At 47.0% G+C, this 57,671-nt stretch carries 48 protein-coding genes (2 of these 48 running past the window's edge); 33 read left to right on the top strand and 15 right to left on the bottom strand.

Annotated features, from left to right (window positions below; translation table 11 throughout):
- The 7 genes from ACFO5U_RS08605 to ACFO5U_RS08575 all read left to right on the top strand — a co-directional run.
- Positions 1 to 1,252: the 3' portion of an alginate lyase family protein gene (locus tag ACFO5U_RS08605; protein WP_377278434.1), read on the top strand. It extends 827 nt beyond the left edge of the window; only the last 1,252 of its 2,079 coding nucleotides appear in the window; its start codon lies off the left edge, out of view; the stop codon is at positions 1,250 to 1,252.
- Positions 1,252 to 2,478: a glycosyltransferase family 4 protein gene (locus tag ACFO5U_RS08600; protein WP_377278432.1), complete on the top strand. Its 1,227-nt coding sequence runs from the start codon at positions 1,252 to 1,254 to the stop codon at positions 2,476 to 2,478. The genes ACFO5U_RS08605 and ACFO5U_RS08600 overlap by 1 nt, the downstream gene beginning before the upstream one ends.
- Positions 2,479 to 2,517: 39 nt before the next feature.
- Positions 2,518 to 3,744, top strand: a complete 1,227-nt coding sequence (locus ACFO5U_RS08595) for a nucleotide sugar dehydrogenase (protein ID WP_377278431.1) — start codon at positions 2,518 to 2,520, stop codon at positions 3,742 to 3,744.
- A 53-nt stretch (positions 3,745 to 3,797) separates the two neighbouring features.
- On the top strand, positions 3,798 to 4,403 hold the full coding sequence (locus ACFO5U_RS08590; protein WP_377278429.1) for a sugar transferase: 606 nt from the start codon (positions 3,798 to 3,800) through the stop codon (positions 4,401 to 4,403).
- Between the two features lies 1 nt (position 4,404).
- Positions 4,405 to 5,061: an acetyltransferase gene (locus tag ACFO5U_RS08585; protein ID WP_377278427.1), complete on the top strand. Its 657-nt coding sequence runs from the start codon at positions 4,405 to 4,407 to the stop codon at positions 5,059 to 5,061.
- An 8-nt stretch (positions 5,062 to 5,069) separates the two neighbouring features.
- Positions 5,070 to 6,239 carry a DegT/DnrJ/EryC1/StrS family aminotransferase gene (locus ACFO5U_RS08580; RefSeq protein ID WP_377278425.1) on the top strand — a complete coding sequence of 390 codons (1,170 nt, stop codon included), beginning with the start codon at positions 5,070 to 5,072 and terminating at the stop codon, positions 6,237 to 6,239.
- Positions 6,240 to 6,359: 120 nt separating this feature from the next.
- The gene (locus tag ACFO5U_RS08575) at positions 6,360 to 7,283 is read left to right on the top strand and encodes a hypothetical protein (protein ID WP_377278423.1); all 924 of its coding nucleotides are present in this window, start codon (positions 6,360 to 6,362) and stop codon (positions 7,281 to 7,283) included.
- A 234-nt stretch (positions 7,284 to 7,517) separates the two neighbouring features.
- Here the strand turns inward: ACFO5U_RS08575 and ACFO5U_RS08570 are convergent, their stop codons facing one another.
- A complete protein-coding gene (locus ACFO5U_RS08570) occupies positions 7,518 to 7,985 on the bottom strand; it encodes a hypothetical protein (protein WP_377278422.1) in 468 nt (155 codons plus the stop codon).
- A gap of 936 nt (positions 7,986 to 8,921) precedes the next feature.
- Here ACFO5U_RS08570 and ACFO5U_RS08565 point away from each other — a divergent pair.
- The 8 genes from ACFO5U_RS08565 (at position 8,922) to ACFO5U_RS08530 (ending at position 19,969) form a co-directional block, all read left to right on the top strand.
- Positions 8,922 to 13,025, top strand: coding sequence for an Ig-like domain-containing protein (locus tag ACFO5U_RS08565; RefSeq protein ID WP_377278420.1), 4,104 nt, complete (start codon positions 8,922 to 8,924; stop codon positions 13,023 to 13,025).
- A gap of 547 nt (positions 13,026 to 13,572) precedes the next feature.
- Entirely contained in the window at positions 13,573 to 15,486 is a 1,914-nt protein-coding gene (nagE, locus tag ACFO5U_RS08560) for an N-acetylglucosamine-specific PTS transporter subunit IIBC (protein WP_377278419.1), read from the top strand.
- Positions 15,487 to 15,548: 62 nt separating this feature from the next.
- A complete protein-coding gene (gene nagA, locus ACFO5U_RS08555; RefSeq protein ID WP_377278418.1) occupies positions 15,549 to 16,709 on the top strand; it encodes an N-acetylglucosamine-6-phosphate deacetylase in 1,161 nt (386 codons plus the stop codon).
- Positions 16,710 to 16,714: 5 nt separating this feature from the next.
- Positions 16,715 to 17,455: a glucosamine-6-phosphate deaminase gene (gene nagB, locus ACFO5U_RS08550; protein WP_377278417.1), complete on the top strand. Its 741-nt coding sequence runs from the start codon at positions 16,715 to 16,717 to the stop codon at positions 17,453 to 17,455.
- Between the two features lie 5 nt (positions 17,456 to 17,460).
- Positions 17,461 to 18,183 carry a GntR family transcriptional regulator gene (locus ACFO5U_RS08545; protein WP_377278415.1) on the top strand — a complete coding sequence of 241 codons (723 nt, stop codon included), beginning with the start codon at positions 17,461 to 17,463 and terminating at the stop codon, positions 18,181 to 18,183.
- 19 nt (positions 18,184 to 18,202) lie between these two features.
- Complete coding sequence (locus ACFO5U_RS08540) at positions 18,203 to 18,472, top strand: phosphocarrier protein HPr (RefSeq protein WP_377278413.1); 270 nt, start codon at positions 18,203 to 18,205, stop codon at positions 18,470 to 18,472.
- 25 nt (positions 18,473 to 18,497) lie between these two features.
- The gene (locus tag ACFO5U_RS08535; protein ID WP_377278411.1) at positions 18,498 to 19,229 is read left to right on the top strand and encodes an SIS domain-containing protein; all 732 of its coding nucleotides are present in this window, start codon (positions 18,498 to 18,500) and stop codon (positions 19,227 to 19,229) included.
- Positions 19,230 to 19,354: 125 nt separating this feature from the next.
- Positions 19,355 to 19,969, top strand: a complete 615-nt coding sequence (locus ACFO5U_RS08530; protein ID WP_377278410.1) for an HAD family hydrolase — start codon at positions 19,355 to 19,357, stop codon at positions 19,967 to 19,969.
- A gap of 50 nt (positions 19,970 to 20,019) precedes the next feature.
- Here ACFO5U_RS08530 and ACFO5U_RS08525 read toward each other — a convergent pair whose 3' ends face one another.
- Positions 20,020 to 20,496 carry a VanZ family protein gene (locus tag ACFO5U_RS08525; RefSeq protein WP_377278409.1) on the bottom strand — a complete coding sequence of 159 codons (477 nt, stop codon included), beginning with the start codon at positions 20,494 to 20,496 and terminating at the stop codon, positions 20,020 to 20,022.
- 32 nt (positions 20,497 to 20,528) lie between these two features.
- The gene (locus tag ACFO5U_RS08520; protein WP_377278407.1) at positions 20,529 to 21,311 is read right to left on the bottom strand and encodes a hypothetical protein; all 783 of its coding nucleotides are present in this window, start codon (positions 21,309 to 21,311) and stop codon (positions 20,529 to 20,531) included.
- A 298-nt stretch (positions 21,312 to 21,609) separates the two neighbouring features.
- Here ACFO5U_RS08520 and ACFO5U_RS08515 point away from each other — a divergent pair, with 298 nt between their 5' ends.
- Positions 21,610 to 22,128 carry a DUF6241 domain-containing protein gene (locus tag ACFO5U_RS08515; RefSeq protein WP_377278405.1) on the top strand — a complete coding sequence of 173 codons (519 nt, stop codon included), beginning with the start codon at positions 21,610 to 21,612 and terminating at the stop codon, positions 22,126 to 22,128.
- A gap of 105 nt (positions 22,129 to 22,233) precedes the next feature.
- Here ACFO5U_RS08515 and ACFO5U_RS08510 read toward each other — a convergent pair whose 3' ends face one another.
- Positions 22,234 to 22,971 carry an SGNH/GDSL hydrolase family protein gene (locus ACFO5U_RS08510; protein ID WP_377278403.1) on the bottom strand — a complete coding sequence of 246 codons (738 nt, stop codon included), beginning with the start codon at positions 22,969 to 22,971 and terminating at the stop codon, positions 22,234 to 22,236.
- 178 nt (positions 22,972 to 23,149) lie between these two features.
- Between ACFO5U_RS08510 and ACFO5U_RS08505 the strand changes: the two genes are divergently transcribed.
- The gene (locus ACFO5U_RS08505; RefSeq protein ID WP_377278401.1) at positions 23,150 to 23,392 is read left to right on the top strand and encodes a hypothetical protein; all 243 of its coding nucleotides are present in this window, start codon (positions 23,150 to 23,152) and stop codon (positions 23,390 to 23,392) included.
- Between the two features lie 192 nt (positions 23,393 to 23,584).
- Here the strand turns inward: ACFO5U_RS08505 and ACFO5U_RS08500 are convergent, their stop codons facing one another.
- On the bottom strand, positions 23,585 to 25,774 hold the full coding sequence (locus tag ACFO5U_RS08500) for a cell wall-binding repeat-containing protein (protein WP_377278400.1): 2,190 nt from the start codon (positions 25,772 to 25,774) through the stop codon (positions 23,585 to 23,587).
- A gap of 410 nt (positions 25,775 to 26,184) precedes the next feature.
- Here ACFO5U_RS08500 and ACFO5U_RS08495 point away from each other — a divergent pair, with 410 nt between their 5' ends.
- The 4 genes from ACFO5U_RS08495 to ACFO5U_RS08480 all read left to right on the top strand — a co-directional run bounded on the left by ACFO5U_RS08495 (position 26,185) and on the right by ACFO5U_RS08480 (position 29,099).
- On the top strand, positions 26,185 to 27,603 hold the full coding sequence (locus tag ACFO5U_RS08495; RefSeq protein WP_377278398.1) for an alanine/glycine:cation symporter family protein: 1,419 nt from the start codon (positions 26,185 to 26,187) through the stop codon (positions 27,601 to 27,603).
- A 285-nt stretch (positions 27,604 to 27,888) separates the two neighbouring features.
- Positions 27,889 to 28,050 (top strand): hypothetical protein, encoded by a 162-nt coding sequence (locus ACFO5U_RS08490; protein ID WP_377278396.1) that lies wholly within the window; start codon positions 27,889 to 27,891, stop codon positions 28,048 to 28,050.
- Between the two features lie 339 nt (positions 28,051 to 28,389).
- Positions 28,390 to 28,797: a hypothetical protein gene (locus tag ACFO5U_RS08485; RefSeq protein ID WP_377278395.1), complete on the top strand. Its 408-nt coding sequence runs from the start codon at positions 28,390 to 28,392 to the stop codon at positions 28,795 to 28,797.
- A 125-nt stretch (positions 28,798 to 28,922) separates the two neighbouring features.
- Positions 28,923 to 29,099, top strand: coding sequence for a hypothetical protein (locus ACFO5U_RS08480; RefSeq protein ID WP_377278393.1), 177 nt, complete (start codon positions 28,923 to 28,925; stop codon positions 29,097 to 29,099).
- A 137-nt stretch (positions 29,100 to 29,236) separates the two neighbouring features.
- Here the strand turns inward: ACFO5U_RS08480 and ptsP are convergent, their stop codons facing one another.
- Together ptsP and ACFO5U_RS08470 are read right to left on the bottom strand one after the other, a co-directional pair.
- Positions 29,237 to 30,943 (bottom strand): phosphoenolpyruvate--protein phosphotransferase, encoded by a 1,707-nt coding sequence (gene ptsP, locus ACFO5U_RS08475; protein ID WP_377278391.1) that lies wholly within the window; start codon positions 30,941 to 30,943, stop codon positions 29,237 to 29,239.
- The gene (locus ACFO5U_RS08470) at positions 30,940 to 31,209 is read right to left on the bottom strand and encodes a phosphocarrier protein HPr (protein ID WP_377278389.1); all 270 of its coding nucleotides are present in this window, start codon (positions 31,207 to 31,209) and stop codon (positions 30,940 to 30,942) included. The genes ptsP and ACFO5U_RS08470 overlap by 4 nt, the downstream gene beginning before the upstream one ends.
- A 547-nt stretch (positions 31,210 to 31,756) precedes the next feature.
- Between ACFO5U_RS08470 and ACFO5U_RS08465 the strand changes: the two genes are divergently transcribed.
- The 3 genes from ACFO5U_RS08465 to ACFO5U_RS08455 all read left to right on the top strand — a co-directional run bounded on the left by ACFO5U_RS08465 (position 31,757) and on the right by ACFO5U_RS08455 (position 37,020).
- Complete coding sequence (locus tag ACFO5U_RS08465; RefSeq protein ID WP_377278387.1) at positions 31,757 to 33,697, top strand: PTS mannitol transporter subunit IICBA; 1,941 nt, start codon at positions 31,757 to 31,759, stop codon at positions 33,695 to 33,697.
- 101 nt (positions 33,698 to 33,798) lie between these two features.
- Positions 33,799 to 35,877 carry a BglG family transcription antiterminator gene (locus ACFO5U_RS08460; protein ID WP_377278385.1) on the top strand — a complete coding sequence of 693 codons (2,079 nt, stop codon included), beginning with the start codon at positions 33,799 to 33,801 and terminating at the stop codon, positions 35,875 to 35,877.
- 6 nt (positions 35,878 to 35,883) lie between these two features.
- Positions 35,884 to 37,020, top strand: a complete 1,137-nt coding sequence (locus tag ACFO5U_RS08455) for a mannitol-1-phosphate 5-dehydrogenase (protein ID WP_377278384.1) — start codon at positions 35,884 to 35,886, stop codon at positions 37,018 to 37,020.
- 144 nt (positions 37,021 to 37,164) lie between these two features.
- On the opposite strand, the gene ACFO5U_RS08450 is transcribed toward ACFO5U_RS08455, so the two are convergent.
- The 3 genes from ACFO5U_RS08450 to zwf form a co-directional block, all read right to left on the bottom strand.
- A complete protein-coding gene (locus tag ACFO5U_RS08450; protein ID WP_377278382.1) occupies positions 37,165 to 37,989 on the bottom strand; it encodes an aldo/keto reductase in 825 nt (274 codons plus the stop codon).
- 386 nt (positions 37,990 to 38,375) lie between these two features.
- Positions 38,376 to 39,791: an NADP-dependent phosphogluconate dehydrogenase gene (gene gndA / locus ACFO5U_RS08445; protein WP_377279482.1), complete on the bottom strand. Its 1,416-nt coding sequence runs from the start codon at positions 39,789 to 39,791 to the stop codon at positions 38,376 to 38,378.
- Between the two features lie 221 nt (positions 39,792 to 40,012).
- A complete protein-coding gene (gene zwf, locus ACFO5U_RS08440; RefSeq protein ID WP_377279481.1) occupies positions 40,013 to 41,458 on the bottom strand; it encodes a glucose-6-phosphate dehydrogenase in 1,446 nt (481 codons plus the stop codon).
- 505 nt (positions 41,459 to 41,963) lie between these two features.
- On the opposite strand from zwf, the gene hxlA reads away from it, so the two are divergent.
- From hxlA to ACFO5U_RS08415, 5 genes are all read left to right on the top strand, one after another.
- A complete protein-coding gene (hxlA, locus tag ACFO5U_RS08435; protein ID WP_377278380.1) occupies positions 41,964 to 42,605 on the top strand; it encodes a 3-hexulose-6-phosphate synthase in 642 nt (213 codons plus the stop codon).
- Between the two features lies 1 nt (position 42,606).
- Positions 42,607 to 43,161, top strand: coding sequence for a 6-phospho-3-hexuloisomerase (gene hxlB, locus ACFO5U_RS08430; RefSeq protein WP_377278378.1), 555 nt, complete (start codon positions 42,607 to 42,609; stop codon positions 43,159 to 43,161).
- A gap of 523 nt (positions 43,162 to 43,684) precedes the next feature.
- A complete protein-coding gene (locus ACFO5U_RS08425; protein WP_377278376.1) occupies positions 43,685 to 44,314 on the top strand; it encodes a cyclase family protein in 630 nt (209 codons plus the stop codon).
- Entirely contained in the window at positions 44,302 to 45,126 is an 825-nt protein-coding gene (locus ACFO5U_RS08420; protein WP_377278374.1) for a Cof-type HAD-IIB family hydrolase, read from the top strand. The genes ACFO5U_RS08425 and ACFO5U_RS08420 overlap by 13 nt, the downstream gene beginning before the upstream one ends.
- A 90-nt stretch (positions 45,127 to 45,216) precedes the next feature.
- Positions 45,217 to 45,561: a winged helix-turn-helix transcriptional regulator gene (locus ACFO5U_RS08415; protein WP_377278372.1), complete on the top strand. Its 345-nt coding sequence runs from the start codon at positions 45,217 to 45,219 to the stop codon at positions 45,559 to 45,561.
- A gap of 193 nt (positions 45,562 to 45,754) precedes the next feature.
- Here the strand turns inward: ACFO5U_RS08415 and ACFO5U_RS08410 are convergent, their stop codons facing one another.
- From ACFO5U_RS08410 to garR, 5 genes are all read right to left on the bottom strand, one after another.
- The gene (locus tag ACFO5U_RS08410; protein WP_377278371.1) at positions 45,755 to 47,278 is read right to left on the bottom strand and encodes a hypothetical protein; all 1,524 of its coding nucleotides are present in this window, start codon (positions 47,276 to 47,278) and stop codon (positions 45,755 to 45,757) included.
- 272 nt (positions 47,279 to 47,550) lie between these two features.
- On the bottom strand, positions 47,551 to 48,894 hold the full coding sequence (locus ACFO5U_RS08405) for a GntP family permease (RefSeq protein ID WP_377278369.1): 1,344 nt from the start codon (positions 48,892 to 48,894) through the stop codon (positions 47,551 to 47,553).
- 118 nt (positions 48,895 to 49,012) lie between these two features.
- The gene (locus ACFO5U_RS08400; protein WP_377278367.1) at positions 49,013 to 49,843 is read right to left on the bottom strand and encodes a class II fructose-bisphosphate aldolase; all 831 of its coding nucleotides are present in this window, start codon (positions 49,841 to 49,843) and stop codon (positions 49,013 to 49,015) included.
- A gap of 63 nt (positions 49,844 to 49,906) precedes the next feature.
- Positions 49,907 to 51,346, bottom strand: coding sequence for a four-carbon acid sugar kinase family protein (locus ACFO5U_RS08395; RefSeq protein WP_377278365.1), 1,440 nt, complete (start codon positions 51,344 to 51,346; stop codon positions 49,907 to 49,909).
- A gap of 4 nt (positions 51,347 to 51,350) precedes the next feature.
- A complete protein-coding gene (gene garR, locus ACFO5U_RS08390; protein ID WP_377278363.1) occupies positions 51,351 to 52,241 on the bottom strand; it encodes a 2-hydroxy-3-oxopropionate reductase in 891 nt (296 codons plus the stop codon).
- A gap of 198 nt (positions 52,242 to 52,439) precedes the next feature.
- Between garR and ACFO5U_RS08385 the strand changes: the two genes are divergently transcribed.
- From ACFO5U_RS08385 to ACFO5U_RS08370, 4 genes are all read left to right on the top strand, one after another.
- Positions 52,440 to 53,060 (top strand): GntR family transcriptional regulator, encoded by a 621-nt coding sequence (locus tag ACFO5U_RS08385; protein WP_377278361.1) that lies wholly within the window; start codon positions 52,440 to 52,442, stop codon positions 53,058 to 53,060.
- Between the two features lie 605 nt (positions 53,061 to 53,665).
- Complete coding sequence (locus tag ACFO5U_RS08380; RefSeq protein WP_377278359.1) at positions 53,666 to 54,265, top strand: hypothetical protein; 600 nt, start codon at positions 53,666 to 53,668, stop codon at positions 54,263 to 54,265.
- A 203-nt stretch (positions 54,266 to 54,468) separates the two neighbouring features.
- Positions 54,469 to 55,431: a N(5)-(carboxyethyl)ornithine synthase gene (locus ACFO5U_RS08375; protein ID WP_377279480.1), complete on the top strand. Its 963-nt coding sequence runs from the start codon at positions 54,469 to 54,471 to the stop codon at positions 55,429 to 55,431.
- 252 nt (positions 55,432 to 55,683) lie between these two features.
- A protein-coding gene (locus ACFO5U_RS08370; RefSeq protein ID WP_377278358.1) for a tetratricopeptide repeat protein crosses the window boundary here: on the top strand, positions 55,684 to 57,671 show its 5' portion. Its footprint extends 2,131 nt past the window's final position; only the first 1,988 of its 4,119 coding nucleotides appear in the window; its start codon is at positions 55,684 to 55,686; its stop codon lies beyond the right edge, outside the window.

The following is a 57,671-nucleotide window of genomic DNA, read 5'->3' as shown; positions in this document are numbered from 1 at the left end:
ATGGAGATTAAAGGGACATAAATTTATTCAATCTGAGGCGAATTGGCAAATTTACCCGGATGGTTCTTATATTCAACACTCTTTCAACTATCAACGATTAGCGATTCAAGATTTAACTTGGTTCTTAAAGTTAGCTCAACTCAATAATGATAATTGCAGTCCAAGTTTTGTTGCTAAATTTAAAAAAACTATAGAGTTTATGTATCAGTTTCAGGAACCTTCGACAGGGAGAGTGCCTAACTATGGAATGAATGATGGAGCATACATTCATCCTCTAACGTCTAAAGAATATTTGGATCATCGCCCTGCTCTGCAGGCTGCTTGGCTCACAGTAACAGGTGAAAGATTATATGAAGAAAATGACGTTGATGAAATTGCATTGTGGCTTGGCTTGCAGACAACAATTGAGTTAAACAATCCCACTAAAAAATCTGCGTTTTTCACTAAAGGTGGGTATGGTGTGTTGCGCAATCAGAAGCAATTCGCTATGGTACGCTGTGCTAGTTATAAACATCGACCAGTTCAAGCGGATATGCTTCATGTAGATTTCTGGGATGGGGAATATAATATCCTTGCAGATGCGGGAACGTTCTCATATAACACTAGCTTAAAAGAATCATTATATTTTAACGGTACTGCTTCTCATAATACTTTGATGATAAACGGTAAAGATCAAATGAAAAAAGCATCGAGATTTATTTGGTTAAATTGGACAAAGTCAAAAATGCTTAGTTTCCAGCAAACAGACCTCTATTCGCTTTTTGAAGGAGAGCATTATGGTTATGGTGATATAACACATCGAAGAGGATTAATTCAAGCAAAAGACACGTTAATCATTATAGATGATGTGATAGGTATTGATAGAGAGACGAATGTTTCCTTAAGTTGGTTATTTGGCATAGAAAATGTGCAAGAAACTTCTCATGGTGAATTACTTTTAAGATTACCTGATGGACATGAATGGACTATGTATAGCCTTAATCAGCAAACTAAAAGCTTTTTGTTAGAATGTGGGAGTGAAAATCCGATTGCAGGTTGGCAGTCTTTATACTATGGACATAAGAGGCCTATGCCACAGCTAATAGCAAACTCCACTGTAAGCGAGTCAACCCGTTATATTACTATTCTACAAAAAAATAAGAAAAAAGAAGTAACAAATAGTAGCGAATCGACAATTGAGATTGGAAATAAAACTATTGTTTTAAAGCCTATTGGCGAAAAAACTATCTTCGTAGATAGGGAGCTGTGGTAATGAAAATTCTTGTATTACATCAATACTTTTTAGGTAAGAACGATCCTGGAGGGTCGCGGTTCAACCAATTTGTAAAGTATTGGGAACAACAAGGTCATCAAATGACTGTAGTTGCGGGTACTGTACATTATATTACGGGAGAGAAAGAGGAAAAATACAAAGGGAAGTTCGTAGTAAGGGAAAAATATTCTCCAAACGTTCAAGTTGTTAGAACTTATGTGTCAGAATCCTATAACAGATCTTTTCTAGGAAGATTATGGGGATATTTTTCTTTTACGTTTTCATCTCTTTACGCAATAATGTTTAAAGTGGAAAAGCATGATGTTTTAATTGTTACATCACCACCTCTCTTTGTTGGAATTACAGGAGTTTTGACTAAGATTTTCAAAAGAACACCGATGGTTTTCGAAGTAAGAGATTTATGGCCAGAATCAGCAATAGACACAGGTGTGTTGACAAATAAGTTAATTATCAAGATTGCTTATATTGTAGAAAAAGTATCCTATCGATTTGCTGATAAGATTAATGTACTAACTCCTGCTTTTCGTCAGACTCTGATTTCGAAAAAAGGAATTAAACCTGAGAAAATTTCGTTTATTCCGAATGGTGCAGATTTGGATATATTTGAACCTGGAACTAGAGAGAATTGGGTTCGAGATAAATATGGATTAAATGGAAAGTTCGTCATTACCTATATGGGTGCGCATGGTGTAGCCAATCACTTAGAGTCGTTATTAAACCTAAGCGAAGAATTAGCTTCGCATGAAGATATAGTGATTTTACTTATTGGTGATGGAATGCAAAAGAAAGCATTAATGCAAGAAGCGGAAGAAAGAAATCTTAAAAATATAAAGTTTATTGACTCACAGCCAAAATCGAAAATCCCTGATTTTTGTAATGCTTCTGATATATGTACTGCAGTTCTTAAAAAAGTAGATACTTTTAAAACAGTATATCCTAATAAAGTTTTTGATTATATGTCTTGTGCAAAACCCATATTATTAGGTATTGATGGAGTTGCAAGAGAGCTAATAGAAGAAAGTAAATCTGGATTTTACGTTGATCCGGAAAATCCACAAGAGTTTGCAGAAAAAGTACTTAAGCTAAAAAATGATAGTTTACATTCTAAAGAATTGGGAGAAAATGGGTTTAATTTCGTTACTCAAAACTTTAGTCGTGAATCATTAGCAAAACAATATATTAAAGTACTCGAAGAAGTGAAATGAATTTCGAAATTACTTAAGTTGTACTATAAGGAGAATAAAATGACAGAAGTTAACGTAGTAGGTTTAGGATATATAGGATTGCCAACAGCCTTAATATTGGCAAAAAGTGGCGTGAATGTGACAGGGACTGATCTAAATGAAGGTCTTGTTAATTCTTTGAATAAAGGTAAGTTAACTTTTCAAGAAGATGGTCTAGAGCAATTATTTCAAGAAGCTTTAACAAATGGAATTTCTTTTTCTACTGAATATTGTCCTGCTGATACATACATATTGGCTGTACCTACTCCTTACATAGAGGAAACTAAAAAGTTAGATCCTGTCTATGTTATTTCGGCAGTGAATAAGGTCCTGGATGTATGTAACAAAGGAGCTTCAATAATAATCGAATCTACTATTTCTCCTGGTACTATTGATAGACATATCCGTCCAGTAATTGATAAAAGGAATTTAGAAGTTGGAAGAGATGTGCATCTTCTCCATGCTCCCGAGAGAATCATACCTGGAAATATGATTCATGAGTTAGAATTTAATTCACGGACGATTGGGGCAGATAATCTAGAAGTTGCCGAAAGAGCTAAAAAAGTTTACGCTAAATTTTGCAAATCTGAAATTATTTTAACAGATATTCGGTCTGCTGAAATGTCAAAAGTAGTTGAAAATACATTTCGAGATATTAATATTGCCTTCGCTAATGAACTAGCAAAAATTTGCAGAACAGATGATATTGATGTTTACGAGATTATCCGAATTGCCAACAAACACCCTCGAGTTAATATCTTACAGCCTGGACCAGGGGTGGGAGGACATTGTATTTCAGTAGATCCATGGTTTTTGGTTGGTGATTATCCAGACCTTACGAACTTAATACTAACAGCCCGAAAAACAAATGATTCCATGCCTTCTCATGTGTTAAGCCGAATCAGAGACATCATGCGAGAGCATAGTGTTACCGAAATATCTAAGGTAGGTCTTTATGGATTAGCGTATAAAGAAAATGTTGACGACACAAGGGAGAGTCCTACATTGCAGCTTTTGGAACGGTTAGATGAACACCTTGCTTTCGGAGTTAAGGTTTATGATCCCTTTGTTAAAGAGAATTTAGTTGAAAATCAATACCAAGACTTTGAAGAGTTTTTAGATGATATTGAGATTGTTGTAGTTATGGTCGGTCACGATCACATTAAAGAGAACATTTTGTGTTTGAAAGAGAAGTTAGTACTTGATACAAAAAATATTATTGAGAGTCCTTCCGTTTACAAGCTCTAATTCGGAATAAATATATAATGTGAATTAATGTCAGAATCTAATGAGTGTGTTTAATGAAAAGGTTTTTTGATTTTTTGGTAAGTTTAATTGCAGTAATAGTTCTTTCTCCCGTCATTCTAACTACTGCACTATTAATTCTTTTGAAAATAGGCTCTCCCGTTGTCTTTAAACAACAGCGTCCTGGTCTTAATGAAAGACCATTTCACGTCTATAAATTCCGCTCTATGACTGATGAACGGGATACAAAAGGTCAATTTTTACCTGATGATATCCGATTAACGTCATTCGGCAAAATTATACGAAAGCTTAGCTTGGATGAGTTGCCTCAACTTCTGAATGTATTAAAAGGTGATATGAGTTTTGTGGGGCCACGACCTCTGTTAATGGAGTACCTCGATCTGTATGATAATAGGCAAAAGAAACGCCATAATGTGCGGCCAGGTATTACCGGCTGGGCACAGGTGAATGGGCGAAATGCTATTTCGTGGGAACAGAAATTTGAATATGATGTCTGGTATGTTGAAAATCAATCGTTTTGGCTGGATATCAAGATTTTATTCATGACTGTGATGAAAGTATTCAAGTCAGAGGGCATTTCGCAAGATGGTCAAGCGACGATGACAAAATTCAAAGGTAGTTCGGTATCCAGGAGGTCTTAAAGTGAAAGTGATATTAATCGGAGATAGCGGACATGCAAGGGTTATTGCAGATAACGTTATATCCAATGGAGATACAGTAATTGCAAGACTAGATGATAAGTATACAGAACTCGAAAAAAGAAACGATTGTTGGTATGGGCCAAGTTCATCGGTCCATGAGCTGATTCGCGACGAGCAAGCTAAAGTCATCATTGCAATTGGCGCAAATGCCATCCGTCGTAAAATTGTCGATAAGTTGAACTTATCTGATGAACAGTATGCAACCATCATCCATAAAGATGCGCTGGTCAGTCCGAGTGCAAAGCTTGGACATGGTACGGTGGTCATGCCTGGTGTCATTGTGAATGCTGCTGCGACAGTTGGTTCACACGTCATTTTGAATACACGTCTTGTTATCGAACATGATTGTCTAATTGGTGATTATGCTCATGTTTCTCCGGGCGCTATGATTACTGGAGGAGTGACAGTTGGAGATGGCGTTCATATTGGCGCTGGCGCTACAGTTATTCCGACAAAGACAATCGGGGCTTGGAGTACGATAGGTGCTGGGTCTGTTGTCATTGATAATATTGAAGCACAGTCGACTGCTGTTGGTGTTCCGGCACGAGTTATTAAAACAGCCGATCAGACCGTGAGCACCACCAATCGGAAAGTTTAGGAGCGATAATGATGACAGAAAGAATTTTTCTCTCGACTCCACATATGAGTGGGAACGAACGATCTTATATCGATTACGCCTTTGATTCGAACTGGATTGCTCCACTCGGGCCGAATGTCGACGGCTTCGAAAAAGAAATAGCAGAGTACGCTCATGTAGCGGATGCTGCAGCCACAAGTTCCGGTACCGCCGCGATTCATTTAGCATTGCAACTTTTGGAAGTCGGCAAAGAAGATACCGTTTTTTGTTCTACATTAACGTTTATCGCCAGTGCGAATCCCATTCTATATGCAGGAGCGACTCCTGTATTTATCGATTCCGAAGACACGACGTGGAATATGTCACCAGTTGCTCTTGAAAAAGCATTAAAAGATGCTGAGCAAAAAGGTAAATTGCCAAAAGCGGTAATCATTGTTCATTTGTATGGACAATCTGCAATGGTTGATGAATTACTGGCAGTTTGTGAGCGTTTTGGTGTAGCTGTAGTGGAAGATGCTGCAGAATCATTAGGTTCTTACTATAAAGGTAAGCCAAGCGGATCATTCGGGAAGTTTGGAATCTTTTCATTCAACGGGAACAAAATTATCACCACGTCAGGTGGAGGAATGCTAGTTTCCAATGATGCAGAAGCTTTAAAGCGTGCCCGCTTCCTTGCAACACAAGCAAGAGACCCAGCAGTACACTATCAGCATAGTGTTGTGGGCTATAATTATCGACTCAGCAATATTCTGGCAGGTGTCGGTCGTGCGCAACTTGAAGTCTTGGATGAACGAGTATTGGCTAGACGAGCGGTATTCAATCGTTACGTAGAAGCGCTAGGCGACATCGATGGTTTGAAGTTTATGCCTGAGCTTGAGGATACTTACGGGAATCGCTGGCTGACGACTTTAACTTTAGATCCGCAGAAGATTTCGATTAAGCCGGAAGAAATTATTGATGCCTTAGCTGCAGATAATATTGAAGCACGTCCAGTATGGAAGCCGCTTCATCTTCAACCTCTTTTTGCCGAAAATCAATTTTATGCTCATAGCACTGATAAGGTTGTCAGTGAGAAGCTTTTCGAAAGAGGGTTATGCTTACCATCTGGGTCGAACATGACAGAACAGCAACAAACACGGGTTATCCAAAAGATTCAGCAGTGTCTTGGTGTTAAAAACTCAACTTCAGTATCGAAATAACATACTAGCCACTAGATTCTCAAAAGAATCTAGTGGCTTTTTTTGTTTTAACAAGGATTTAACCTTCTCTTTATATGATGTTTATAAGGTATTCATTTGAGCGTGAAATGGGGGAGTAGAATGAACAGCATTTTCCTAAATAATGATTTACTTAAAGTATCTGCACTTAAACAGTATGAGGTATTTGAATTTCAAAATGAACATGGTCATATCAAGCATTTTTTTGAAAAGCGAGAGATTGATATTCAAGTTAATGGAGAGACTTATTATGATTTAGTGTCGCCAGCTGGCTTTGGTGGGCCGATGATAGTAATGTGCAGTGTTGATCAAAAATGGGACTTGATTTTCGACTTCAAAAGAGCGTTTGAAGCATACTGCATAGAGCAGCACATTGTTTCTGAAGCAGTAGAGTTCCATGCGCCTTTCGGACATCCAGCAGATTTTTTGGAATGCTATGAAGTGGATTATGAGAGAGAAAGTTTCGGCATAGATGTGACAAAGCCACTAGATCAGATTGGCAAAGAGGACTTGAGCAAACTTTGGAATGCAATAGATTCAGGTGTGGAATACAGAATCTTCGAAGGCGAGGCTGCAATTAAAGCTTTCGAGGAATTTGTTCATCGGAGTGATAAGCAAATGTATTTGGATGTGAACCAGTATGTTGAACTGATTGGCGAAAGTACTTTTGATGATTTTGTGGTAGTAGAACTCAGTTATAAAAACGAAGTATTAGCTATGAGTTGTAGTAGTGTTCAAGAAGACGCAGTTTATACGCACTGGACTAGCGCAGCATCTAGCTATCAGTATTTTGAGTCCGAAAAACTATTGAAATGCGCGTTGTACTTGTGGGCAAAAGAAAAAGGACTCCAAAAAGCTTGGAGCCCTAAAGAAAAAAGACAATCAAAAATGGCGATTGAAACATTGATTGCTCCGGTATGCACCGGAAGAAAGATATGGAATGAACGAATTTATCAAGAGCTGTGTGATTTAGGGAAGATTGATAAACGGGTTGAATTTTTTCCGGCTTACCGGCTAGTTCAATAAAAATTTTGATATAAAAGTAGCGGGCGAATATAAAATCGCCTGCTATTTTTTGAGTTGAGTTACTGAAACAAATCGAATATTCATATACTTAGTTTGAACTTGTTGATATTCATGAAATACTATAATAAATCTGTTCTTAAGCTTATTATACTCGGGTGTAGTTTCTTGTTGAACTATTATTATAAGATTTTTTACTCTAAGAAATACACCAAAATAGCGACTTTATGGAATTATTTATCTCTCGAAATATTGAACGCTTATTGCAGGAGAAACAGCATTTCTTTTTCCAGCGTATTTTCCATAAACAGTAAGAATCTCACCATTTTTAATCTCTTCATTAGAATTATTTTGAGCATAGAATGTTCCATCCTCTGTTTCTAAGAAGAACCTATTCTCTTCACCATCTATAGTTACTTCGATTAAAGTAACTTCTCCTATTATTTTAACGAACGTTCCGACATTTACTTGATCATCTGAATAGTTTTCAAAACTAAATGTACTAGATTGCTCTTTGTATTCATTAAAGGAGACTGAAGGCTTTTGGCCCATCGGAATTGCTATTCCTAAAAAAATAATACAAAAAACGATTGAGATAAATAATGGTTTCTTACCATACTTGTTTTTGCGAATGAGAAAGTAAATAAAACTTATAGCTGATAATAAAGTGCAGCTAAGAATAGTAACGAATACATAAAAAATCACATTAAAATCCTCCAGTAACTATTATTCTTTTAATATACAGGATGTAATTAACACCTACAATCCCCAAAGAAATGAAGAGCATCAAAAATTATGTGCAAATAAGAAAATCCTTTGTAAACGCAAAAAAAAATTGACCATCTTCATCTATGTATCCCTTATTGCGGAATGAAAAAGCTAAGAGCGCGAAGATTTGAGCCACCAATTGCGGAGATTGTAGCGAGTGGATGCAAAGGATAGTCCAAGTAAAGTCATAGCAGTGAGCCGCTAGCGGATATTTTACTGAGGACTAACTGTTTTTATAAAGTAATTGTTGATTTTAAACATGTAGAACTAACAATAATTTTTATTCACACTCCGAGACTTATACCTATATTAATTTTGACGTAAGTTTTATTTCGAACGTCTCAAATAGTTATATTTCTTGTCTAAAGTAGTTCCGAAAAGCGGCATATATAGTTTTATGAAATGGCTGAACGCACATATGAATAGGTTTTATTTTAAGGCACGAGTGGTTCTCGAGCTTGTCTTTCTTCAGATAGATAGTGAAATGTATTTTTTACCAAAAATAAGCTAGTAAATAAGTCTTTTTTGAAATATAATATTAGTTATTATGCGCTACTTAATGTGTATTTGAGTGTGACTATTTTCTTTGGTTTCGGAACTTTCATTTTTTGAAAGCTGCATAAAAAGAGAAGAGATGAGGTTATTTAATCAAGAAAACAGGGTGAATATTTTTAGCTTTTAAGTTTTATCGTAACCCAACCAATAAGCTTCGGAGAATGGACGGAAAAAATGGCAAACAAGAAAAGAAACAAAGGGTTTGGGCTAGTCTTAATATTTTCGATACTCTTTTTTATAAGTATTGGAACGACATCTGCCGAAGCGAGTACGCCGGATGCAATAGAATATATTCAAATAGAGAAAAAGAAAATTTTAATGAACCAATATCAGACGATAAAGATTAAATTAACTGATAGCACAGGTGTCACTCATATCCAAATGTCCTATAAGATGCCTAATGGAAATTATAGTGCCGTTCAATTGTACCGAAATTCTCTCGGGGAATTTGAAGGGACAACTGTTCCGTCACCGGCAGGCGAGTATACAGTCGCCAGCATCATGGTACTGAAAAAAGATTCGTTGCGGATGTATTTTGATCGTTCAGAAGACGGGGAATACGAATTTGATGAATGGAACTTTACTTCCTATGCAGCAGATACAACCGGGCCCGAATTAGATAATTTATATGTAGATAATCCTTCCATTATACAAAATGGAAATGTGACGGTAACTGTTGAAGCGCATGATGATTTGAGCGATGTTCAAAGTATGTATTTGGACTATAAGGCGCCCAATGGATATTATTATCAATTGCCGGCAACAAATGTCGGCAATAATCGTTTTCAAGTGCAGATTCCAAGTTTTATGACATCTGGTTTATTCATTGGTGAATTCGAATGTGTCGCGATTATAATTCGAGATTCCCGTAATAACACTAGCCATTATATTGACGATGACCATTACAGTAATAGAAATCTGGATGCCGGTAATTTCACTGTGAAACCTGAGGGTGATGCACCGGTTTTAAAGAGCATCTCCATAGATAAAGGAGAAGTAGACAGTGAAGATTCTTTGAAAGTCATCGCAGAAGTGGAAGATGCTTCTGGAGTGGCCAATGTGAAAGTCAATTATACCAGCCCGATGGGGTATAACGTTTCCGTCGAATTAATGCATGCTTATGGAAACGTATATGAAGGGGAATTTCCCGCGTTCTATACAGGGCTGGACAGCGGAAAATGGAAGGTGCAATTTGTTTGGATGGAGGACATTTATAAAAATGCTCTATACGCATGGAGCAATTCTGTCCATTGGTGGGGCGATGATCTTTCCGGCGGTGATTTCGTAGTCAAAGAAAAAGACACGACACCCCCGGAAAAGCCTGAATTGAACGAAGTAAGCGATGTGTCTACGGTGATCAGCGGTTGGGCTGAGCCTTATTCGACTATTGATATTTTTGCAGACAATAAATGGATAGGTTCAACGACTGTGTTTGAAGGCGGTTATTTTTCCTTTGATATGCCGGCGCAAAAAGCAGGCACCCGTATAACCGTCACGGCTACAGATTCTTCAAATAACTCGTCAGAGCAAGCTGTAGTGATTGTAAAGGATGCTACTCCTCCAGAGGCACCACATGTCGACCCAGTATCGGATGCTGATACGGTCATTTACGGCCAGGCAGAATCGGATTCGACTATTACGGTTTCTACTGACAACACAGTGCTGGGCAATACGACAACTGACACACATGGGAATTTTTCAGTGAGAATACCGAAACAAAAAGCTGGTACCAAGCTTCAGATAAGCGCGGCAGATCAATCAGGAAATAGTAGTGAGACCACACAAATAACAGTAGTAGACGCTACACCTCCAGGACTTCCGACCGTACACGAAGTGACCGATGCTTCAACGAAAGTAACTGGCATAGCGGAAGCTAACGCTGTTATAACCATTTACCAAGGAACGGCTGTAATCGGGCAAGGTGAAGCGAACGATGCTGGCCAATTCTCGGTTGCGATTCCGAAGCAGCCGGCTGCTTCGGAGCTAGAAGTGACAGCCACCGATAACAGTGGAAACGTTAGCGCTAAAGCGCAAGTCATTGTTAAAGATAGAACCTCTCCGAGCATACCGACTGTTAATGAAGTTACAGACAAGTCTTTAAATGTGACAGGAAAAGTGGAAGCTCGGGCTTTGGTAACGGTGAAAAAAGGCACTACGGTTCTTGGCACAGGAAACGCGACGGCAGCGGGTGACTTTACCGTTCCAATCGTCAAGCAAACAGCCGGAACGGCATTAACTATCGTTGCTGCCGATGCAGCTGGAAATGTCAGTAAGGCAAAAGAAGTGATTGTGAAAGATAAAACAGCTCCAAATGCGCCGACTGTGCAAACTGTAACGGATGTATCCACAAGTATTACAGGCACAGCGGAAATTGGTTCTTCCATTACAGTTAAAGCAGGAACGGAATTAATCGGTTCTGCTGTTGTAGGTACGGACGGAAGGTATTCAATTGCTATATCTAAACTGAAAAGTGGCCTGAAATTACAGGTAACAGCGACTGATGCTGCTGGAAACACGAGTGAAATTAAAGAAGTAACAGTAGTTGATACGACAGCTCCTTCGGCACCAATCGTCAACAAAGTGACAGATCAATCTACCTCTATCACCGGGAACGCGGAAGCTAACGCTATTGTTAGCGTCAAAGCAGGTACTCAGGAAATCGGTTCTGCGACCGTAAAAGCAGACGGCACATTCGCTGTGGCGATTGCGAAACAAAAAGCAGGCGTAAAACTTTCCATTACCGCAAGGGATGCTGCTGGCAACACTAGCACAGCAACACTTCTCGCAGTATCGGACGCTACAGCACCTGCAGCTCCAACTGTTGATGCTGTAACAGATCAGTCTGAAACAATGACTGGAACAGCGGAAGCAGATTCAACGATTCGAGTTAAGACTGGTACAACAGAAATTGGAACTGCGAAGACGAAGGCAGACGGCACATTCGTTATTGCGATCGCTAAGCAAAAAGCCGATGTGAAGCTCTCTGTCACAGCTGTTGATGCAGCCGGCAATATTAGTGAAGCAACTGTGGTGACCGTCGCTGATACCATCGCCCCTGCTATTCCTGTAATTGATGAAGTCACGGATCAATCAGTTAAAGTTACGGGAACGGCAGAAGCGGTATCCACTGTTAGCATCAAAGTCGGATTAAGCGAAATCGGCTCTGCCAAAGCAACAGCGGATGGCAAATTCTCCATTGCAATCGCTAAACAAACAGCAGGTACGAAACTTACTGTAACGGCTGCGGATAAAGCGGGGAACATCAGCAAAGCCGCAAGCATTACCGTAAAAGACGCCACTGCGCCAAACGCACCAATCGTCGACAAGGTGACGCATAAAGCGACGAGCATCAACGGAGCAGCAGAAGCTGGCAGTGATATCGTCGTTACAGCAGGCACGAAAGAACTGGTTAAAGGAAAAACCGCTTCGAACGGTAAATTTTCTTTAGCGATCGAACCACAATCGGTTGGCACGGAATTAACGGTCGTTGCAATTGATGCGGCAGGCAACCAAAGTGCCGCAACGAAAACGATTGTCGTGAAAGCTGTATCCGAGGCGACCGATCGCATTTCAGGGTCGAGCCGTTACCTGACAGCGATTGCCATTTCTCAAGAAGGATGGCAGTCGGCTGACACGGTGATTCTGGCGACCGCTACGGATTTCCCGGATGCACTAGCGGGCGGACCGCTGGCATTCCAGGAAGATGCACCGATTTTATTGACGAAAACCGGTGCGTTGACGCCTGAGACGAAAAAAGAAATCCAGCGCCTCGGCGCGAAAAAAGTGATTGTCCTAGGACGCGCTGGAGCGATTTCTGCAGAAGTGGAAGCGGAATTGAAGCGCATGAATTTAGCCGTTGAGCGAATTGGCGGGCAAACGCGCTTTGATACAGCGGCTTTGATTGCAGGAAAACTCAAATCAGACAAAGCGGTTGTAGCGAATGGTTTGAACTTCCCGGATGTCTTGTCCGTGTCTTCTTACGCCGCGAAGAACGGTATCCCGATTCTTCTGACGCGTACGGACCGTTTACCGGAAGAAACGAAAACGGTATTGACGAACAAAACGTCTACGTATGTCATCGGCAGCACCGGTGCCGTGAGTGAGGACGTCTTGAAATCTTTGCCGAAGCCGACACGCCTCGGCGGCAAAGACCGCTACGAAACGGGTTATGTCGTAGCGACGACACTTACGCTCGGCACTGATAAAGCGTATATCGCAACAGGGATGAACTTCCCAGATGCCTTAGCGGGATCTGTGCTGGCCGCAAAAAACGATGCACCGATCTTGCTCGTTCGCCCCACGGCTATTCCGGAAGCAACGAACAGACAGCTACCTGCGTATGACGGCTTCTCGATCTTTGGAGGCACAGGCGCAGTATCGGATGGTGTTAAGTTTTTGTTGGATGAAGAACTGAAGAAATAATCATAGGAAGCCCGGAAAGCAAATGCTTTCCGGGCTTTTTGTATAGATTTTAATGAAATGTAATTAGATTTGAGTATTGCGGAACAAAAAAGCCACGTGTGCGAAGATTTGAGCCACCAATTGCGGAAAATGTGGTCAGTGAATGCATAGAAGAGAGTCACTGAGAAAATTCTTCCAGTGACTCTCTTCTTTATTGGCCTAAAGAGGCTAAACTAGACTAGGTCGTTCATGTATTGAGATGTCGTCATCGATCAGTATTTTGTGGGAGACAAGGTAAACCTGGTCGAGACATGTATTTGCCACCTGCTAATGCTGTTTTATAATGTGCGAAAGATCTCTAAATGTGAGTGGTTCTATTTCATGGCTGTATGCTGAACAGCGATTTTGGCGAGAAAGCATCTTACTAGAAACATTTCTTCAAATAAGAATTTATAATCCGGAAAGTAACCGCTTACTTTATTTTTCTTTATTTAGTGAATTGGTATAGACAACTATACCTGTTAAAGATATAGTGAAAATTAAGAATACATAAAGGGGTGGAAGTTTTATGTTTGGTTTTCTTCAAAAAATAGGAAAGTCGTTGATGTTCCCGATTGCGACATTGCCAGCGGCGGCTTTGCTGCTGCGTTTGGGGCAGGACGATGTGCTTGGGATTCCGTTTATGTCGGCGGCGGGCGCGGGGATCATCGATAACTTGGCGATCATCTTTGCCATCGGAATTGCGATGGGGCTTGCGCATGATGGCAGCGGGGGAGCGGCATTAGCCGGTGCCATTGCTTATCTGGTCTTGACTTCCGCAATCGTCACGATCAACGAAACAATCAATATGGGCGTATTTGCTGGGATTATCTCCGGTATTATCGCCGGTCTGCTATACAATAAATTCTATAATGTGAAATTCCCGCAATGGCTGGCCTTTTTCGGCGGCAGGCGCTTTGTGCCGATTATCACGGCAGCGGTCATGACCGTTTTAGCGGGTGTGCTCGGGTTTGCATGGCCGCCAATCCAGGAAGCCATTGACGGTGCCGGTGATTGGATCTTGAATGCGGGCATGTTTGGCGTTGGCGCTTACGGGTTCTTGAACCGTCTGTTGTTGCCGACGGGTCTTCACCACGTGATCAACACAATCGTCTGGTTTGATTTTGGAACGTTCACTACTGCCAGTGGAGAAGTGGTCCGCGGGGAAATTAACCGTTTCCTAAGAGGCGACCCAACGGCAGGACCATTCCTGTCCGGTTTCTTCCCGATTATGATGTTCGGTTTACCGGCTGCCTGTCTTGCGATGTACGTAGCAGCGAAAAAAGAACGCAAAGCCCTTGTTGGCGGGATGTTCTTCAGTATCGGTTTCACGTCATTTTTAACAGGGATCACAGAGCCGATTGAGTTTACGTTCATGTTCTTGTCGCCTATGTTGTATGTTGTCCACGCTTTATTGACGGGCGTTTCGATGATGGTCGCTTATGCACTAGATATCCATCACGGTTTCGGTTTTTCTGCCGGCGCGATTGACTATGTGCTCAATTTCGGGCTCGCCACCAACCCGCTGATTTTGTTGGTGATGGGGCTATTCGTTGGAGTCATTTACTTTGTCATTTTCTATTTCCTCATTATCAAACTGGATTTGAAAACACCTGGCCGTGAAGACGAAGACGAGGATGCAGAAAATGCGGATTCAGGCAATAATGCGATTGATGTAAGAGCCTATAACACCATTGAAGCATTGGGTGGCGCTGACAATATTGTCGCTACCGAGTATTGCACGACGCGTCTGCGCATGACACTCAAAGATTCAGCGTTGGTCGATGAAAAAGCGCTGAAGCGCCATGGTGCGATGGGTGTCATGAAAATTAATAAAACCAATGTGCAAGTGGTCATCGGAACGGCCGTCGAATTCCTAGGGGATGCGATGAAACCGCGTGTGGCAAACGGCAACCCAGCTCCCGAAACTGGAACGGACACTCCAGTTGTCGCACAAACGGCGAGCGCTGAGCCCGCAATGAAAGAAATCATTGCAAAAGATTTCGAAATGCCGATTGATGGAAAAATCATTCCGTTATCGGAAGTGCCGGATGATGTGTTTGCCAAAGAAATGATGGGGCCTGGATTTGCCATTTTGCCATCTGGAAACATCCTCTATTCACCAGTCGATGGCCGTGTCGTCAGCGTATTCCCGACCAAGCACGCGATCGGTATCGAGACCGATACCGGCATTGAAATTCTGATTCATGTCGGCTTGGATACCGTCAAATTAGATGGTGAGGGCTTTGAGCTATTCGTAGAGCAAGGCCAGCTGGTCCAGCGTGGAGACAAATTGTTGAAGCTCGACCTAAAATTCTTGGACGCCAATGCACCGTCTCTTGCAACACCAGTTATTTTCACCAACCTAACAGAACAAAAAGTCATCGTCTTGAAAGATGGCCATCAACAACAAGGAACCCATTCCATCTTAAAAATTGAATAGAAAAGCAGAAAAGCCAGGACATCCACCGCGATTTTCCTGGTTTTTCGCAAGGAGTGATCAACATGAAGAACAGTCTATTGATTTCGGGCATCACCATTGCAGATGCTGTGGAAGAAAGTTTTATAGGAGACATCCTGATCGAAGACGGAAAAATAAGCCGCGTTGCCGAGAAGATCGACGTGCTGGCAGACATTCATATTGATACAAGCGGTAAAAACTGGACCGCGTTTCCTGGATTTATCGACGTCCACATTCACGGGGCGGCAGGGCATGATGCGATGGATGCCACGCCAGAAGCTTTGGCTGGCTTAGCGGAAGCTTTACCAAAAGAAGGCACGACCAGCTTTCTCGCGACCACCATGACCCAATCCGATGAGGCCATTTCAGCAGCGCTAGACAATATCCGTGAGTTTCAAACGAGTGAGGGGCAGGCGGAAATCCTCGGCGTCCACTTGGAAGGACCATTTATATCCGCTCAGCGGGCAGGGGCACAGCCAGTTGAACATATTGTTGATGCGTCTTATCCGCTATTTCAAAAATGGCAACAACTCAGCGGCAAGCAAATTCGCTTGGTTACCTTAGCGCCAGAAACCCATAACGCCATGCCGTTTATCAAGAAGTTGACGGAGGATGGCGTCATTGCCTCCATTGGCCATTCCGATGCTACATTTGAAGAAGTGGAAGCAGCCGTTCGATCAGGCGCAAGCCATGTGACGCATCTCTATAACCAAATGAGCCCATTTCATCATCGCAATCCCGGTGTTGTAGGGGCGGCTTTGATGGAAGATGGCTTGATGGTCGAAATCATTGCCGATTTCATTCATAGCCATCCCGCTTCAGTCGAAATGGCGTTTCGCCAAAAAGGGGCAAATCGCTTGATGTTAATCACCGATGCGATGCGCGCCAAAGGCCTGCCTCCTGGCGTGTATGATTTGGGAGGACAGGATGTACAAGTCACGGAAAAAGACGCACGGCTTGCCGATGGAACATTGGCCGGCAGCATCCTGACGATGGACAGAGCTATCCAACATGTCCAGTCCCTCACCGGCTGCAGCGTGAATGAATTGGTGGCCGTGACGTCGGCCAATGCGGCAAACGAACTGGGCTTGGCCGATAAAGGCAAAATCCGAAGCGGTATGGACGCGGATATCGCCATACTGGATGACGACTTGAATGTTCAAATGACCATCTGCAAAGGAACAATCGCTTACACGAAGGAGTGACTGTGATGAAACTGATACGAGTCGAAAACTACGAAGAGATGAGCAGCAGCGCGGCACAATTGGTGGAACAGCAGATCCTGAACAACAACCATTCTGTACTTGGACTCGCCACCGGATCGACACCGCTCGGACTTTACGAGCAGTTGATCCGCGGTGTCCATGAACGAAACATCTCTTACCGACAAGTTCAAACGATCAGCTTGGATGAATACTGTGGACTTTCAGCGGACCATCCAAACAGCTACCGTTATTTTATGAATGAAAAACTATTCCACCACATCGATATCCAATTGGACAATACACATATTCCGAACGGCAAAGCCTTTTCCGTAGAAGCGGAATGCCGGCGTTATGAGGCCTTGATTGATAGAATCGGGCCGCCGCATCTGCAGATTCTGGGACTGGGGACAAATGGCCACATCGGATTTAACGAGCCCAGGACACCTGAAGCGAGTGTGACTCATTGCGTCAAGCTGGAAGAATCGACACGCCACAGCAATGCGCGTTTTTTCAGCGACCTGGATAGTGTGCCGACCCATGCCATTACGATGGGCATTCAGTCGATTCTCAAAAGTGAACAAATCCTCGTTTTGGCTTCCGGTAAAAAGAAAGCACCCGCAGTGAAACGCTTTTTGGCAGGCGGGGTCAGTGAAGATTTTCCGGTCTCGTTTTTATGGAAGCATCCTCATGTTACACTCATAGTAGACGAGGATGCCTATAGCCTAGCAGCGGCAGAAAAGGAGTGAAGGCTGTGCTGGATAAACAATCGCCGATTCCCATTTACAGTCAAATAGAAGAACAACTGAAGCAGCAAATTCAGCGAGGCGACTTTCCCGTAGGCACCTCGATTCCGTCCGAACGCGAACTGTCTGAACGCTTCGCTGTCAGCCGCATGACCGTGCGCCAGTCCATCACCAATTTGGTCAATGACGGCTTGTTATACCGGGAAAAAGGGCGTGGCACGTTTGTGGCATCTCCAAAGGTGGAGCAGCCGCTCAATGGCTTGACCAGTTTCACAGAAGACATGGAATCGCGCGGCATGGTGCCGAGCAGCAAACTGATCGGCTTTGAAATCCTGGAGCCGGAATCCGATGTCGCACAAGAGTTACAGCTGAACCACGGCGACCAAGTGTATTTTGTCGAGCGCATTCGTTTTGCAGACGACAAGCCAATGGCCATCGAACGCACCTATTTGCCAGTTAAGCGATTTCCCGATTTGACTGAAGAGTCGTTTCAAGGTTCGCTGTATGCGGTCATCGAGAACAACCAGCAGCAAAAAATCAGCCGCGCCACTCAGCGCATGGAAGCAGGGCTGGTGAAGAAAGACGATGCGGACTTGCTGCAAATCAAACCGCCCGCAGCGATTCTGATGATTGAACGCATCAGCTTTCTTGAAGGCGATCTGCCATTTGAAGTGGTCCGCAGCACATACCGGGCCGATCGTTATAAATTCACGACCGATATTCAGAGGTAAACCTAAAGGAGAAATGGATATGATTGAAAAAACCTACACCATCATCAGCGACGAAGGGCTTCACGCACGCCCAGCTTCAAAATTAGTGGGGGCGGTGTCGCCGTTTTCTGCGGATGTCAAAATGCTCTATAAAGAAAGAGAAGTGAACTTGAAGTCCATTATGGGCGTCATGTCGCTAGGCGTCTCGAAGGGCAAAACCATAACAATCACAGCCGACGGCAGCGATGAAGAATCCCTTATGGCCAAAGTCGACGAGTTGATTGTAGCGGAAGGGCTTGGGAAAGCATAAGTAAGTGAGTTGAGGTGGAAGAACGATGTTAAGCAATTATTTCAAATGCGTACAGAAACGCTTGGAACTCGTGGAGCAAGAAGAGGGGCCGGCAATGCTTCTGGCGGCCGAAAAAGTGGCGGATGCGATCCAAACAGGGGGCATCATTCAATTGTTTGGCTGCGGCCATTCGCATATTTTGACAGAGGAAGTATTCTATCGCGCGGGTGGATTGGTGCCGGTCAAGCCGATTTTCGTGGAGCCGCTTATGCTTCACGAAGGTGCGGTCCAATCGTCTCAACTAGAACGGAAAAATGACTATGCCGCCGGATTTTTAAAAGAACAGGATTTCCGTTCTGGCGATGTGGTCTTCGTCATCTCCACTTCCGGCCGTAACCCAGTGCCGGTGGACGTGGCACTGGCTGCTCGTGAAAAAGGGGCATTTGTCGTTGGCATCACCTCACTTGCGTACTCAAAAAACCAAGCTTCGCGCCATAAAACGGGCAAGTACTTGTTCGATTCCGTGGATCTGGTTATCGACAATCATTCAGTGTCTGGAGATGCGATCTTGTCGTATGAACACGTCGAAGTACCTTTTGGCCCGACCTCGACTGTCGTTGGGGCAACGATGTTAAATGCTATTTTTGCCGAAGCCATCAAGAGGATGGCCGATGCGGGTTTTGAGCCGCCGATTTTTTTGAGCGGCAATATCGACGGAGCGGATGCACATAATCAGCAGCTGATTGATAAGTATCGGGAGCGGATTTCATTGTTGTAGTGTTGGTGTCCCTGTGCACGGAACTATTCTGACAACAGCAATGCTGCCGGGTAGGGATTTATTGAGTTGTCAGATCGTTTTTGTCCCTGTGCAAGACACAATTTAAATGAGAGGAAGTTGAAAATATGGATAGCATCATTTTCGATTTGGACGGCACGCTGTGGGATCCGCTCGATGTCGTGACAGAAGCGTGGAATAGCGTGTTGGCAAAACATGAGGAACAGCTATTGTCGCGGGATGACATCAAAGGCGTTATGGGCTTACAGCATCAGGAGATCGGCGATAAGCTGTTTCCACACTTTTCGGAAGAGAAGCACAGAGAAGTGGCGGATCAGTTTTCGGAAGTGGAATGCAGGCGCTTGAGCAACGAGGGCGGCCGATTATACGAGGGCGTGGAAGCGGTGTTGGATAAGCTTTCCGAGAAGTATGATTTATACATCGTCAGCAATTGCCAGGAAGGCTATATCGAAAGTTTTTATAAATACCACGGGCTTGACAAGCATTTTCTCGATTTTGAGAACGCCGGCAGGACTGGGTTGTCGAAGGGGGAGAACATCAAGCTGGTGATGGAGCGGAACAATTTGTCGAATCCGGTGTATGTAGGTGATACGACAGGCGACCAACAAGCGGCAAAAGCGGCAGGTGTGCCGTTTGTGTATGCACAGTATGGCTTTGGGGAAGTGGATGAGTTTGATCATGTTATTTCCGAGTTTGAGGAGTTATTGGCGTTGTTTGACTGACAAAAGCCGGAAACCTTTTTGAAGGTTTCCGGCTTTTGTGATGAGGTTGTTTATCTGGATTTGTCTTCGTTTAACACGTTAGAGATTTTGCGCATGGCATCTTGAAACGCAGCGGCCAGTCCGCCTTGCGTTTTGACATATTCGTTCAGTCGATACGCTGCATAAATGCCGGCGCTGTCGATAAGGACGTCCGACAGCCTGCCGCTGCGTTCGAAGAATAACTGCAGAAATTCGGTGGAAAAAGCGAACGAGACACAGAGGATGATGGCTTTTTTAGAGTTGTTGATGGCCTGATTCATCAGCAAGAACAGCACGCCAAACGCTAGGAAATGGCCAGTTTTCTGGAACACGTAAATATTTGAGTCCAAATGGATATCGCTCATGATGAACAGATCCATTGGGTCCGGAAACATGCGCAGGTTGAACCCGACATCTTGTGAGAACAGCAGAGCTTGAAAATTGTAGGTGTTGGTGGCGAGCAAAATGGCGAGCGCCAACAAGATGACCGGTATGTATGAAGCTTTCAAATGACTCGTCCCTTCAAAGTGGATGTTAGTAGTTATTCATTATTCGTTCTAGCCTTGTCTCGCCTTTTCATTGCATCGTATGGAAAGTTAAGGAGCATCAGGCCAAGCCCTATGATCATCGTGATCCACGGGTACAAGAGCGGATACAAAGGCGACGGGTAGTAATAGCCCGGCGGCAAGTAATAATGAATCGGTCCGCTAAAGCTTTCGGTAATCAATTGGGTTTGCAGCTTGGATTTGCTGTCGAAGGTGAACAGTTGTTGTGAAACGGTGCCGTCTTTTTGGACCGCGATGAGCTTGAATTCCCGCTCTTCGATGGGAACATAGCCGGGCATCACTTCGCCATCGCCGTGCGAGCGCATATCATAGCCATTCCGGAGAATCACGACCGCGAAGAAATCCTTGCCCGTGAATTTGTCTTCGACGGTCCAATACGTGATCGCATCATTATAGCGGTCGAGACCTTCGATGGGGAGTCCTGCGTATTTCTGCAATTGGACCGGATAGTCTTCGAGTGTCTCGATCGTTTCGCCATTGACGGTGATGCGGATGTCACTCGAATAGACCAAATCGTCCCACGCATTCAAATACGGCTCACCGATTGTGACGGTCAAGGCGCGGATGATGTTCCCGTGATAATCGGCATCATTCGGCGGCCTTGTGTAATCGGCCCGGAACGCGTTCAGCTCGTTGATGTCGTAACGCATATTCATTTCGGTTCGGTAAGCGATTTCCATGAGCATCGGCGTGATGGACGGAAGCGACATCATGACGAGGATAACGCCGAAAATCAGTCGTTTGCGTTTATTTGACATGATGGAAAGATCCTTTCGGTAAAGGCGTGAAATTTGTGATGGGTATGTATAAATGCCTATAAAAGAGTATAACAGGTTACTTTGGAGATGAGCGTAGATAATTGAACAGAAGATGGTTTATATTTTAATAAGTGGGAAAATATAAGTTCTTGGGTAATGTAGTTGAGTAAAAACTATAGGAATAAAGATATGAAAATTACTGATTTTCATAGATAGTTACTGTATAATGGTCCTTACTGTTTGGGAAATCGCTCTTGTCGGGATGGTCATTTCCCGGTGAGAGGAAGGGCGTGTTTGTTTGAAGACTTTATTTAGAACGACGTTTATCATCCTGGTGGCGGTTGGGGTGCTCGGTGGGGCAGGCAATTACGCGTATAACAGCTTTACGGCGCCGGATGAAGAGGAAATTTCCCAAGCGGCGGAACAAGCGAGCGAACAGCTCGCGCAAGGGGAAGATACACAAGCGCCGAAATCCGGTGCAACGTCGGCTGCAATCGGGATGGAAGAAGGCCGTTTCCAGACAATGCTGCACCAGATGACGCATCAGAAAATCGAAGCGAGCAAAAAAGTCGGCGCGATCGAAATGACGCCCGAGCGAATCGATGAGATGTTGAAGATCGCCCACGCGAATGAAAACATCTACGAACATTATGAGTTTTACGAGAAAACTTTAACGGCGTGGGAACAAGGTGACTTCTCCAATTCGGTCGACGTTCACAATACCATTTGGGATTGGCATAACGGCACCGTGGGACGCGCGATAGGCTTGATGACGCCCGAGCAGGAAGCGGAGTTCGTGGAGCGTCATTTCAGATAAGCGCAAGTTCGCTAGAAGGGGTTTGCAGTTCAGTTCCTTTATATGATTGAATATGAAAAAGCTGTCGCCATTTTTACATGGCGGCAGCTTTTTCATATTTATTGCTTAGTAGAGTCCGAACGCCTGCAAGCCGATTTCGGCAAGTTTCGCTTGTCCGGCGACGGTCGGGTGGATGTCACCCGGCAATACGTAGATCGCTTGGTTATTGCCGAATGCTGCGTCCGCATCGGCTAGATAGACGCCAGGTGTAGAGAACGCGAGTCCAGCGAATGCAGCATTGATTTGCAGCAAGATCGGGTCTGCGACATAGTGGAGCGGGTCAGTAAGTTGGAACGGGTTGTAGACATTGTATAACACAATCGGCGAATCGGTCAGCGAGCGGATTTCTGCTAAAGTTTGCGCGATATTGGAGAACACGTCGCTCGTCGCGAGTTTTTGCTGCAGAAGCTGTTGGAACAGCAATTGATTGCCGCCGCTTTCAGCCGCTGCTTCTCTTAAAATAGCCAGCAGGTCGTTGCTGCCGATCGTTACCGTGACGTAGTCCGAGTGGATCAAGGCTTGTCGGTATTTCTGGTCGCTTTGCAAAGTGCTCAATAGCTGATCCGATTGCCAACCCGGAACGCCTAGATTGCGCACACGCAAATCGCTGAGCTTGCCGATCAAATAAGGATAGCTAGTCTTCGCGGGATTTTTATTCGTCTGGCCTAAGTTAAAGCCGAACGGAATCGAATCACCGACCGCGACGAGCGACTCTTTGGCGTTGTCGCTCTTGGCAAAAGCAGCAGGAGACGTCATCATGCTGACTATCATCACTGCAACAATGAGCTTGATTAGCTTTTTCATAAAAAACCTCCCTTTCTTGTCTTTACTGTATAGTATAAAGATAATAGTTCGAATATTCTATCATTTTTGATGGTAATCGATTGTTTTGCGTAAATAGTCAGAGGGCTATTGAGGAATCTGTCGAGCGATAGAGAAGAAGGGCTAGAGTGATAGATGCCAGACAAAAGGAGTAGCTGTGATGAACGAGAAACGGATGCCTGTTGTCATCAGGGGCGTGATGGGCTTGATAGCGGGACTGATCGTCGGCGGATTTATCGGCCTGGTGGTTGGCGGCACGTTTTTGGGTGGTTTTGATATTTATGACACCACCGGGATAGAAGGCTATGAGTTGGCCGCTTATGTCGGTGCTGTCATCGGTGCGATCGCAGGAGCTGCATTTGGAGTGAAGTTTGTAAGCTCTCGCCGTGGCGGCGATCAATAACAACAAAAGTCTTGGATTCTTTTACGGAGTTTGAGGCTTTTAGTGATGGGATTGGTTATGCGTCCCTGTGCAAGACACAATTTAACCGTGCTTGGATTTGTTTTATAGATAAAAAAAGCTGTCACCCTCAAAGGCGACAGCTTTTTATTGTTGTAAAGCCTTGTGACAGGCACAACTTATTGCATGATAAAGTTAATTACCATACGTGCTTAATTGATCGCGAAGTGTTCGGCTGATGACGCCGGTGCCGCCAAAGATGGTATAGGCGTTATAGTCAGGCAGTTGTTTCGCTGTCGCTGACGGAATGCTATCTCTTTGTACGAGAAGAATTGGCGCGTCATTTTTGGCGGCTAGGACCGATCCTGCAAGTGCATCCGGGAAATTTAAGCCCGTAGCGATAAATGCTTTGTCAGTGCCCATTTTCAGTTTGCTGTTAACTTGAAGCCCTGTATCGTAGCGGTTTGCGCCACCGTAGCGCACCGGGTTTGGCAAAGCATTAAATACGGTTTGTCCGACCGCTCCTGTACTGCCGATAACATGTGTTTTCGTGGTCGATGCGAGAGCGGCTTCGGTTTCGGCGGGCAATTTGTCTGTCCGCGTCAACAAAATCGGGATGCCGTTTTTAGAGGCGTAAGCCGAAACCGACAACACATCCGGGAAGTTGAAGCCGTATGCGACCACGGCCTCTTTTGAAACGAGGCGCTGCGCGATCAAGGCCGCTGTATCAAAGCGGTTTTTGCCGCCGATTCGTTCGATTTCGATGCCCATTCGTTGGAGTTCTTTTTCGACTTCCACAGATACAGCGCTTTGGCTGCCAAGGACGATCGCTTTTTTCGGTTTCAAGCGCTCGATTTCTGTTTTGGTTTCGTGCGGCAATTTTTCAGGGCGCGTCAATAGAATTGGCGCGTCTTCTTGATATGCCAATGGGCCGCCGGAAAGCGCGTCCGGGAAATCGCCGGAAGTGGCAAGAACTACTGTGTCGGCAATTTTCCATCCTGCTTTGGAGATAGCGACCGCTGTGTCGAAGCGGTTGGTTCCGGAGATACGTGCTGTCGGCTTCGTTGGTTCGGCTGCGCTTTCTTTGAAGATGTAAATCGTTTCATCTCCGTAGCCGTATAGGTTAGAGCCATCTGATTTTAACTGGTCAAAATACTTAGTGTCGATTGTCTCCAGCAAATTGCCTTTGGAGTCATAGACGCTTAATGTGTTGCCCACATATTCCCTGCGTCCCCAATTATGATCATATAAATAACGGCCGACAGCATTTCCGCTGACAGTGAATACTTTACCGGAATTCGTGGTTGCCATAGCGAAGATATATTCATCATCGAATACTTTTTCAAACTGCAGGTTGCCATTCATATCAAATTTCTTGAAAGTGGAAAAAGCGTATTCTTCATACACGCCAGCATGGCGTTTGTAATAATAAAACCCATCCTCTACAAACTTCCAGTCCGTTTGGTCATGGACAAAGACACCATCAACAAAATATTTGTCCTTTAGTTGCTTGATGGCTGGCGTCTCGGTGATGAAAGTCATCTTCAAATTGCCTTTATCATCATAAAAAGTATAGGTGTCTTCCGGTTCGTTACTTTCGTGCAAGCCCAATTGATTGAGGCCTAACCAACTAAACACATTCATGTTCAAAGGCTTTTCATATTTTACAGCGCCTGTGTCTGCATTGAAGGCGGTCACTATGCTGGCCCTGCTGGTGCTGTCATTTCTTCCTTCTACATAGATGGTGTCATCTTCTAATGCCCAAATAAAGCCGTCTACATAAGTGGTTGTCAGTGGTTTTGTCCAGATGCTTTTGCGTGTCGGCAAGTCGAATGCTTGAATGCTTTTTTGGTCCTGCACCACCAACTTATCACCTTGGATTCTCGCTGCTTTCATGCCGCGGACTCCTGCGGAGAGAATCACGGAACCGTTCATATCCCACACTGTATAGCCGGTGTTAGTGCGCACTAACAAGTAGTCGGAGCTGATGCTCATTCGCGTGTCTCTTCGGTAGCCCGTGTATATCGTGCGGATCAATTCTCCGGTAAGGGTTGAATAGTACTTCATGTCTCCGGAAGTCCTGCTAATGATAATGATCCTGTTTTCAGAGATGGCATGAGTCGCATCATGCTGGTCAGGAATCTGCCAGTTCAATTCGCCTGATTTGTTATAGGCTTTTACGCGAAGGTAACCGCTGCCTGTTTCTTCTGAAGCGATGATTTGATCGTGGAACGCTTCCAGCCTAAAATTATTTCCCCCTGCTGGGATCTCGACTATTTCCATAAAGGTGTTCTTTGCAGCCTGTGCTCCATTGGTGTCCAGTGGCAGCACAAAAGCGGACAACAATACAGCTGTAACAATCATTAAACGTGAAAATTTGTTCATCTTTTTCTCCTCTTTCTTGGCGAATGTATCTGGTTTTCAAAGTGAATCGTTTATAGGATGAATTTACCTTTCAACTTATTAACTTTCCATATTTTTGAAAGTTCCTACATAATAATAATCGATTGCTCATCATAAATACATCTTTATTTTAGAATTCGGGTTATTTTTTTGATTGTTTGATTGGACTTAAAGAAAGGGGCGAAAACGTAGTTTCAAACGATTTATAGAAGCCTGTATATCATATCTCTGCTCCTACAGGAAGTGGCTTATGGCGTATGCGATTGTTTTCTGGATATATGGTTGTTTTTCCCTATTTCTTTAATCATTTGGAGGAAGTTTCTTATTTCGCGTTTAAAGGCAGGAGTGGAGGGAAATATTTCATATCTTGAAATATTATAGGGGGAAAGCAATTGGAACGGTTTTTGCAGGGGATAGCTGAGTTTTCAGCATGGTTATGGGGAATCCCGCTCATCACAATGCTATTGGTTTCTGGACTTTTTATGACGTTTAAATTGGGATTTTTTCAATTTCGCTATTTCGGCTATATCCTCGGGCAAACATTCGGCAGTGTCTTTAAAAAGCCGAAGGGAGAAGGAACGGTCACGCCATTCCAGGCACTGACCTCGTCGCTGTCTTCGACGATCGGGGCCGCCAACATCGTCGGCGTTCCGGCGGCGATCATGTTCGGCGGGCCTGGCGCGATTTTCTGGATGTGGGTCATTGCACTCATCGGCATGGCGCTTAAATTCGCGGAAAGCGTGCTGGCGGTCGAGTACCGCGAGAAAAACGCAAACGGCGAGTTTGTCGGCGGGCCGATGTATTATATGACGAAAGGCTTGAACATGAAATGGCTCGGGATTTGGTTCTCGTTCGCGTTGATGATCGAATTGATCCCGAGCATCATGGTGCAAGGGAATTCCATCGCCAGCACCGTCGAAGCGACGTTCAATGTACCGGCACTTTGGACGGGCATCATCACGGCGGTTCTCGTGTCGATTGTCGTCTTCGGTGGCATTCAGCGCATCGGCAAAGTGACCGAGATTTTTGTGCCATTTATGGCGTTGTTTTATGTCGGCGGCGCGTTTGTCATTTTGCTGATGAATGTCAGTGCCATTCCGCAATTCTTTATGCTGGTGTTCAGCAACGCCTTCTCGCCGGCACCTGTGATGGGTGGATTTGCAGGGGCAGCGATCGTTGAAGTCATCCGCTGGGGCTTTGCACGCGGGTTGTATTCCAACGAAGCCGGGCTCGGGACGGCACCGATCGCACACGCAGCGGCGACGACCGATCATCCGGTTCGTCAAGGATTCTGGGCAGTCGTCGGCATCGTCGTCGATACGCTCGTCGTCTGTACGGCGACAGCGTTTGTCATTTTGTCTTCCGGCGTATGGATGGAAGACGGCGCCATGGAAAATTCGTCTGCGCTGACGAGCTTGGCGTTTGAAGCGTATTTCGGTGACTTCGGTGCGATTCTCGTAACGATTGCGCTGATCTTCTTCGTATTGTCGACGATTTTGGTCGTCATCTTCTACGGCGCCAAACAAGCGGAGTTCTTATTCGGCTTGAAAGCGGCGCACGGCATGCAAGTGGTATACATAGCGGCGGTCATCTTGGGAGCAGTTGGTGCGGCAGAAGTGATCTGGGGCTTCCTGGACATTATGCTCGCGGCAATTCTCATCCCGAACATTATCGCCATCTTGTTGTTGAGAAACAAAGTGAAAGAGTTGACTGTCGAGTTTTTCACGGCGGATCCGTATTATAAGAAAGATATGAAAGAGAAACGGTTGAAGAAAAAGAGGAAAGCGGCGAGAGAAGGGTACGAGTCGTAGTTGTCCCTGTGCACGACACAATTCGAGTGGCAAGATCTTCAAAAAGGCCATGAACTCATTTGAGTTCATGGCCTTTTTATGCATTGTAGATGTTGTGGGTTTTTGTTCGATGTCCCTGTGCATGACACAATTTATTGGCCGCGATTCGCGTCTTAGAGGGAATCTGTGTGTTGAATATCCCTGTGCGTGACACAATTCGAAAGCGTGGTCGCTTCGTTTATTTGTATCTTTATAATCTTTACCGGATAGTCATAAACGTGAAGTTCTCGGATAGAAAGATGATAAGTGACAAAAAAACTTTCAAAAAATCATTATTTCAATTTACCTTTATCAGGAAAATCTGCCAAGTGGCTTTCGAAAACTAGTGAAGTAAAAGGGTGCGGGAAAGCAGCAACCAGTGGAGATGCTAAAGTCATGCTTGCTGTTTTGGAGATGATCGAAAGGTAATGTATAAAATTAAAAAGTATATAAGAAAAACGAATTTTTATCTGAATAATAAGACTTTTTATAGAGTACTTTACATATATTGGCGTATCATATAGGTTTATTGGAGTGTTAATCGTTATACAGATGATGGTTTTGTTAATTAATTGAGGTTGGAAGTACTATTGATAGAAAAGTTCTTGTTTTCAGAAAATTATTTTGATGGCATGTGGAATAGGATAGCGGTGTGAAACATAATAGTTTTGAGCATTTTTTCCGGAACCGAGAATATAGATTCAATTAGCCAAGGGCTTACGAGAATGGGATGGTACAAAAAGTAAAGCGAGCGGGGGAATGGTTGACATGATGGACGCACACCACGCAACACCACCAGTCGAAAAGGCCGCAGAGTATGGGGTCCGTGAAGTGGCGAAAAAAGAAGGGCATTGTCGGAACGACAACAAAATGGAATCCGAAATGCATTTTGGGCCAGAATTATATATTGCCTGGCCATCGAACCGGGAAATTTCCGTTAAGCTGTCACGGGATGAGCAACAAGGGGTGAACGAGGGGGTAATTCTGCTGCCGGTTGAGGAAGTGCAGCGATTTATGCGTGCGCTGATTGAGCATCCGCTTCTGCTGCCGACAAGTTATTCACAAAGTTCGTCGGTATACGGTGGGAAACATTCACTGCAGTTGGTATCCAAAGAACCTTTCGCTGATTTTGCTGAACGCCTGTCGGATGCGCTTGGTGTGCTCGACAAGAAATGAGCGCAGCTCAAACAGCCTTTATATGGTCCAGGCGTTATAGCAGATTTCTTGCCTGATTGATAGAAGAAGATTTCAAGCCGCACGATGAATACTTGTAAGGACCAAAATCGAGGAGGATGAATCGGATGACGACAATTGTAAAAGACCAAACAACAATGGAGAGCCCGGCTAAAACCTATTTGCAAACTTATGAGGAATATATTAACGGCTATAAACAATATAAACTCGAGAAAACAACACCGCAGTGGCATGTGCCGGTGGAGAGCAAGGTTATGAAAATACAAGCGCAAGCGCAGCAATAATGTTCCTGTGCACGACACAATTCAAATGGCGCGATTCGCGTCGCGTTGGGATTTTGCTGCTCGGATGTCCCTGTGCGCCACACAATTCAATCATCAAAAAAGCCGTGAACTCAATTGAGTTCACGGCTTTTTTGGCATTATAGGCTTTTCACGTAGTCTTCAACTTCCTGGGAAGTCGCGAGTCCGAGAATGTGTTCGACTTTCGCTGACATGTCCGCTTTTGACAGGCGGCTCAGTTGCGAGCGGGCTTTCAGGATCGACGATGCGCTCATCGAAAATTCGTCCAGGCCGAGGCCGAGGAGAATCGGGATGGCGATTTCGTCTCCTGCCATCTCGCCGCACATGCCGGTCCATTTGCCTTCTTTGTGGGACGCGTCGATGACGGTCTTCACGAGGCGCAGGATGGCCGGGTTATACGGTTGGTACAGATACGATACTTTTTCGTTCATGCGGTCAGCGGCCATCGTGTACTGGATCAGATCGTTCGTGCCGATAGAGAAAAAGTCGACTTCTTTTGCGAACGTGTCGGCCATGACGGCAGTGGACGGAATTTCCACCATGATGCCTACTTCGATGGAATCGCTGACAGCGACGCCTTGTGATTCGAGTTTCGCTTGCTCTTCTTTCAGCAAGGCTTTCGCCTGGCGGAACTCATCGAGTGTGGCGATCATCGGGAACATGATCTTGAGGTTGCCGTGGACGCTTGCGCGCAGTAAGGCACGAAGCTGCGTGCGGAACATGTCCGGCATCTCAAGGCATAAGCGAATCGCGCGAAGACCTAGAAACGGATTGAGTTCTTTCGGCAAGTCCAGGTAAGACAATTCTTTATCGCCGCCGATGTCGAGTGTGCGGACGACGGTCGGCTTGCCTTCCATGCCTTTCAAGACGGCCGAATAGGCATCGAATTGTTCCTCTTCTGTTGGGAACGTGTCGCGACCCATATACAAGAATTCGGTGCGGTACAAGCCGATCGCTTCACCACCGTTGTCAAGGACGCCGGTGAGATCTTTCGGTGTGCCGATATTGGCGCCGAGTTCGACCGCGACGCCGTCTTTGGTGACGGTCGCTTCGTTTTTCAGCTTGGCCCATTCAGCTTTTTGACGGCTGTATGCTTCATGCTTTTCTTTGTATTCAGCGAGAGTCGCGTCATCCGGATCGATCAAGATGTCGCCTTGTTCGCCGTCGATGATGACAATGGTTCCGTTGTCGATTGTCGCGAGTGCCGTTTTGGCGCCGACAATCGCCGGGATTTCCAATGTGCGAGCCAAAATCGCGGAGTGGGACGTGCGTCCGCCGATATCGGTGATAAATCCTTTGATGTATTTCGGGTTGAGTTGGACCGTGTCAGAAGGTGTCAAATCGTCTGCGATGACGATCACTTCGTCGGTGATCAAACTCGGATTCTGGACTTTGACGCCAAGCAAATGGGCGAGTACGCGTGTGCTGACGTCGCGCACATCGGCAGCGCGCTCTTTCATGTATTCGTTGTCCATCGCTTCGAACATATTGATGAACATGTCCGAGGTTTCTTTCAGTGCGAACTCCGCGTTGACGCTGTCGCTGTTGATTTTGTCGGTGATCGGCCCGATTAATTCCGGATCTTCCAGCACGAGCAAATGGGCGCCAAAAATGGCCGCTTCTTTGGCACTGATCTCGGCGGCTGTTTTTTCTTTGATGATTTGCAGTTCAGCGATCGATTGCTTGACCGCGCCTTGGAAGCGTTCGATTTCCGCTTGTGCGTCGGCCACATTTTTCTTCTCTGTATTCAGTTCCGGATGTTCTAAACGGAACGCTTTGGCGATGGCAATGCCGTTCGAGGCTGCGATTCCGGAGAGGCGGTTCATCCGTTTGAGATTCCTTCTGCTTTGAGTGTTTGCTCAATTGATGCCAAGGCTTCTTCTTCGTCCGGGCCGTCAGCCGCGATCACGACATCCGATCCGGAAGGGATGCCAAGTGACATGACGCCAAGGATGGATTTCAAGTTGACTTTCTTGCCTTTGAATTCCATTGTGATATCGGATTGGAACTTAGCCAGTGAACCGACGAGTGCTGAAGCTGGACGTGCGTGCATACCTGCTGGGTCTGTGATTGTAAATGTTTTTTCTACCATTAATAATTCCTCCTCAGGATGAAGTGTATAAGTGAATTCATTCATCATTATGACATCTGACGGCCAAAAATCAAAGTGTGACAGCAGAAAGTCGACGCGCCTCTTTTAGAGTTTCCCTGTGCAAGGCACAATTCAAACCTCGCCGCGCATTCAGAACAGTTGATGCCATGCGGTTTTCACTGGAAACGGGAGGCGATTTATCCCTGTGCAAGACACAATTAACAGAAACGACAGCCTTGTCCGGAAGGCTGCGACAAAGATGGCTTTTCAAACGATTGAATGCGCTTACACATTGAGCGTATAATCTGAATTAACAAACAAAAGAGTTTTACAAATTGAATTGGAAGTTTAACGCACCGTTCTACTACGAAAAATGAAGCCAACCTGCGGATAAAACCTTACTGCTCCCACAGCGCTGCGCACTGCGTCGCAAAGGATTGACCTCGCAAGCTTCGGTCAACACCTTTCCCGCGGGAAAGCGAAGCAGGTTGGCGGAATGTGGTGAAACTTTCAATACAGGCGGAACTCTTAAGAGAGGGTGAAAAGGATGAATGGATCAAACATTAAGATGAACGTCCAGAAGTTCGGGAATTTTTTGAGTTCCATGGTAATGCCGAACATCGGCGCGTTTATCGCTTGGGGGTTAATTACGGCATTATTTATTCCGACGGGCTTTTTCCCGAATGAAGATTTCGCTTCATTAGTCGGCCCGATGATTACGTACTTGCTGCCGCTGTTGATCGGTTATACAGGTGGGCGACTCGTCCATGACCAACGCGGGGGTGTCATCGGTGCGATTGCGACGATGGGGGTTATCGTCGGGGCACCGGATACACCGATGTTCCTTGGCGCCATGATTATGGGTCCATTGGCAGCATGGGTCATCAAGCAATTCGACCGTTTGCTCGAAGGCAAGATCCGCTCTGGTTTCGAGATGCTCGTCAATAACTTTTCCGCCGGTATTCTCGGTGGTGCGCTCGCCATCTTGGCGTTCCTGTCGATCGGCCCGGCCGTCAGCGCGTTAACGCGCGTATTGGTGTCCGGCGTTGACTGGCTGCTTGAGACGGGGCTATTGCCGCTGACGAGCATATTGATCGAACCGGGGAAAATCCTGTTCCTCAATAACGCCATCAACCACGGCATTTTGACACCGCTCGGACTCGAGCAAGTGCAGCAAGCCGGTAGATCGGTATTGTTCCTGCTCGAAGCAAACCCAGGGCCTGGGCTTGGCGTCTTGTTGGCGTTCATGTTCTTCGGCAAAGGGATTGCCAAACAATCGGCACCTGGTGCGATTATCATCCAATTCTTCGGCGGGATCCACGAGATTTACTTCCCGTACGTGTTGATGAAGCCGATGCTTTTACTGGCAGTCATTTTCGGCGGCATGAGCGGCGTATTCACCCTTGTATTGATGGGCGGCGGCTTGATGGCCCCTGCATCACCAGGGAGCATATTCGCCATTACGGCCGTCACTCCGCCTGAAGGCATGGCTTATGTAGCAAACTTTACCGCAATACTCGTGGCAGCGCTTGTGTCATTCGCCATTTCCGCAATTGTGCTAAAACGCAGCAAAGATACGGAAACTGACGAAGACGTGGCAGAAGCGACAAAGAGAATGGAAGAAATGAAAGGCAAGAAAAGTTCGGTTTCCGGCGCACTCGGCGCTAGTGCTGGAGCTGTGGGTGCGGCTTCTACAGCAAGCGGCAAGTTCCCGGACGATGTCCAAAAGATCGTCTTTGCTTGCGACGCTGGCATGGGGTCGAGCGCAATGGGCGCATCACTCCTCAGTAAGAAAGTAAAAGAAGCGGGCATGCACATTAAAGTGACGAACAGCGCGATAAGTTCGATCCCGGCTGATTCGCAAATCATCATCACGCAGGACAAATTGACGCCGCGTGCGAGAGACAAACGTCCGGATGCGTACCATATTTCGGTGGACAATTTCCTCTCGAGCCCGGAATACGACCGATTGATCGAACGCATGAAGCATAATGAAACAAAAGAACAATCGGCATTGGTCGACGACAGCGAAGCGCATGCGGCAACAGGTGATGCAGGCGACGCTCCGCTCTTGACAGAAGACAATATTTTCATCAATAAACGATTCCGTAATAAAGAAGAAGCGATCCGCTTTGCCGGAGACGCACTCGTCAAGGCTGGATACGTGGAGCCGTCATATGTCGACGAAATGCTCAAGCGTGAAGAAATCACGACGACCTATATGGGCAATGACGTCGCGATTCCACACGGCACTGAAGAAGCGAAAAAAGCGGTCATCAAATCCGGCTTTACAGTCGTCCAAGTACCGGACGGCGTGGACTTTGACGGAGAGAAAGCAAAATTGATCTTCGCCATCGCCGGCAAAGACGGCACGCACCTGGAGATCCTCTCCGGCATCGCGGTCATCTGCGCTGAGCAATCGAATGTCGACGAACTCGTCGCAGCGAAATCCCCGAAAGAACTGCTCGACATCTTAAACAGCAAATAACCACCATGAAAAGGCAGGGGAAATCCTGCCTTTTTGTGCTATTTTATTTCCATTATCATTTACACTAAGAAAAAGAGCTGCAAAGGGAGTGGGTGAGGTGGGTGTTCGTCACGGTTAGGGAGAAATCCATCATCGAACTGGTTACCAGAATGTCCGCGAAACATACGGTGCATTCCCTGGCAACGTATCTGGACGTCAGTGCGCGGACCATTCAACGGGATTTGAAATCGGTGGAAAAGCTGTTGGCCGGCTTCGGCTTGGCGATTCAGCGCAATGCGGCGGATGGGCTGTATATCGAGGGCAATAACGAGCAAGTGTATCGTCTCATGCAAAGTTTAGCGTCCTCGAGCCCAGCGGAAGAAACGGCGGAAGAAAAAAAGCTGCGCTTGTTGGTCATTTTGTTGACCGAAGGCTCGTTTTTCAAAAAGCAAGTGCTGTCCAACCAACTCGGCATCAGTACGACGACACTGACGGCGTATTTGGACGAATTGACGCAGTGGCTGCGCAAGTTTTCGGTGTCGCTGTCACGTCAGCGCGGCGTCGGTGTGGAACTGGACGGGCAAGAAGCCAATAAACGCCATGCACTGGCCAATTATTTGCTCATTTATTTCTATGAAGAGCTAATCGAAAGTTTGTATGCCTTGCAGCAAGGGAAACTGCCTGAAGAGAAGATTCTGGGCTGCTTGTCGCCTCAATATTTGGCGATGGTCAACGAATTGGTCGGGGAAACGATCACCCATGAACAACTCCGTCTCGCCGACAGTGATTACACCGGCCTGGTGGTTCACATCACACTGGCACTCGAGCGAACCGAAGGCGGCTTCTTGCTCGGGCCACAGCCGGAAGTCGAACCGGGCGCTGAGCATGACGTGATCAACTCGATTTGCGAAGAGCTGACACAGCGTCTCGGTGTGTCATTGTCTGGTGCCGATATGCAGTTTCTCGCCGTCGTCTTAAAGGGATCGAAAATGCAGGCATCGAACTTGTTGTATTACGACAGCGTACTGCTCGGCAAGCTCATCAAAAACTTGATCCACGACGTGTCGACGCAGCTGCATGTCGATTTGAGCAAAGATTTCTCGCTGTATCAAGGGCTGCTCGCCCATATGGAGCCGGCGATTTTCCGGCTTAAGCAAAACATGGAAACTTTCAATCCGCTGACCGATGAGATCAAGAAAAAGTATCCGGTGTTGTTTTTGGCGGTCAAGCAAAGCTTGGAAACCGAATTTGAAGACCTCGAGTTTCCGGCTGATGAGGTCGCATTCATCGCGCTTCATTTCGGTTCCGCGTTATTGATGAACGAGGAGCGGGTGCGTATTGATGCTGTTGTTGTGTGCCCGACTGGCATCGGCACGTCGAAGATGCTCGCGAGCCGCATCCAAAAAGAATTGCCGGAAATCGATTCGGTGAAAATCTTATCGATCCACGATTTCCATGCCGCCGATTTCCGTGACTACGATTTGGTCATTTCCACGATCCGCCTGCCGGTCACCGATGTCGATTATTTGATGGTGAGCCCGCTGTTGAGCGACCAGGACATCGGCCATATCGAAAATTATTTGCAGCACAATATCGAAAAAGTGACGCGCAACAACCGCTATTTGCCGATCGGCAAGCCTGGCGATGCGGGCAAACGGAAAGACCGCCCGAACCTTCAGGCGCTGCTGCAGGAAATCAAGGAAGTGCAGCTGAGCATGGAAGCGATACTCAGGCATTTCCAAGTGTTGAAAAAACGCGGTGCGAATTATTGGCTCGTGCTGGAAGAAGTGCTGGAAGAGGCGCAGCAAAGCGGGCTGGTCACCGATGCGGAGAGCACTTTGCGTCAATTAAAAGAACGCGAAACAAAAGGCGGGCTCGGCATTCCGGGGACCAATATGGCGCTGTTTCATTGCCGCGATGCGTCGGTGCAGGAGCTGCTGTTTCAAGTGGTGCATTTGGATGCGCCGAGCCCGGTTCAAGGCATGGACGGCGGAGTGGTGCAGATGAACAATCTCTTGCTCATGCTGACGCCGCTCGATTTGACGGAACGGGAACAGGAAATCATGAGCTTGATCAGTTCGAGCCTCATTGAAAGCGAAGCGGCGATGATGATTTTCTCTTCATCGAATGAAGAGGTCATCCGCGACAAGCTGGAAGATTTGTTTTTTGATTATCTACAAAATAACTTAATGAAGGAATGAGTGTTTATGAAACAAGCGATTCATTTTGGAGCAGGCAATATCGGCAGGGGCTTTATCGGGGCGTTGTTTTCCCAATCGGACTACCACGTAAGCTTTGTCGATGTGGCGGACAACATCATCAATCATTTGAATGAACAAGGCAAGTACCGTGTGAAATTGGCGCAGGAAACCGACGAAAGCACATTGGTGGAAAATGTCTCGGGGATCAATAATATGACAAACGAGGACGCGGCTATCGCGAAGATCATGGAAGCGACGTATTTGACGACGGCAATCGGGCCCAATATTTTACCGCGGATTGCGCCGCTCATCGCGCGCGGCATTGAAGCGCGTGTCAATGCGGGTTCGGAAAAATTGTACATCATTGCCTGCGAAAACCAGATTGGCGCGACCGATATCTTGAAAGGTCATATTTTGAGCCATTTGAGCGACGAAGCGAAAGCGCAGCTGGCCGGCAAGGTCTATTTCTTCAATTCAGCGGTCGACCGCATTGTGCCGATTCAAGAAGGAGATTCACTCGATGTGTTGGTCGAGCCTTATTTTGAATGGGTCGTGGAAACGGACCTGGACATCCCGCATGTGGAAGGAATGACGACCGTCAAAGACTTGGCGCCGTTTATCGAACGCAAACTGTTCACGGTCAATACTGGACATGCGGTCATTGCGTATTTCGGCTATTTGGCCGGCAAACCAACCATCGACCAAACATTGGCCGACCCGGAAATCGAACGCGAAGTAAGAGAAACCTTGAAAGAGACGGGAGCGTATCTGGTGAAACAATACGGCTTGGATGAAGAAGAGCATCTCGCCTATATCGACAAGAACATCGAGCGCTTCAAAAATGCTTATTTGAACGACGGCGTCACGCGCGTCGGACGCGCGCCGATCCGCAAGCTCGGCCCGGAAGACCGCCTCGTGCGTCCAGCTGTGCAAGCGCAAAAAGCGGGATTGGGATATACGCATCTTGCGAAAGCGATCGCCGCGGCATTATTGTTCGATAACGCAGAAGACGAAGAAGCGGTGAAGATCCAGGACATGATCAAAAGAGGCGGGCCAGAGTCAGTCTTGAAGCAAGTGTGTGGCCTGGACGCAGACAGCGACATCGCCAGAGAAGTTGTGCGGCAGTATGAGTTGTTGTCGTAGTGTAGTACGTGTCCCTGTGCATCACACAATTTAGCGGCCGGAATTCCCGTCATGGCGGGATTTGTGTGCCCGTTCGTCCCTGTGCACCACACAATTCCAATAAAAAAACAGCCCATTCCAGCTAAGGAATGGGCTGTTTTCATATTAGCGAACGTTCATTTCGTTCGGGTGTGCGCCTTTGCGGCGATTTTGGTTCAAGCCGTCGATTTGGTTCATGTCCTCTTCGCTCAGCTCGAAGCCGAAGACGTCGAAGTTTTCTTCGATGCGGGACGGTGTGACCGATTTCGGGATGACGATTGTGTTGTTCTGCAGGTGCCAGCGCAAGACGATCTGTGCTGGGGATTTTTTGTGAGCTTCAGCGATTTGTTGTATCACTTCGTCCTGCAGCACTTCGCCGCCTTGGTCGAGCGGGCTCCACGCTTCTACGAAAATATCGTGCTGTGCGCAGAACTCTTTTAATTCGTTTTGCGCCAAGTACGGGTGGCATTCGATTTGGTTGAGCACCGGCGGTACGTCGCATTCATCCAATAGGCGCTGCAAATGCTCGGCTTCGAAGTTGCAGACGCCGATTGCTTTGACGCGGCCGTCTTTGTGGAGTTTTTCCAATGCTTTATACGTGTCGACGTATTGGTCGAATTCAGGTGTCGGCCAGTGGATGAGGTACAGGTCCACATAGTCGAGTCCGAGGCGTTCCAAACTTTCGTCAAATGCGCGCAAAGTGTTGTCATAGCCTTGGTCGGCGTTCCATACTTTCGTAGTGATGAACAGGTCTTCGCGCGGCACGTTCGTTTCTTTTAACGCTTGTCCGACGCCTGCTTCGTTTTTGTAGATCATCGCTGTATCGATCGACGTATAGCCGGTTTCAAGTGCTTTTGATACGGCAGCGGCGGCTTGGTCGTTGTCGACTTGCCAAACGCCGAATCCGAGTTGCGGCATTTCTAGTTTATTGTTCAATATTACGTGATTCATAGGTCATTCCCCTTTTCGTGTTTTAGTACAACAATTGTAAGATACCCTTCGCTTTTCAAAACTATGCGTTAATTTGCCGGTAAGTTGAAAAAAACTTCGTTTTCCGAAGGGATTTATTGTGCGTGTCCCTGTGCAAGACACAATTCCAGCCGCATCCGCAACGCAGAAAACCCGCTGTGATAAGGTTTTTCATGTCGCAGGGTGGCTGTGCGTCCCTGTGCGCCACACAATTCTGGCTGGTATTGTCGCCTATTCCGACTAGAAAAGCTGAGGGGGGTTCGGTCATCCCTTTCAAACACAAGTAAAACCGCATCCGTATGGCCTGACACAGGCGATAGGATGCGGTTTTTTTATTTTCAGCTTACAAGCAAACCGAGCAGCTGCTATTAGTTGGAAGACCAGTCGGTATGGAAACTGCCGGTTTTGTCGGTGCGCTGGTACGTATGGGCGCCGAAATAATCGCGCTGGGCTTGGATCAGGTTTGCTGGCAATGACGCGGTGCGGTAGCTGTCGTAATAAGCCAATGCGCTGGAAAACGCAGGGGCGGGAATGCCTTGCTGAATGGCCAAGGCGAGCACGTTGCGCAGCGATTGCTGGTAGTCGGCGGTTGCTTGTTGGAAGTATGGATCGACCAATAAGTTGGGCAAGCCGAGATTGTGGTCGAATGCGGTTTTGATATTGTGCAGGAATCGCGCACGGATGATGCATCCTCCGCGGAAGATCATCGCTACGTCGCCGTAAGGGATGTTCCAGCCGTACGTTTCGGAGGCGGTGCGCAATTGGACAAAGCCTTGCGCATAGGAACAAATTTTGCTCATATACAAAGCTTGACGGATCGATTCGATCATGTCGGGGGCGTCGCCTGTATAGCTTGACGCTTCGGGGCCTGCCAAGATTGTGCTGGCTGCGACCCGTTCGTCTTTCATGCTGGAATTGAAGCGCGCGAATACGGATTCTGTCACGATCGGCAAGGAAACGCCCAAATCCAATGCGTTCTGGCTCGTCCATTTGCCGGTGCCTTTCTGCTCGGCTTTATCCAAGACCAAGTCGAGGAGGGGCAATCCGGTTTCATCGTCTTGCTTGTTCAAGATGTCGGCGGTGATTTCAATCAAGTAGCTGTCGAGTTCGCCTTCGTTCCATTCTGAAAAGATGTCCGCCATTTGCTGGTTCGACAGGCCGAGTGCGTGCTTCATGATGAAATAGGCTTCGGAGATCAATTGCATGTCGCCGTATTCGATGCCGTTGTGGACCATTTTCACGTAATGGCCGGCTCCTGCAGACCCCATATACGTGCTGCAGGGCATATCGTCGACTTTTGCGGAAATGGCATCCAAAATCGGCTGGATTTGATCATAGGCATTTTTCGGTCCGCCCGGCATGATCGAAGGGCCGTAACGCGCGCCTACTTCTCCGCCGGAAATGCCGGCACCGATGAAATTCAAGCCGGCTTGTTCCAAGCGCTGTGCCCGGCGGTTGGTGTCTTCGAAAAAGGAATTGCCGCCATCGATGATGATGTCTCCCTGCTCCAGATGCGGGATGAGCGAGTCGATGACGCTGTCGGTCGTTTCGCCTGCCTTGACCATCATGAGGATTTTGCGCGGTGCTTCCAAGGAAGCGATGAATTCTTCGATGCTGTATGTGCCAACAATGCGTTGTTCTTGTCCCAGTTCTTGAGCCATTTCGTCCACCCGGTCGCTCCAATAATCATAGATCGATACCGAATAGCCATTGCTCTCCATATTAAGCGCCAAGTTTTTTCCCATTACCCCTAAGCCGAGAACGCCAATGTGCTGTTTCATGATCTGTTCACCTTCACTTTCCAATAATTGTCGAATGTCTGTTTTTTAAAAAAATATTTTCATTTGCTTATGTATAAGTTGAACGGACAGTTTTTCTTTAGCTATGCTGCAAACCCACAGTGGTCTCCGTGATTTTGCAGTATAGCTGGCACATAGTCTGCCGATCTACCTGTCCAATAAGAGCAGAAATCCACTCATATTTCGTTCAACTCATTTACGATGTGTTACCACCATTCAAGTTTGCCGGGCAATAATAACTCATTGACCACTGCGGGGCCGGTTGATCCGGCTGGATACAGATGCAATGGCAAGAGGTCTTCTTGGAAAGCTTCCAATAAAGGCTGTGTCCATTTCCACGACAGCTCGACTTCTTTCCAATCGGCAAAGAAGGTGGAGTTGCCGCGCAATGCATCGTGCAGCAGCAGTTCGTACGCTTCCGGTTGGTCGTGCGAGTCGGTGGAAAACTTGGTCCACACCGGCTTGAAGCGGTCACTTGCCGGGTCTTTCAAGTTGACGCGCAGCGAAATGCTTTCGTTCGGGCTGATTTCCAGCACCAGTAAATTGGGGGACAGTCCTTGCAAACCGTGCGAATCTTCTGCAGGGCTTTCGAATTCGATGACAATTTGCGTCGATTTCTCGTTCATGCGTTTGCCGGTGCGGATATAGAAGGGGATGCCGCGCCAAGAAGGATGATCGATCGAGATGCGGGCAGCGAAATAGGTGTCGTTTTTCGAGCTGTCATCGACTCCGGCCTCTTCTTTATAGCCAACAACGGATGTGCCTTCGATTTCGCCGGGTTCATACTGGCCGCGGACGATATGCTGGTGCGCCAGTTCTTTCATGATCGGTTCGAGCGATTCGATAATGTCCGTTTTTTGGACAGGGTCTGTCGTTTTTCTCAAGTTGACGGGCAGGTAACTGGCGGTCATCATGACGAGCTGGAGCAAATGGTTTTGGACCATATCGCGAATCGCGCCTGCTTTGTCATAATACTCCGCGCGGTCTTCTACGCCGACCGTTTCACTGGCCGTGATTTGAACATTGGAAATTTGCTGGTGGTTGAGCACCGATTCCAGCAGCGGATTGGCCCAGATCAAAGTTTTTAAGTTTTGGACCATTGGCTTGCCGAGGTAATGATCGACCCGGTAGATTTCCTCTTCAGCGAACACAGTGCTCAGCTTATGGTTCAACGCGCGCGCTGTTTCGAGATCGGTGCCGAACGGTTTTTCGACGACGAGCCGCTTCCAGCCGTCTTGCTGGCTGATGCCGCTGGCGTGGAGATTGGATGTGATGAGGTCGACCAAACCGGGAGCGACCGATAAATAGAACAGCCGGTTTTGCGGAATGCCGAGTTCGTCTTCACGTGTTTCGATTAGTTCGTGCAATCGGTCATAGGCGTCCATGTTTGTCGCATCGAATGCGCAGTAGCGAAATTTCTCCAAGAATGCTGGCAGCGAAGCGGCGTGGACGGGCCTTCTAGAATAAAGACCGAGCGATTGCTCCACTTTTGATTGAAACTCCTTATCCGACCGTTCGGCTCTTCCTAGGCCGAGTATGGAAATGGTGTCGGGCAGTTTGCCATCGAGGTAAAGATTATATAAAGCGGGAAACAATTTGCGTTGTGCCAAATCGCCTGTTGCGCCGAATAACACAAAGCTCATTTTTTGCATATGCTGTAACTCTTGCGAATGGATGGACTCATCATGGGTCGGTGAATCTGCGATCAGAGTCTGTGTGCTCATCTGTAAAATCCTCCTAGTGTGTAAATCCGGATATGTCTATGGAATGATAACCGCATCGGCTCTCATTATAAGGAACTGCAAAGGTTATCGTAAGTACGCATTTAAAATACAGTTACTGTGGAAAAGTATACTGTGGCCGGAGCGGAAACCGATGGACGGGACCGCTGCATATCCAACGCGCAGTGGGCAAGACGACTGCCATGCCGTTTCTTCGTATTTTTTCTCCATTTTTCACTTTATCACATCAAAATTGCTATGGCTTATAAAAAGATTAGTGCGATATTTCTCTGACAATTCCCATTCCGGCTGTTAGTTCGGTGGGGACGGTATACTTTTTGTCTGTATGTGATATTAAAGTGCGTACTTCACAGGAAAGACGGCAGGACTTACACTTGGGTTGAATCAAAATACGTACATGAGGAGATACACATATATGAAATTACAACTCGCATTAGATTTGGTGGACATTCCACAAGCAATCGAATTGATTAAACAAGTCGAGGACTCGATCGACATCGTCGAACTCGGCACGCCGGTCATCAACAAAGAAGGATTGAACGCCGTTCGCGAAATCAAAGCCGCGTTCCCTCACTTGGAAGTATTGGCAGACGTGAAAATCATGGACGCTGCCGCTTATGAAGTCGGCAATGCTGCAGCTGCAGGAGCGGACATCATCACGATTTTGGCACAAGCAGAAGATTCTTCCATTAAAGGCGCAGTCGAAGAGGCGAAGAAACTCGGCAAGAAAATCCTCGTCGACATGATTGCCGTCAAAGACATCGAAACGCGTGCCGCTGAGCTGGACTTGCTTGGTGCAGATTATATTTGCGTCCACACAGGCTATGATTTGCAGGCAGAAGGCAAAGATTCATTCGCAGACTTGCGCACTATCAAGAGCGTCGTGAAAAACGCGAAAACGGCGATTGCCGGCGGCATCAAATTGGAAACATTGCCGGAAGTCATCCAAGCACAGCCGGACTTGATCATTGTCGGCGGCGGCATCACGGGCAAAGACGACAAAAAGTCCGAAGCGGCGAAAATCCAAGCGCTGATTAAAGAAAGCGTCACAGTCTAATATGAACTCTTCCAGCTTTACAACGGATATTTTGGCGGAACTGTCGCACACGCTCGGCCAGGTGAGCGACGAAACAGCCGATCAATTGGTGTCCGCGATGGGGCAGGCGAACCAGATTTTTGTCGCAGGTGGCGGCCGCTCCGGCTTTATGGCGAAAGCGTTCGTCATGCGCATGATGCACATGGGCTTGAACGCCTATGTCGTCGGAGAAACGGTGACTCCGAGTCTGGAAGCGGGTGATTTGTTCATCGTCGGCTCAGGCTCTGGGGAAACCGGCAGCTTGCTCGCGATGACAGAAAAAGCCAAAACGATCGGCGCCACGGTCGCGGCCGTGACGACCAATCCGGAATCGTCCATCGGCAAGCTTGGCGATATCCACATCACCATCCCGGCGCAAGCCAAAGCGGAAGGTGCAAGCGGCAAATCCATTCAACCGATGGGTTCGCTGTTCGAACAATCGCTGCTCGTGTTATACGACGCGCTGATCTTGAGCTATATGGACAAGCACCAACTGACATCCGACACCATGTACGGCACGCACGCCAATTTGGAATAGCACGACGAAAAAGCTTGGGTCTGGATTTTAATGGACTCAAGCTTTTTTTAATGGTTTTTGGATTTAACTAGCAAAATTCAGCAATGGATATTCCGCAAAATCGCTGCGAGTAAATCTTTGCTCAACTCTCCCTGCGTTCGAGCATCGCAAATGAATGCGCTCAGCGAGGCCTCGCGTATTCATTTCCTGCGGGCGAGCGCCAAGCCTCCTCAGTCGCTGCGAAGCCCTTGTGCTCCCAGATTTACTTCGTAAATGCGTCGCAAATGAATGCGTTCAGCTAAGCTTCACTCATTCATTCCTTGCGGGGTCTCGGCTGTCTCGTCGCTACGCTGCCCCGCGGGAGTCTCCGCGATTTTACTCCATATCTTACAAGAAGTCTGCAAATCATTAGATATCAAGTATAAGTTGTCGTTCACTCTTGATTTTTTAGTAAAACGGGCAGGATAGGCTTTTCCATTGGACAATGGGGCTGCTGCCATGAGAAAGTTATGGAATGGATACTAGCATTGAAAGGATGAATCAAATGAAAATACATGATATTACAGGGGCTATCTTTGAAGGGATGGCCGTATACAAAGACAAACCCGAAAAACAGCCGAAACTGAACCAGCAAACCAATGGCTATGTGACCGAAACGCGCATGGAGCTCGATGTCCATACCGGCACCCATATCGACGCACCGCTGCACATGAAAGAAGGCGGCGACACGTTTGAATCGATTCCGCTAGAGAGCTTGGTCGGCGAGTGCAAAGTGGTGGATTTGACGAACGTGACGAACGGCATTTCGAAAGCGGACTTGGAAGGGTTCGGCCTCGAACAAGGAGATTTTGTTTTGTTTAAGACGCAAAACTCGTTTGAAGACCATTTCAATTTCGACTTTGTGTTTTTGGCACATGACGGTGCACAGTATCTCGCTGATCTGGGCGTTCGCGGCATCGGCATCGATGCGCTCGGCATCGAAAGAAGCCAAGAAGGACATCCGACACATAAAATCTTATTCGGGCAAGAAATCATCATAATAGAAGGTTTGCGATTGAAAGAAGTGGAGCAAGGCGATTACTTTATGGTCGCTGCGCCGCTGAAATTGGTCGGTACCGATGCGTCACCCGCCAGAGTCATGCTATTGGAAGGAGCAAATCTATGTACAAAATGATTGCGATCGATTTAGATGGAACGCTGCTGACGGACGAATTGACGGTGTCAGAAAACACCGTGACTGCTATCCGGAAATCGGTGGAACTCGGCGTCGTCGTGACGATTGCGACAGGAAGAATGTACCCATCCGCCCAGCGCATTGCACTCGACTTAGGTCTCGACGTACCGATGATCACTTATCAAGGGGCGCTGATCAAATCAGCCAATGGCGGTGAAGCACTTCGCCAGCGCGTTGTGCCGTATGAAATCGCGCAAAAATGCATCCACATCGCCGCTGAGAAAAACATGCACATCCAAGTGTATCAAGACGATGTGCTCTACAGCGCCGTGGAAAACGACAAGGTCAAGGCCTATTCCAAAGAGGTGGGAGTGGGCTTTGAAGTTGAATCGGATCTGCTCAAATTAGCCAAAGACGGCTTTATGAAATTGCTATTTATCGACGAGCCGGAAGCTCTCGATCTATTGCAGGACGAATTGAAGACTTTGCTTGGCGACGAGGCGTGCATCGAAAAATCTAAACTGCGCTACCTCGAAGTGACACATCCGGACGCCAACAAAGGCAGTGCCCTGCTTCACTTGGCACAACAGCTCGGCATCGACCGCTCAGAAATCATCGGCATCGGCGACAACCACAACGACGCCGAACTGGTGAAATCGGCCGGCTTCGGCATCGCTATGGGCAACGCCGTTGCGGAACTGAAAGAGCTGGCGGATTATACGAGTCTGTCGAACAATGAAGAAGGCGTGCTTCACGCCATCAATAAATTCATTTTGGAGCCGCGTGGCGCTTTGGCGGATGCGGAACGTTAACGAATAGCGTCGGCTTCAGCGAAAGCCGGACTTCGCTGCGTATGTAAGATAGATGTTTACGGAAATTAACGAAGAATGGTGGAGACCGCAATGCCCAATTTGGGAGAGAAAACATTCAATTGTGAGAAAGAATTGACCCTTTCCATCATCGGCGGCAAGTGGAAGATGCTGGTGCTCTGGCATTTAGGGAAAACCGGTACAAAGCGCTTTGGTGAGTTGAAGAAACTCATGCCGGGCATCACCCAGCGCATGCTGGTCAATCAGCTGCGCGAACTCGAAGACCACCTGATCGTCCACCGCGAAGTGTATCCGGTCGTGCCGCCCAAAGTGGAATATTCACTCACCGAGCAAGGCCAAAGCCTGATGCCGATCTTGGACTCCATGTATGACTGGGGCAAGGGGTATATGGAGCGGAACTTGGACGAGGAGAGATAATGGGGCGTTAGACTGCCATCAAGATGTTCTAGTTCGATGTGAAACAGATTGTTTATGTGATAGCTCCATAGCGGTATATGTTATTGGAAAACGTTATATCATTATGAAGGTGTTTCGATACAAAGGAATATTCTAATCATAACTTTAAGTTAAATCAAAAAGCGGACATCCACCGACTGGATGTCCGCTTTTCCTATTCAATCAATCCGACAAATTGTTCCACATTATCAAGCGTGCCTTCGACCGGAATGTCTTTGGCATTCAAATTCTGTTCTTTCACGGCGATCAAGCGCTCGAGTATGGCCGATGGGGCGAGTTCGAGTTCTTGGCGCAGCTTTTTCGTGTAGAGCAAGTCGTAATACGTGACCAAATTATAGTCCTGGCCGGTCATCGTGCCATCCGGGCGCATTTGATAGATGATGGTGTTTTCGTCGTTGACCCACCCGGTGCCGGTATGAAGCAATGCTGTGAACTGCGCTTCTGCGCTATCCAAATATTTTTCGTCGCCTAAATGGCGGAAAGCGTCGTATTGGTAGTTCATCAAGCTGAGCGCATGGTTCAGGGAAGCGTGCGTTTTTCGTTCCATATTGAAGTAATCGATCAAATAATAGCCGCTGCCTGCGGGAATGGTGTAGCCTTGATCGGCCATCTCGATGAGAAAGTCGGCGTAGACCGCTCGCTCTTCGGCGTAATCGTTATAGCCGAAATGCTTGGCACGGCTCAGTTGGCTGCGGAAGATATTGTCGTTATGGCGCGTGTCGATGTATTCAGGGCCGAAATCATAAGCGCGTTCGAGCCATGTGCTCGTGTAGTCGCTATGCCATAAGCCATCTTCATTTCGTGCGGCTTCGAGCGAGGCAAACTGGTGGCGATTGATGTTTTCCCAGATGCGTGCGGGTTGCTGTTCGAGTGCGACAGCACTGGCACGGCCGCTTTGACGGACGAGCGAGCGGACAAAGGCGTTTTCGGTTTTCGGGAAAATGGAATTGACGCCATGTGAATACAAAGTGTCCGGTGTGACCCATCGCATTTCGTCAGCAGCGACGGCATGCACATGGTGGAATAGCTGTTCATTTTCAATCAAAGAATCTTTTGACACCATAAGCCACGTGGAGAATTGTTGTTCACCGGGCTTGAACTCGATTTCGAGCTTCCAGCCTTGGTCATAGCTGACGGCAGGGGACTCACGCTGGAACTCCACGACGCGGCTCGTTTCGCCGTTGTCGTAGGTATGCGAGATATCGTTGAAATAGACGGCGGTGCCGAAAAGTGCAGAGCGGTCGCCGTTTTCGATATAGCGCAAAGTCGTCGACAAGGGGTCATCGAGTTTGCGGGCTTTCCGGTGCGGATACAGCTCCGGAACGGGGGTGTCGGCTGTATATTGAATGGCTGCCTCGCCGGCAAGCGGCAGCGCCATTGTGATCGGCTCGAAATAGCCATCTGTCTGCGCTTCGATGTAAATCATTTCGTCGCCGTTCGGGAATGTTCGGGTCGTTGCAGTTAGGTGTGCTTGTGTGCTATTGTGCGCAATTGTATACGAGGTGATGTCCTCGGTTATATCTTCGAGTTGTGTTGGTTCGGTCGCATCACCCGAGACGGTTGTGCCGTTCGAGACGATTTCGATGGTGGGATCTGTATTAAATGGCAAAAATGCAATCAAGATAAGGCCGAGAGCTGCGAATGCCAGTAACCAAATAAAGCGTTTTTTAAGCTTCAAGGAAAAATCCCTTTCTTTACATCTCTAATGGCTCTATTGTAACGAAATTGGTAGAGAAAATAAATAAGGAAAAATTAGACTTTTATTTTTATGCTTTTTTTGTCTGTATGTGGATGTTGTCCCTGTGCATAACACAATTCGAGAGGGTAGAATTCTGTTATATCGAGATTTTGATGTGGGGGTGTCCCTGTGCATAACACAATTCAAAGTGAAAAAGCCTACCCTAATTGCTTGCAAGCAATTGGGGTAGGCTTTTCTTGTGAGCTTTTTTTTTACAAACCAGGCAGTATGCCGCTGAACAAGCTCAGGATCAATACGGTGATCAAAGCTGTCACGCCGGCGATAAAGCCGCCGCCTGTCCAAGCGAGAAGCGTTTGTGGCACGGTTAGTTTACCGAAACGGTTGACTACCCAGAATCCAGAGTCGTTTGGAAGGGACAGCCCGATTCCGCCGGCACAAATCGCGAGGCCGAGCAGGATTGGCGATACGCCAAGTTCTGCAATCATAGGCCCGAGTATGCTGGAAGTGGTGACCAGGGCGACTGTTGCTGAACCGAGAGAGGCGCGCAGGATTTGCGAGAAAATAAACGCCAGCAAGAGCACCGGGATGCTCCAGTTTTGCATCGTTGTGATCAAATGGTCGCCGATGCCGCTGCTGTTGATGACGGCACCGAATGCACCGCCGGCACCGGTGATGAGGATGATAATACCGGCCGAGCTGATGGCGTCAGAATAGAGACGGTTATTAGGAATTGCAATATACGGGCGCAATAGGATAATGGCAACGATCACACTGATCAATAGAGCGATGTTCTTCTCACCGATAAAGCCGAAGACGCTCGATAGCCCGCTATCCGGAATCAATAGTTGAGAAACCGTATTCGATAAAATCAAGACAATCGGCAATGCCAGCATGAAGAAGCTTAAGCCGGTGCTGATTTCTTTCTTTGGAAGATCTGCTTTATCCACGACCACTTCTTCTACTTCACCGGAATGTTTGACACGCTTGCCAATGAACATGCCGTATAAATAGCCGCCGACCAATGTCGCCGGAATTGCTACAAGGATGCCGTACAAAATAAAGAGGCCGAGGTCAGCTCCTGTGTTTTCTGCGACGACGAGCGGGCCGGGTGTTGGGGCGATCATATTATGCGAAACAATCAAACCGACACCAAGAGCTGTCACGAAGCTGACGACAGAGATGCCTGTTTTGCTAGAAAGCGTGCGAATCAATCCGCTTAAGATAACAAAAGCAGCATCAAAGAATACAGGGATGGAAACTGCCGTACCGGTCAATGCGAGGCCGGCCGGCGACTTGTTGACACCGAATACTTTCAGCACCGCTTGAGCGATTTTTTCAACGGCACCGGATGCTCCGAGGAACTGCCCGAAAATAACACCAAGGCCGATCAAGATCCCGACGCCGGCAAGTGTATTGCCGAACCCTGTGGTGACGGTCGACGCGACTTCAGCAAGTGGCATGCCGATCACAAGGGCGGTTAGGATAGCGACCGTCACCAAGGCCAGAAACGGTTCAACTTTGAGTTTAAGAATAGCGAAAAACAAAGCGGCGAGCGACAGGACGAAAATCACAATTAATAAATTTCCAGTAATCATGGAAACATCTCCTTTATCCATACAGTTTTTTATGTTGTTAAATCCAAGCTAGAAAAGATTTTGGAGCGGCCACTGGCTCGCTAGTTCCACTAGAGCGCCGTTATGGCAGACGACGGGATCATTTCAACAGGCGTGTAAATTTCGCCATGACGGGTTCTATTGCCGTTTGCATGCCCGCCATTATATCGGAGAGATGCATGTGTTGGCCTTTTTCGAAAGATTCTTTGAGATAGAGAGTGGCGGCCATGGATACTTCGGTATTGACGTTGACCTTGCAGATGCCTCTAGCGACTGCTTGCTGCATCGTTTCGTCGGGCGTGCCGGAGCCGCCGTGAAGGACGAGCGGAATGCCAACTGCTTGTTGGATTTTGTCCAATAGCTCGAGCTTGATATCCGGCTCTCCTGTATACATGCCGTGTACTGTACCGATCGATGCAGCTAAAAAGTCGACGCGGGTTTCTTCGACAAAGCGTTTGGCGGACTGTGGATCCGTCAAGGAGCCGGTGCCTTCTTCTTCATCGGAGAAGGCGCCGCGCGCTGTCGAGCCGATTTCCGCTTCTACGCTGACGCCCGCCTGATGCGCCAGTTCGACAATGTCTTTCGTGTAGTCGATGTTTTGTGCCAGCTCATATTTCGAGCCGTCGTACATGACCGAGGAAAAGCCACAATTGATTGCCCGAATAATCGACTCTTTTTGGTAGGCGTGGTCGAGATGGAGCGAGACTGGGACAGCTGCTTTTTCGGCCAAAGTTTTGGCCAGTGCAGCAAAGCCTTCTACATCCACCGTGTCAAAATAGCGTTCACCCAAAGCGATGATGACGGGATGCTTTTCTTGTTCCGCAACGTGAATCGCTGCTTGCAAAGTTTCGAGACTATAGACGTTAAAAGCAGGTACAGCGTAGTTGCCCTGTTGTGCAACTGACAAGATTTCCTTTGTATTGATGAACATCCCACACACCTCTTTTGAATTGTATTCGCTTACATAGAATGCAATGAGCACTGAACGCTCATTTTATGAATGCAGCAACTCGGCGACTTCTTTCAAGCTTGTTTTTGAACCGACATTGCCTGGGAAAATGACGTAAGCAAGCCCTGGGTATTTGCTTTCACTGCCTGTCAGCCACACCGGAATGCCCGGTTTGATTTGTCCAGCTACGGTAGCGCGTTTCACGGAAAGGCCGTTTGTGCCGATATCGCTGGAAGTGATGCCGCCTTTGGCAATGATAAAGCTCGGTCGCACACTCAGTTTCTTGACGATGCTGGTGACGGCATCGGAAATTTTCACCGATAGTTTCAATTCTTTTTCCTGTTGATTGTCGCCCAAGTCCAGACGTTCGCGCTTTGTGTAAACGGCGACGGTTTGACCTTGTCGGATGAGCCGTTCAGTCGTTTCAATGACACGCTCGATTTCGGCTTGAAATTTCTCAGGATGGAGAACGAGGTGGACGTCGAATTCGATAAATTCAATAAAGCTGGACGTTTTAAGCACTTCAAATTGTTCAGTCGTTTTCTTGACGTGTGAGCCGATCATGATCAGCCCGCCATTGCCATTGTCATCTTTAATCAGCTCTTGTTTGGTCAAAAGGCCACGATTGCTGATTCCGCCGATGATTTTCGTCAAAGCGGCTGCACTGCGGAACATGAAATGCTTGCCCGCGTTCATGGCACGGATCAATGCGATGACGACGACTTTGGCATCGATATATTGTGTCGCATTGACGATGACTTTGTTGAAATCACCGGCGGACATGAGCTGATCGACGAGGTGATCGATACGCAGGCTGCGGATGTCTTCTAATGAAAGATAGATGGCATCGCTTGCTTTAAATGCGCCCATTGATTTTTCTTCTGCCCATTCGCCGAGGTGCGAGGATGTATAGCCGAATGTCCGGTCTTTGGCGAATTCCGTTTCACCGGCTGGAATCAATAGCTCTTCGTCCTGGACGTAATGGACATTGTTGATGGTGACGCGGCCGCCTTCTTGGAAGAACGGCATAATGACTTCGCCGTCAAACGACACATCCGACTGGGCTTCGACCGTGTTTTTCAACACTTCGGTTTCGAGCGGGTAATGGCCGCGCAATGTGGAATCGCCACGGCTGATGATGATGAAGTCTTTATTGTGCTTGTCGGCTGTTTCGCGGATGACGCTTGCGATTTCTTTATGCGCTTTTTCCGTTTCCTCAGCAGTGAAGCCTCTTGAATTGGTGAGGATAAAAAACATCGAATTGTCTTCAGCAAATCCAGCTTCGATGTTTTCAGCCGACCAATCGGTGTAGACCGAAATGCCATGAACGGTCTGTACGCCGGTCGGGTCATCATCCAATACGATGATTTTTTTATTGAAATTTTTTAGTTCGTTGGCGAGCAATTGGTCTACTGTGTGTTCGTCGGGAACGGCTGGCAGTGCGGCGAATACTTTCGATGCCTGTAAAGTTTCAAATTGTGCCATTTGCTCACACCTTCCTTACTTCGACATTCGCCAATTTCTCATAGTACTGGACAATGCCGCCGTGGTCGTCGCTGGCTTTGCCGTCCACTTTCAATGCGTGGAAGATCTCCAATAGCTGGCTCGAGAGCGGAAGCGGAACCCCGATTTCATGGGCGGTTTCCATGACGTTGGTCATATCTTTCAAGTTGATGTCAATGCGGCCGCCTGCAACAAAATTGCGCTCGAGGATGAGCGGGACTTTTGCGTCCAGTACAGCGCTTCCTGCTAGGCCGCCGCGGATCGCTTGGTACATTTTTTCGACATCGATGCCGGCTTTAGCGGCAAGGACCAATGCTTCGGACATTGCGGCAATGTTCAAATTGACGATGATTTGATTGGCCAGCTTGGCCGTGACGCCGCTACCATTGTCACCGACGAGGATAATGTCTGATCCAACCACGTCGAGAACGGGCTTGACGGATGCGAAAACGCTTTCTTTTCCACCCGCCATAATCGCCAATGTGCCGTCGATCGCTTTCGGCTCTCCGCCGCTGACCGGTGCATCGAGCATGTCTACGCCATATTTAGCAGCTTGTTCTGCAATCTCCACTGAAGCCACAGGAGAAATCGAACTCATATCGATGATGACAGTTCCTTGTGTAGCTGTTTTCAAAATCCCGTTATCTTCAAGAACGACTTGTTTGACATGTTGTGAAGCAGGCAGCATCGTGATGATGACATCGCATTGCGCCCCCATGTCAGCAGGAGTGCCTGCTTGAGCCCCTGCTTGTACAAGCGCTTCGACGCTATTTGTATTGATGTCATTGACCGTAACCCGGTATCCGGCTTTCAATAAGTTCAGTGCCATCGGTTTCCCCATAATGCCTAAACCGATAAATCCAATAGTGTTATTCATGATTAGTTCTCCTTTCGGCGATCTCTATGATGCTATTTATAGAGCGCTTTCATAAGTATTAAAACAAATAGTACACACAATTCTTATTTTTGTATACATTTTTTTAAGAAATGTATACAAAAATATACGTACTGTTAAAATACCGTTATAGAACTTATACTTTGTAATGGGAAATAATTAACTCGGGAGACGATTCGAATGGCAAAAAAAATAACACAACATGCTTATAGCCAAGCATATGAATATATACGGGACCAAATCTTGAGCGGAGAGCTCGAACGCGGGACGAAACTGGTCGAGGAGCGGCTCGCTGAAGAGATGGGCATCAGCCGGACGCCTGTCCGCGATTCCATCCGTAAGCTCGAACAGGAAGGCTTGATTAAAGACAAACGTGTCGTCAATCCGAGCGACTCGGATTTGCGCGATGTTTTTCAGGTGCGAATGCTACTCGAAGGATTTGCAGTGCGTCACTGTGCCACTTATATAACAGAAGAGGCGCTCGCCAAACTCAAACAATGCGTTGAAATTGGCCGCACAGGCACCATCGATGAAGTGATGGCTGCCAACAAGGAATTCCACGAAATTATCATTGGCGCCACTAATAATCCCGTCATGATCGATATCTTTGATCGCATGCAATCGATTATTTATTTGTTCCGCAAAACGGTGGTCTATCACAAGCGTCCGCTGTTGATCGAGGAACATCACGAAATTTACGAAGCGATTGCGCAGCACGATGCTGATAAAGCGGAGCGGCTGATGAAAGCCCATTTGCAACTGGATCTGGAGTTTTGCTTGAACCGAATGAAGAGTAGTTAGTTCGTAGGTTATGTCCCTGTGCACCACACAATTCGAAGGCACGAAATGCTGGTTTAGCGGGATTTTGGTACGAGATTGCCCCGGTGCATGACACAATTCGATAGACAAAAAGAAGCATCCATCCGTTTTCACGGATGGATGCTTCTTTAAATTGTGTGGTGCACAGGGACACATGCGGTCACCACAGTTCCGGTGGTTCGAGTTCTCCTTCTGTCATATCTTCCTCTACTTTTTGTCGGTACTTCAGACAATATTGGCAATAGGAGCCGTTCGTTTTTTCGTGAGGGGGGGCATCAACGTAAAGAGTAAGTGACTGTCCGAAGATGGCGGGGGCGGCAGATCTTCGTTTCAATATTGTGTCTGATTGACGAAACCCATAAAGAAATCTGTATTTTATCTTAATAATATAATAATAACTGATATACAAATAACGGGAACCAACCAAATAATAACAAAATGCTAGTTTAATATATTTATGATTTAAATGAGTAATTGGTAGTAAAGGTTCAAAATTCTGAAAAAACTGATTATTTAGGTTTCGGATGGTTGAGAGAGGCTATTTAAAAGGGTGAATGGCTATAAAAAAATGAAAAGGAGAGGATGTAATGAATGCTCGAAAGCTTTCGTTCGCGGTCATCATTTTGATGATCTTGTCTCTAGTAGCACTTCCGTTCAGTACGATGGCAGCACAAACGGCATCGACTGGATCGAAGGCTTTGAAAAACATACCTGTTTCTGGCCAACTCGAGGATGGTAGAGATTTCGATGGTAAGTTAACAATTACGGAGTTTAGTTATGACGAAGCAGAAGGATTACTTGTCAGTGGAGTGCTCAAAGGAAAAACTCCAGCGGAAAATGGCAAAGGAGTGACTGTCGTCAATCAATCGTTTGAAAATGTGGCAACAAACTTAACGAGTGATAATAATGTGGCGGCAAGTGCTTTCCAAACTGCACAACAAGCACCAGGATGCCAGATTCTATTTTTGGATCTCGGACCTATTTTCCTTGACGTATTAGGGTTGCAAGTTGACTTGTCACAGATTGTCTTGGACATTACAGCGGTTCCGGGAGCAGGTAACCTGTTAGGGAATCTTTTATGTGCAGTGGCTGGTTTGCTTGATGGAACTGGTTTTCTAAATGGGTTGTTCGATGAATTGATTGGTGCTCTTGAAGGATTATTGGATGCACTGAACAATTTGCTTTAAAATAGCAACTTCTGAAGGTAAGATTTCAAGCCATTCAGTTAGCCGTAAATACAAAACGTTCCCATCTCTATAGGTGGGAACGTTTCTTTGTGCGAAAAAAGCCTTAACTAGCGCATTCGGCATGTGCCACTGAAAGGGTTTCCATGATACGATTGGCTTAACGGCATTGCCGAGAGAAAATGGGGGAATGGATTTTGAAAACGATGGGATTTGTCATAAGCCGCAAGAATAACGAGAAGCGGCGGGCGATTTTGCCAGAAGATTTAGCACAAGTCAAAAATCTTGGGCAATTGTATGTTGAACAAGGATACGGTGAGGTGCTCGGTCTTTCGGACGAGGATTACCGCGTATTGGGCGTCAATATCGCAACGCGCGAAGAAGTGTTGGCGTGTGATGCGATTGTTGACGTGAAGTTGGGCTATGCCGATTATTTCGACCAATTAGAAGATGGCAAACTGCTGATTGGGTGGGCGCATGCCGTGCAGGACATCCAGTTTACGGACGGCGCAATGGCCGGTAAGCATACGGTCATCGCGTGGGAAGAGTTGTTCGACGGCGGGCGTTATATTTTCTATCGCAACCGTGAAGTGGCGGGCGAAGCGGCTGTTCTACAGGCGTATCAGCATTGCGGGAAAATGCCGTACGAGACGCGTGTCGCGATTCTTGGCAACGGCCACACTGCAAAAGGCGCGATGCGCATCCTCCACGGTTTGGGGGCGGATGTCGACGTTTACGGCAGACGCTTGGAAAGCTTGTTCAAAGAGAAAATGTTTGAATACGATGTGCTCGTCAATACCGTCATGTGGGATACGACGCGCACCGACCGCATCATTTACCGCGAAGATTTGAAGCGCATGAAACAAGGCGCTATGATCATCGATGTCAGCTGCGACCCGGAACTTGAGATCGAAACGACAGTTCCGACGACAATCGACAATCCGGTCTACACAGTAGACGGTGTCATCCATTACGCAGTCGACAACACGCCGGCCATGTTCCCGCAAACCATCACCAAAGTCCTCAGCAAAGGCTTCGCACCCATGCTCGACGATCTTTTGGAAGGCAAGCAATCGAAAATGGTCCAAGATGCCGTCGTCATTGAAGAAGGCATCATCAAAGACCATCGCATCACCGACTTCCGCCTAGCACGCGGTTTAACGGTTTAATCACTTTTTTTCAAAATCCGCCAAGGCAATTTGCCTCGGCGGATTTTTTTCTTAAGTAAAAAGTATCTGTTCTTAAATAGTGATTGCGACCTATAATTTTCCAATATATAATTAATCAACTGCTAAATGTGTTAAAGCGGATAGAGAAAGAGATTTGTAAGACTGCGGAGCAACATTCCATTAAAGTTATTCTGAGCACTACTTGATGATGCACCGTACTTCAAAAAGCAACACACAAAAGGGGATAGAGACATGATGGCGACTGTGCACATTGAAACGGCGGATGATTTGGTCCGTATGATTGGGGAGTTATGGGAGAGAAAATCGCTGCGGGCGCTGAAACAGCTGTTGGCGAATATTCCGGACGAAGAGGAGTTTTATCGTTTGATCCGCTTGTCGGACGAGGCGGATCTATACGGCTGCAGTAATTTGCTCGCCACGACTAGCTATAAGCGCTTCGGCACGCTCAGTTCGTATGCGTGGCATTGTGCGAGACTTTCCGAAACTGGGCGCAGCTTGGAAGCGGAAGAAAAAATGCTGGCGCGTTTGCAAGGCATCCACGCGCATAGCTACACGACAGAAGAGCTGCTTCATGCGCATCATTTATTATTGAAAGTCTATTGCCAGCTGAACCGTATCCCGGAAGCAGCCGAACAGCTTGCTCGCATCAAAGAACTCGGCGGCACACGGCCCGACCAGGAAGCGTTTTTTCACATCTACAGCGGCAACTGGGACGGTGCTGAAGAAGTGCTCCAAAAAGAACTCAAGAAAAACGACCGCAAATGGAGTCCGGTCATCCATTTATTATACGCAGACCTGTTGTCGATGCGCGGTGCACCGGAACGCGCATTGGAGTTGCTCGAAGTGGGCCGGGCGAAATTCCCGGATGTCCATGCGTTCGATACAGAGCGGGTCGCGAGGTTTCATCAGCTCGGGCGCTACGAGGAATGCCTGGCGGAGATGGACAAAGTGCTCGCGAGAAATCCGTATCACGCACGGCGCCGACATTTCATCCATCTGGCGGCGCATTGCTTGTATGAACTTGGTCGATTCGAAGAGCTAGAAGCATGGATTGCGGCGCATCCGGGCGAGCTGAAAGACAGCTTGTATACGAAAGCGAAAATCGATCCAAATGGCAAGCATCAAAAACTCGCGCTGACACCCGAAGTGCAAAAGCTCAATTACTGCGTGCCGGCTTCCTTGTCGTTGATGCTCCAGGCATTCGGCAAACACGAGACACAAGACAGCATTGCGGAGCATGTGTTTGACGTAACGGGATCGAAGCTGCGGACGACGATGAACTATATGGAAACACAAGGCTTCGAGGCGCGTTATTTCAAAGGCACGGTCGATTTGTACAAACAATTCATTGACGCCGGCGTGCCGGTGCTCCTTAGCATGCTCATCGAAAACAGCGCACATGTCCAGGTAGTCGTCGGCTATGACGACCGGCTGCAGGCACTCGCGATCCAGGATCCGAACGACCTCGGACCGTTTTTGGTCGCTTATGACGAAGTGCCGAATATGTTCCGCTTGTCGGATTCACTAAGCATGGTGTTTGTGGACACGGCACGGCAAGAAATGCTCGCGCAATTGGATGACGACGACCACCAGTTTTTCAGCGAACTATATGATTTGCTGGATAAAGAACCGCTCGAAGAACAGCAATTCACGGAATTTTTGACGCAGCACCAAGACGAGCGCTATGCAGCGGTCGTCGGATTGACCTTGGCACTGAACGGCAGCGACGAGCTGTATGAAAACTGGCTCAAACGGCTGACCGATGAACTCGGCACAGATGATGCGGAACTGGCGCTGCTGGCGGCGCATTTGTATTACCAAAAAGAACAAAGCGACAAAGCGCTTGAAGCGTTGCAGTCGGTCCCGCAGTCGAGAAGCCCGTACGCCTTGTTTTTACAGGCGGCGATTTCCATGAGCCAAGGCCATTCAGAGCGGGCCATTCCGCTGTTGAAACGATCGATCGAACTCGATCATTACCAGCCGCTCGCCTATAGCCATTTGGCGCGTTGCTATTTGGAGAGCGGGCGCATTTTCCAGGCATACAAATGGTCGACAATCGCTATCCAGCAACTGGAAGAAGATATCTTTGCGCAAATTACGCACGGGCTTATCCAGTACGAGTACGGCGCTTATGAACAAGCATACCGCCGTTTTAAAGGGCTGTCCGACAAATATCCGGATGACGGTTATTTCATATATGAAATGGGGCGTTGCGAACA

It is taken from the genome of Planococcus dechangensis (genome assembly GCF_042654465.1).
In the GTDB taxonomy this organism is placed as follows: Bacteria; Bacillota; Bacilli; order Bacillales_A; family Planococcaceae; genus Planococcus; species Planococcus dechangensis.
The sequence above is the reverse complement of the archived record's forward strand: the minus strand, read 5'-3'. Positions and strand labels throughout refer to the sequence as shown.

Excerpts from the sequence above, each read along its gene's own strand:
- ACFO5U_RS08380 (WP_377278359.1), top strand. The coding sequence starts at position 53,666 with ATGAATGCTCGAAAGCTTTCGTTCGCGGTCATCATTTTGATGATCTTG.
- ACFO5U_RS08500 (WP_377278400.1), bottom strand. The coding sequence starts at position 25,774 with ATGAACAAATTTTCACGTTTAATGATTGTTACAGCTGTATTGTTGTCC.
- ACFO5U_RS08580 (WP_377278425.1), top strand. The coding sequence starts at position 5,070 with ATGATGACAGAAAGAATTTTTCTCTCGACTCCACATATGAGTGGGAAC.
- ACFO5U_RS08530 (WP_377278410.1), top strand. The coding sequence starts at position 19,355 with ATGGATAGCATCATTTTCGATTTGGACGGCACGCTGTGGGATCCGCTC.
- ACFO5U_RS08595 (WP_377278431.1), top strand. The coding sequence starts at position 2,518 with ATGACAGAAGTTAACGTAGTAGGTTTAGGATATATAGGATTGCCAACA.
- ACFO5U_RS08575 (WP_377278423.1), top strand. The coding sequence starts at position 6,360 with ATGAACAGCATTTTCCTAAATAATGATTTACTTAAAGTATCTGCACTT.
- ACFO5U_RS08400 (WP_377278367.1), bottom strand. The coding sequence starts at position 49,843 with ATGTTCATCAATACAAAGGAAATCTTGTCAGTTGCACAACAGGGCAAC.
- hxlA (WP_377278380.1), top strand. The coding sequence starts at position 41,964 with ATGAAATTACAACTCGCATTAGATTTGGTGGACATTCCACAAGCAATC.
- ACFO5U_RS08455 (WP_377278384.1), top strand. The coding sequence starts at position 35,884 with ATGAAACAAGCGATTCATTTTGGAGCAGGCAATATCGGCAGGGGCTTT.
- ACFO5U_RS08385 (WP_377278361.1), top strand. The coding sequence starts at position 52,440 with ATGGCAAAAAAAATAACACAACATGCTTATAGCCAAGCATATGAATAT.
- ACFO5U_RS08425 (WP_377278376.1), top strand. The coding sequence starts at position 43,685 with ATGAAAATACATGATATTACAGGGGCTATCTTTGAAGGGATGGCCGTA.
- ACFO5U_RS08375 (WP_377279480.1), top strand. The coding sequence starts at position 54,469 with ATGGGATTTGTCATAAGCCGCAAGAATAACGAGAAGCGGCGGGCGATT.
- ACFO5U_RS08420 (WP_377278374.1), top strand. The coding sequence starts at position 44,302 with ATGTACAAAATGATTGCGATCGATTTAGATGGAACGCTGCTGACGGAC.
- ACFO5U_RS08535 (WP_377278411.1), top strand. The coding sequence starts at position 18,498 with ATGTTAAGCAATTATTTCAAATGCGTACAGAAACGCTTGGAACTCGTG.
- ptsP (WP_377278391.1), bottom strand. The coding sequence starts at position 30,943 with ATGAACCGCCTCTCCGGAATCGCAGCCTCGAACGGCATTGCCATCGCC.
- ACFO5U_RS08505 (WP_377278401.1), top strand. The coding sequence starts at position 23,150 with ATGAACGAGAAACGGATGCCTGTTGTCATCAGGGGCGTGATGGGCTTG.
- ACFO5U_RS08600 (WP_377278432.1), top strand. The coding sequence starts at position 1,252 with ATGAAAATTCTTGTATTACATCAATACTTTTTAGGTAAGAACGATCCT.
- hxlB (WP_377278378.1), top strand. The coding sequence starts at position 42,607 with ATGAACTCTTCCAGCTTTACAACGGATATTTTGGCGGAACTGTCGCAC.
- ACFO5U_RS08540 (WP_377278413.1), top strand. The coding sequence starts at position 18,203 with ATGATTGAAAAAACCTACACCATCATCAGCGACGAAGGGCTTCACGCA.
- nagA (WP_377278418.1), top strand. The coding sequence starts at position 15,549 with ATGAAGAACAGTCTATTGATTTCGGGCATCACCATTGCAGATGCTGTG.
- zwf (WP_377279481.1), bottom strand. The coding sequence starts at position 41,458 with ATGCAAAAAATGAGCTTTGTGTTATTCGGCGCAACAGGCGATTTGGCA.
- ACFO5U_RS08520 (WP_377278407.1), bottom strand. The coding sequence starts at position 21,311 with ATGTCAAATAAACGCAAACGACTGATTTTCGGCGTTATCCTCGTCATG.
- ACFO5U_RS08485 (WP_377278395.1), top strand. The coding sequence starts at position 28,390 with ATGATGGACGCACACCACGCAACACCACCAGTCGAAAAGGCCGCAGAG.
- ACFO5U_RS08565 (WP_377278420.1), top strand. The coding sequence starts at position 8,922 with ATGAACCAATATCAGACGATAAAGATTAAATTAACTGATAGCACAGGT.
- ACFO5U_RS08450 (WP_377278382.1), bottom strand. The coding sequence starts at position 37,989 with ATGAATCACGTAATATTGAACAATAAACTAGAAATGCCGCAACTCGGA.
- garR (WP_377278363.1), bottom strand. The coding sequence starts at position 52,241 with ATGAATAACACTATTGGATTTATCGGTTTAGGCATTATGGGGAAACCG.
- nagB (WP_377278417.1), top strand. The coding sequence starts at position 16,715 with ATGAAACTGATACGAGTCGAAAACTACGAAGAGATGAGCAGCAGCGCG.
- nagE (WP_377278419.1), top strand. The coding sequence starts at position 13,573 with ATGTTTGGTTTTCTTCAAAAAATAGGAAAGTCGTTGATGTTCCCGATT.
- ACFO5U_RS08405 (WP_377278369.1), bottom strand. The coding sequence starts at position 48,894 with ATGATTACTGGAAATTTATTAATTGTGATTTTCGTCCTGTCGCTCGCC.
- ACFO5U_RS08480 (WP_377278393.1), top strand. The coding sequence starts at position 28,923 with ATGACGACAATTGTAAAAGACCAAACAACAATGGAGAGCCCGGCTAAA.
- ACFO5U_RS08510 (WP_377278403.1), bottom strand. The coding sequence starts at position 22,971 with ATGAAAAAGCTAATCAAGCTCATTGTTGCAGTGATGATAGTCAGCATG.
- ACFO5U_RS08470 (WP_377278389.1), bottom strand. The coding sequence starts at position 31,209 with ATGGTAGAAAAAACATTTACAATCACAGACCCAGCAGGTATGCACGCA.
- ACFO5U_RS08590 (WP_377278429.1), top strand. The coding sequence starts at position 3,798 with ATGAAAAGGTTTTTTGATTTTTTGGTAAGTTTAATTGCAGTAATAGTT.
- ACFO5U_RS08395 (WP_377278365.1), bottom strand. The coding sequence starts at position 51,346 with ATGGCACAATTTGAAACTTTACAGGCATCGAAAGTATTCGCCGCACTG.
- ACFO5U_RS08465 (WP_377278387.1), top strand. The coding sequence starts at position 31,757 with ATGAATGGATCAAACATTAAGATGAACGTCCAGAAGTTCGGGAATTTT.
- ACFO5U_RS08415 (WP_377278372.1), top strand. The coding sequence starts at position 45,217 with ATGCCCAATTTGGGAGAGAAAACATTCAATTGTGAGAAAGAATTGACC.